Annotated in this window: 43 protein-coding genes and 10 pseudogenes (2 of these 53 running past the window's edge); 34 read left to right on the top strand and 19 right to left on the bottom strand. The window is 69.1% G+C overall.

Annotated features, from left to right (window positions below; all coding sequences use genetic code 11):
- Positions 1 to 374, top strand: the 3' end of a protein-coding gene (locus ACFJGX_RS12440; protein ID WP_382320984.1) for a molybdopterin-dependent oxidoreductase. 1948 nt of this gene lie to the left of the window's left edge; 374 of the gene's 2322 nt are visible here — the last part of the coding sequence; the start codon falls outside the window, past its left edge; its stop codon occupies positions 372 to 374.
- Here ACFJGX_RS12440 and ACFJGX_RS12435 read toward each other — a convergent pair.
- Positions 366 to 1115 carry a 2OG-Fe dioxygenase family protein gene (locus ACFJGX_RS12435; RefSeq protein ID WP_382156245.1) on the bottom strand — a complete coding sequence of 250 codons (750 nt, stop codon included), beginning with the start codon at positions 1113 to 1115 and terminating at the stop codon, positions 366 to 368. The two genes, ACFJGX_RS12440 and ACFJGX_RS12435, sit on opposite strands and share 9 nt — an antisense overlap.
- Positions 1116 to 1430: 315 nt before the next feature.
- Between ACFJGX_RS12435 and ACFJGX_RS12430 the strand changes: the two genes are divergently transcribed.
- Both ACFJGX_RS12430 and ACFJGX_RS12425 read left to right on the top strand, forming a co-directional pair.
- On the top strand, positions 1431 to 1643 hold the full coding sequence (locus ACFJGX_RS12430) for a hypothetical protein (protein WP_382320987.1): 213 nt from the start codon (positions 1431 to 1433) through the stop codon (positions 1641 to 1643).
- Positions 1644 to 1729: 86 nt separating this feature from the next.
- Entirely contained in the window at positions 1730 to 2500 is a 771-nt protein-coding gene (locus tag ACFJGX_RS12425; protein ID WP_382320989.1) for a DUF2189 domain-containing protein, read from the top strand.
- Between the two features lie 3 nt (positions 2501 to 2503).
- On the opposite strand, the gene ACFJGX_RS12420 is transcribed toward ACFJGX_RS12425, so the two are convergent.
- The 6 genes and pseudogenes from ACFJGX_RS12420 to ACFJGX_RS12395 all read right to left on the bottom strand — a co-directional run bounded on the left by ACFJGX_RS12420 (position 2504) and on the right by ACFJGX_RS12395 (position 10627).
- Positions 2504 to 3508, bottom strand: a complete 1005-nt coding sequence (locus tag ACFJGX_RS12420; protein WP_382320991.1) for an MDR family oxidoreductase — start codon at positions 3506 to 3508, stop codon at positions 2504 to 2506.
- 3 nt (positions 3509 to 3511) lie between these two features.
- Positions 3512 to 3745, bottom strand: a complete 234-nt coding sequence (locus tag ACFJGX_RS12415; protein WP_382320994.1) for a hypothetical protein — start codon at positions 3743 to 3745, stop codon at positions 3512 to 3514.
- A 38-nt stretch (positions 3746 to 3783) separates the two neighbouring features.
- On the bottom strand, positions 3784 to 5121 hold the full coding sequence (locus ACFJGX_RS12410) for an efflux transporter outer membrane subunit (protein ID WP_382328686.1): 1338 nt from the start codon (positions 5119 to 5121) through the stop codon (positions 3784 to 3786).
- Between the two features lie 107 nt (positions 5122 to 5228).
- A pseudogene (locus tag ACFJGX_RS12405) lies at positions 5229 to 8458 on the bottom strand (efflux RND transporter permease subunit).
- A gap of 23 nt (positions 8459 to 8481) precedes the next feature.
- Positions 8482 to 9702 (bottom strand): efflux RND transporter periplasmic adaptor subunit, encoded by a 1221-nt coding sequence (locus tag ACFJGX_RS12400; protein ID WP_382328481.1) that lies wholly within the window; start codon positions 9700 to 9702, stop codon positions 8482 to 8484.
- A gap of 91 nt (positions 9703 to 9793) precedes the next feature.
- The gene (locus ACFJGX_RS12395; RefSeq protein WP_382321000.1) at positions 9794 to 10627 is read right to left on the bottom strand and encodes an alpha/beta hydrolase; all 834 of its coding nucleotides are present in this window, start codon (positions 10625 to 10627) and stop codon (positions 9794 to 9796) included.
- A 108-nt stretch (positions 10628 to 10735) separates the two neighbouring features.
- Between ACFJGX_RS12395 and ACFJGX_RS12390 the strand changes: the two genes are divergently transcribed.
- A complete protein-coding gene (locus tag ACFJGX_RS12390) occupies positions 10736 to 11647 on the top strand; it encodes a LysR family transcriptional regulator (protein WP_382156226.1) in 912 nt (303 codons plus the stop codon).
- Between the two features lie 3 nt (positions 11648 to 11650).
- Here ACFJGX_RS12390 and ACFJGX_RS12385 read toward each other — a convergent pair whose 3' ends face one another.
- Positions 11651 to 13393, bottom strand: coding sequence for a long-chain fatty acid--CoA ligase (locus ACFJGX_RS12385; RefSeq protein WP_382328479.1), 1743 nt, complete (start codon positions 13391 to 13393; stop codon positions 11651 to 11653).
- Positions 13394 to 13701: 308 nt separating this feature from the next.
- Between ACFJGX_RS12385 and ACFJGX_RS12380 the strand changes: the two genes are divergently transcribed.
- From ACFJGX_RS12380 to ACFJGX_RS12305, 16 genes and pseudogenes are all read left to right on the top strand, one after another.
- Positions 13702 to 13986 (top strand): hypothetical protein, encoded by a 285-nt coding sequence (locus ACFJGX_RS12380; protein ID WP_382321002.1) that lies wholly within the window; start codon positions 13702 to 13704, stop codon positions 13984 to 13986.
- Positions 13987 to 14138: 152 nt separating this feature from the next.
- The gene (locus tag ACFJGX_RS12375) at positions 14139 to 14729 is read left to right on the top strand and encodes a hypothetical protein (protein WP_382321004.1); all 591 of its coding nucleotides are present in this window, start codon (positions 14139 to 14141) and stop codon (positions 14727 to 14729) included.
- Between the two features lie 27 nt (positions 14730 to 14756).
- A complete protein-coding gene (locus tag ACFJGX_RS12370) occupies positions 14757 to 15371 on the top strand; it encodes a hypothetical protein (protein WP_382328477.1) in 615 nt (204 codons plus the stop codon).
- A gap of 37 nt (positions 15372 to 15408) precedes the next feature.
- Positions 15409 to 17028, top strand: a complete 1620-nt coding sequence (locus ACFJGX_RS12365) for a hypothetical protein (protein ID WP_382321008.1) — start codon at positions 15409 to 15411, stop codon at positions 17026 to 17028.
- 288 nt (positions 17029 to 17316) lie between these two features.
- The gene (locus ACFJGX_RS12360; protein WP_382321010.1) at positions 17317 to 18351 is read left to right on the top strand and encodes an amino acid ABC transporter substrate-binding protein; all 1035 of its coding nucleotides are present in this window, start codon (positions 17317 to 17319) and stop codon (positions 18349 to 18351) included.
- A 139-nt stretch (positions 18352 to 18490) separates the two neighbouring features.
- Positions 18491 to 19447: pseudogene (locus tag ACFJGX_RS12355) on the top strand (amino acid ABC transporter permease); the annotation flags it as partial.
- A gap of 81 nt (positions 19448 to 19528) precedes the next feature.
- Positions 19529 to 20633 (top strand): annotated as a pseudogene (locus ACFJGX_RS12350) (amino acid ABC transporter permease).
- 12 nt (positions 20634 to 20645) lie between these two features.
- Positions 20646 to 21389, top strand: coding sequence for an amino acid ABC transporter ATP-binding protein (locus ACFJGX_RS12345; RefSeq protein ID WP_382321012.1), 744 nt, complete (start codon positions 20646 to 20648; stop codon positions 21387 to 21389).
- 17 nt (positions 21390 to 21406) lie between these two features.
- Positions 21407 to 22027: pseudogene (locus tag ACFJGX_RS12340) on the top strand (glycerophosphodiester phosphodiesterase family protein); the annotation flags it as partial.
- 64 nt (positions 22028 to 22091) lie between these two features.
- Positions 22092 to 22505, top strand: a complete 414-nt coding sequence (locus tag ACFJGX_RS12335) for a glycerophosphodiester phosphodiesterase family protein (RefSeq protein WP_382328684.1) — start codon at positions 22092 to 22094, stop codon at positions 22503 to 22505.
- A gap of 511 nt (positions 22506 to 23016) precedes the next feature.
- Positions 23017 to 24393 carry a hypothetical protein gene (locus ACFJGX_RS12330; protein ID WP_382321017.1) on the top strand — a complete coding sequence of 459 codons (1377 nt, stop codon included), beginning with the start codon at positions 23017 to 23019 and terminating at the stop codon, positions 24391 to 24393.
- A 1-nt stretch (position 24394) separates the two neighbouring features.
- Positions 24395 to 25804: a multicopper oxidase family protein gene (locus ACFJGX_RS12325; protein WP_382321019.1), complete on the top strand. Its 1410-nt coding sequence runs from the start codon at positions 24395 to 24397 to the stop codon at positions 25802 to 25804.
- 23 nt (positions 25805 to 25827) lie between these two features.
- On the top strand, positions 25828 to 26346 hold the full coding sequence (locus ACFJGX_RS12320) for a plastocyanin/azurin family copper-binding protein (RefSeq protein WP_382321021.1): 519 nt from the start codon (positions 25828 to 25830) through the stop codon (positions 26344 to 26346).
- A gap of 23 nt (positions 26347 to 26369) precedes the next feature.
- Positions 26370 to 26822 (top strand): annotated as a pseudogene (locus tag ACFJGX_RS12315) (DUF411 domain-containing protein); the annotation flags it as partial.
- Entirely contained in the window at positions 26808 to 27104 is a 297-nt protein-coding gene (locus ACFJGX_RS12310) for a copper-binding protein (RefSeq protein ID WP_382328682.1), read from the top strand. The pseudogene ACFJGX_RS12315 and the gene ACFJGX_RS12310, both read left to right, overlap by 15 nt.
- A gap of 112 nt (positions 27105 to 27216) precedes the next feature.
- Positions 27217 to 28803 (top strand): methyl-accepting chemotaxis protein, encoded by a 1587-nt coding sequence (locus ACFJGX_RS12305; RefSeq protein WP_382321024.1) that lies wholly within the window; start codon positions 27217 to 27219, stop codon positions 28801 to 28803.
- Between the two features lie 7 nt (positions 28804 to 28810).
- Here the strand turns inward: ACFJGX_RS12305 and ACFJGX_RS12300 are convergent, their stop codons facing one another.
- Positions 28811 to 29776: a Bug family tripartite tricarboxylate transporter substrate binding protein gene (locus tag ACFJGX_RS12300; protein ID WP_382321026.1), complete on the bottom strand. Its 966-nt coding sequence runs from the start codon at positions 29774 to 29776 to the stop codon at positions 28811 to 28813.
- Between the two features lie 170 nt (positions 29777 to 29946).
- On the opposite strand from ACFJGX_RS12300, the gene ACFJGX_RS12295 reads away from it, so the two are divergent.
- Positions 29947 to 31275 carry a TAXI family TRAP transporter solute-binding subunit gene (locus ACFJGX_RS12295; RefSeq protein WP_382156196.1) on the top strand — a complete coding sequence of 443 codons (1329 nt, stop codon included), beginning with the start codon at positions 29947 to 29949 and terminating at the stop codon, positions 31273 to 31275.
- Between the two features lie 10 nt (positions 31276 to 31285).
- On the opposite strand, the gene ACFJGX_RS12290 is transcribed toward ACFJGX_RS12295, so the two are convergent.
- The 4 genes and pseudogenes from ACFJGX_RS12290 to ettA form a co-directional block, all read right to left on the bottom strand.
- The gene (locus ACFJGX_RS12290; RefSeq protein ID WP_382328680.1) at positions 31286 to 32581 is read right to left on the bottom strand and encodes a DUF1631 family protein; all 1296 of its coding nucleotides are present in this window, start codon (positions 32579 to 32581) and stop codon (positions 31286 to 31288) included.
- A gap of 39 nt (positions 32582 to 32620) precedes the next feature.
- A pseudogene (locus ACFJGX_RS12285) lies at positions 32621 to 33401 on the bottom strand (DUF1631 family protein); the annotation flags it as partial.
- Positions 33402 to 33510: 109 nt separating this feature from the next.
- Positions 33511 to 34065, bottom strand: a complete 555-nt coding sequence (locus ACFJGX_RS12280; protein ID WP_382321028.1) for a DUF1415 domain-containing protein — start codon at positions 34063 to 34065, stop codon at positions 33511 to 33513.
- Between the two features lie 117 nt (positions 34066 to 34182).
- Positions 34183 to 35844 (bottom strand): energy-dependent translational throttle protein EttA, encoded by a 1662-nt coding sequence (gene ettA / locus ACFJGX_RS12275; protein WP_291121668.1) that lies wholly within the window; start codon positions 35842 to 35844, stop codon positions 34183 to 34185.
- Between the two features lie 307 nt (positions 35845 to 36151).
- Between ettA and ACFJGX_RS12270 the strand changes: the two are divergent.
- A pseudogene (locus tag ACFJGX_RS12270) lies at positions 36152 to 37935 on the top strand (DEAD/DEAH box helicase).
- Positions 37936 to 38043: 108 nt separating this feature from the next.
- Positions 38044 to 39044: pseudogene (locus ACFJGX_RS12265) on the top strand (endonuclease/exonuclease/phosphatase family protein).
- Here ACFJGX_RS12265 and cphA (ACFJGX_RS12260) read toward each other — a convergent pair.
- Both cphA (ACFJGX_RS12260) and cphA (ACFJGX_RS12255) read right to left on the bottom strand, forming a co-directional pair.
- Positions 39033 to 41622, bottom strand: a pseudogene (gene cphA, locus ACFJGX_RS12260) (cyanophycin synthetase). The pseudogenes ACFJGX_RS12265 and cphA (ACFJGX_RS12260) sit on opposite strands and share 12 nt — an antisense overlap.
- A 37-nt stretch (positions 41623 to 41659) precedes the next feature.
- Positions 41660 to 43888: a cyanophycin synthetase gene (gene cphA / locus ACFJGX_RS12255; protein WP_382321030.1), complete on the bottom strand. Its 2229-nt coding sequence runs from the start codon at positions 43886 to 43888 to the stop codon at positions 41660 to 41662.
- 167 nt (positions 43889 to 44055) lie between these two features.
- Here cphA (ACFJGX_RS12255) and ACFJGX_RS12250 point away from each other — a divergent pair, with 167 nt between their 5' ends.
- On the top strand, positions 44056 to 46338 hold the full coding sequence (locus ACFJGX_RS12250) for an ABC transporter transmembrane domain-containing protein (protein ID WP_382321032.1): 2283 nt from the start codon (positions 44056 to 44058) through the stop codon (positions 46336 to 46338).
- Positions 46335 to 46811: a DUF1854 domain-containing protein gene (locus tag ACFJGX_RS12245; protein ID WP_382321035.1), complete on the top strand. Its 477-nt coding sequence runs from the start codon at positions 46335 to 46337 to the stop codon at positions 46809 to 46811. The genes ACFJGX_RS12250 and ACFJGX_RS12245 overlap by 4 nt, the downstream gene beginning before the upstream one ends.
- A gap of 12 nt (positions 46812 to 46823) precedes the next feature.
- Here the strand turns inward: ACFJGX_RS12245 and ACFJGX_RS12240 are convergent, their stop codons facing one another.
- Positions 46824 to 47207 (bottom strand): hypothetical protein, encoded by a 384-nt coding sequence (locus ACFJGX_RS12240; RefSeq protein ID WP_382321037.1) that lies wholly within the window; start codon positions 47205 to 47207, stop codon positions 46824 to 46826.
- Between the two features lie 69 nt (positions 47208 to 47276).
- Here ACFJGX_RS12240 and ACFJGX_RS12235 point away from each other — a divergent pair, with 69 nt between their 5' ends.
- A complete protein-coding gene (locus ACFJGX_RS12235) occupies positions 47277 to 47939 on the top strand; it encodes a response regulator (protein WP_382328475.1) in 663 nt (220 codons plus the stop codon).
- On the top strand, positions 47936 to 49309 hold the full coding sequence (locus tag ACFJGX_RS12230; RefSeq protein ID WP_382328473.1) for a sensor histidine kinase: 1374 nt from the start codon (positions 47936 to 47938) through the stop codon (positions 49307 to 49309). The genes ACFJGX_RS12235 and ACFJGX_RS12230 overlap by 4 nt, the downstream gene beginning before the upstream one ends.
- Here ACFJGX_RS12230 and ACFJGX_RS12225 read toward each other — a convergent pair.
- Positions 49306 to 49872, bottom strand: coding sequence for a DUF4148 domain-containing protein (locus ACFJGX_RS12225; RefSeq protein ID WP_382328471.1), 567 nt, complete (start codon positions 49870 to 49872; stop codon positions 49306 to 49308). The two genes, ACFJGX_RS12230 and ACFJGX_RS12225, sit on opposite strands and share 4 nt — an antisense overlap.
- Before the next feature lie 215 nt (positions 49873 to 50087).
- On the opposite strand from ACFJGX_RS12225, the gene ACFJGX_RS12220 reads away from it, so the two are divergent.
- The 5 genes from ACFJGX_RS12220 to ACFJGX_RS12200 all read left to right on the top strand — a co-directional run bounded on the left by ACFJGX_RS12220 (position 50088) and on the right by ACFJGX_RS12200 (position 54323).
- On the top strand, positions 50088 to 51020 hold the full coding sequence (locus tag ACFJGX_RS12220; RefSeq protein WP_382156172.1) for a LysR family transcriptional regulator: 933 nt from the start codon (positions 50088 to 50090) through the stop codon (positions 51018 to 51020).
- A gap of 93 nt (positions 51021 to 51113) precedes the next feature.
- Entirely contained in the window at positions 51114 to 51989 is an 876-nt protein-coding gene (locus ACFJGX_RS12215; RefSeq protein ID WP_382328469.1) for a hypothetical protein, read from the top strand.
- A gap of 8 nt (positions 51990 to 51997) precedes the next feature.
- Positions 51998 to 52573 carry an RNA polymerase sigma factor gene (locus tag ACFJGX_RS12210; RefSeq protein ID WP_382321047.1) on the top strand — a complete coding sequence of 192 codons (576 nt, stop codon included), beginning with the start codon at positions 51998 to 52000 and terminating at the stop codon, positions 52571 to 52573.
- 552 nt (positions 52574 to 53125) lie between these two features.
- Positions 53126 to 53509 (top strand): ankyrin repeat domain-containing protein, encoded by a 384-nt coding sequence (locus ACFJGX_RS12205; protein ID WP_382321049.1) that lies wholly within the window; start codon positions 53126 to 53128, stop codon positions 53507 to 53509.
- Positions 53510 to 53531: 22 nt separating this feature from the next.
- A complete protein-coding gene (locus ACFJGX_RS12200) occupies positions 53532 to 54323 on the top strand; it encodes an SDR family NAD(P)-dependent oxidoreductase (protein WP_382321051.1) in 792 nt (263 codons plus the stop codon).
- 13 nt (positions 54324 to 54336) lie between these two features.
- On the opposite strand, the pseudogene ACFJGX_RS12195 reads toward ACFJGX_RS12200, so the two are convergent.
- Positions 54337 to 55533: pseudogene (locus ACFJGX_RS12195) on the bottom strand (MFS transporter).
- A 38-nt stretch (positions 55534 to 55571) separates the two neighbouring features.
- Complete coding sequence (locus ACFJGX_RS12190; RefSeq protein ID WP_382321054.1) at positions 55572 to 56036, bottom strand: MarR family winged helix-turn-helix transcriptional regulator; 465 nt, start codon at positions 56034 to 56036, stop codon at positions 55572 to 55574.
- Positions 56037 to 56088: 52 nt separating this feature from the next.
- On the opposite strand from ACFJGX_RS12190, the gene ACFJGX_RS12185 reads away from it, so the two are divergent.
- Positions 56089 to 56631 carry a PaaI family thioesterase gene (locus ACFJGX_RS12185; RefSeq protein ID WP_382328467.1) on the top strand — a complete coding sequence of 181 codons (543 nt, stop codon included), beginning with the start codon at positions 56089 to 56091 and terminating at the stop codon, positions 56629 to 56631.
- Positions 56632 to 56636: 5 nt separating this feature from the next.
- Positions 56637 to 56701, top strand: the start of a protein-coding gene (gene gloA / locus ACFJGX_RS12180) for a lactoylglutathione lyase (RefSeq protein ID WP_382321056.1). Its footprint extends 346 nt past the window's final position; the window shows 65 of its 411 coding nt (coding positions 1-65); it begins with the start codon at positions 56637 to 56639; the stop codon falls past the right edge of the window.

Here is a 56701-nt window from a genome sequence, read left to right as displayed (position 1 = left end):
ACAGCCAGTCCACCAAGCGCCAGGGCCGCGAGGTGTGCACCCTGCACCCGGCCGCGGCCGCCGCGCGCGGCATCCGCGAGGGCGACACCGTGCGCCTCTTCAACGAGATCGGGGCCTGCCTGGCCAGCGCGCGCCTGTGCGCCGACATGCGCGAAGACGTGATTCAGCTGCCCACCGGCGCCTGGTACGACCCCGTGCAGGATGCCCAGGGCCGGCCGATGTGCGCGCACGGCAACCCCAATGTGCTCACCCGGGACATCGGCACCTCGTCGCTGGCCCAGGGCTGCGCGGGCCAGCTCAGCACGGTTCAGGTCGAGCGTTTCGACGGACCGCTGCCGCCGATCCGCGCCTACGAACCGCCGCCGTCAGGCTGAGGCGTCGCCCTGGAAGGCCCCGCTGCGGTAGGTCACGACCAGCGTATCGCGCCAGCCGAGGGCATCGCCTTCCAGCGGCTGGATCGGCGTGCTCTCGTGGATCACGCGCGCGTCGTCGAGCAGCAGCAGCGACCACGGCTCGCGCAGCGTGAAGCGCTGGCCGCTCGGGCCGTTGGCTTCGAACACGCGGCTCTCGCCGCCCTTGATGGCGTGGCGGTCCACCATGAACACGGCCACCAGGTCCACACCGTCGCGGTGCGCGCCTTCGGGCGTGGGCCGGCCGATGCCGTCGGTGGTGTCGATGCGGAACACGTGGGCCTCCACGCTCCAGGGCTGCGCGCCGCGCAGCGCGCTGGCGGCCTCGCCCAGCCGGGCCAGCAGGCGGCTCCACACCGGCTGCGCCACCGTGGCGGGCTCCATGGGTTCGAACCAGCGCTGCATGCCGCCGTGCAGGGCGTTGTACTCCAGCGGCTGCCAGTGCGCGCGGTGCGGCACCTGCCGCACGCGGTCGTCCTCCACCACGAAGCAGCTGTGGCGGCGGCTGCGGTAGCGCCCGCCGTCCTTCAGGTAGGCGTCGGGCGGCAGCTGGTTCCAGCCGGTGTGCAGCCCGGCCAGGTCCACCGGCCGCGCGGCGAGCCACTCGCCCACGGCCTCGGCGCTCAGCAAGGCGAAGCCGGTGGTTTTCAAGGCGCTGTGCACATCGGACAGCGGCACGTAAGGGGGCTGGAATTCGCTGGTCATATGGCCGCCCAGTGTAGCGGCGCGCCAGCAGGCCCACGGCCTGTCGGGCCTTGGCGTGGCGCGCGTTTGCGCTGGATCAAGGCGCCGGCGCGCCGCCGCTGCCAAGCTTGGGCCCCAAGGAGCAGCACCCGATGGAAAGCACCGCGCAATGGACCGAAGCCCTCTGGCTGGACTTCGACCCGCTGGACAACATGAACCGCGAACTCATGGCGCGGCTGGCCCGCGCGCAGACCGCCAGCGACGCGAAGCTGCCGCAGGCCTGGGCCGAGCTGGTGTCGCACGCTGCGCACGCATTTCGGCCAGGAAGACAGCTGGATGCGCGAGACCGGCCACGGCCAGGCGGACGCGCACGCGCTGGCGCACCGCGTGGTGCTCAACCTGCTGCGCGAGGGCCTGGGACAGGTCCGCGGCGGCCAGCTCGGGACCGTGCGCCAGATGGCGCGCGAACTGGGTTCGTGGTTCGCCAAGCACACGCACGCCTTCGACGCCGGGCTGGCGCTGCACCTGCGAAGCCACGCGCTCAGCTGAACCGATCCGCTGCACCGACCCGCCACCGTTCCCGCGCACCAGCCACCCACCCACGAGATGGCGCGCCATTCCCGAGGAGACAAGCCATGACCGAAGAATCCCCACCGCCACCGCCGTCGGTGTTCGAGCTGCGACTGGCCGAGCTGAACGCCGGCGACCCGCTGCGCTGGCTGCGCCTGGGCTGGCGCGATTTCCTGCGCAGCCGCGTCGGCCTGTTCTACGGCCTGTGTTTTTTCCTCATGGGGCACGCGCTCATGGCGGTGTTCCGCGCCGCGCCGGCCTATGTGCTGGCGCTCTCGGCCGGCTTCCTGCTGCTGGGGCCGTTCCTGTGCCTGGGCCTGTACCACGTGAGCCGCGCGCTGCAGGAAGGCCGCGAGCCCTCGCTGCCGGACTCGCTGCTGGCCTGGGAGCAGACCAAGGGCTCGATCGCGATCTTCGCGGGCGTGCTGCTCATCCTGGAGATGCTGTGGGGCCGCGCCTCGCTGGTGGTGTTCGCGGTCAGCTTCAGCACCCTGCCCGACACCGCCAACCTGCTCTCGCAGCTGCTGGCGCGCGAGAACCTGGAGTTCCTGATCACCTACACCCTGGTGGGCGGTGTGTTCGCGGGCCTGATCTTCGTCACCAGCGCGGTCTCGATCCCCATGATCCTGGACCGCGAGGTCGATGCGATCTCGGCCGCGCTCACCAGCATCCGCGCCTGCCTGCAGAACCCGGGCGTGATGGCCTGGTGGGGCGCGCTGATCACGCTGCTGGTGGTGCTGGCAATGCTGCCCTGGTTCCTGGGTCTGATCGTCGTCGGCCCGGTGGTGGGCCACGCCACCTGGCACGCCTACCGCCAGGTGGTGCCGCCGCGATGAAGCTCAGGCCTTGAGCTTCACCACCAGGCGCCCGCGCACCTGGCCGGCCAGGATCTGGCTGCCGGCGGCGATCGCGTCGGGCAGCGCGATCTCTGTCGTGATCGACGCCAGCTGTTCGCGGTTGATCGTCTTCGCGAGCGCGTCCCACGCGGCCTCGCGTTGGGCCATGGGCGCCATCACACTGTCGATGCCGTAAAGCGTGATGCCGCGCAGGATGAACGGCGCCACGCTCGCGGGCAGGTCCATGCCCTGGGCCAGGCCGCAGGCCGCCACCGCGCCGCCGTAGCGTGTGCTGGCGCAGGCGTTGGCCAGGGTGTGGCTGCCCACCGAATCCACCACGCCGATCCAGCGCTCCTTCTGCAGCGGTTTGCCCGGCGCGCTCAGGTCGTTGCGGTCGATCACGCTGGCCGCGCCCAGCGATTTCAGGTAGTCGGCTTCCTGCGGCCGGCCGGTGGAGGCCACCACGGTGTGGCCCAGACCGGCCAGCAGCGAGATCGCCACGCTGCCCACGCCACCACCCGCGCCGGTCACCAGCACCTCGCCGCTGCCGGCGGCCACGCCCGCGTCGGCCCAGTGTTTCTGCAGCGCCTGCACGCACAGCATGGCGGTGTAGCCGGCCGTGCCCAGCGACATGGCGTCGCGCTCGCTCAGCGTGTCGGGCAGGGCCACCAGCCAGTCGCCCTTGACGCGCGCCATCTGCGACAGCCCGCCCCAGTGCGTCTCACCCACGCCGAAGCCGTTGAGCAGCACGCGGTCGCCGGCCTTCCATTTCGGGTGGTCGCTCTGCGTCACCGAGCCGGCGAAGTCGATGCCGGGCACCATGGGGAAGCTGCGCACCACGGGCGATTTTCCGGTGATGGCCAGGCCGTCCTTGTAGTTGATGGTGGAGCAGTCCACGCGCACCGTCACGTCGCCGCTGGCGGGCAGTTGCGCCTCGTCGAGCTGCGTGAGTTCGCAGCGGTAGCCCGACTCGGGTCGGGTGATCAGCAGGGCTTCGAACACGGGCATCTCCTAGGAAGGGGTGGCAGGGGCCGACTCGCGCCACAGGCGCACCGTGAGCCACCAGGCCAGCAGCGAATCGGTCAGCGCCATCAGACCGAGCACGAGGCGCAGCGCGTCGGGCGGGTCGGTGAGCTGCACGAACAGCACGATGCAGGACGACAGCAGCTGCAGGCCGACCATGAGCCAGAACAGGCCACGGTGCGGCTGCCAGAGGCGGCGGAGGGTCTCGGACGGGGACGGCATGCCCTATTGTGCCGGCCCCGGCCCGCCGCCGAGGTCGCTCAGGCGCCCCGGGCGGGGGCGCCCGCCTCCCAGCCGCCGCCGATGGCGCGGATGAGCCGCACCGTGGCCTGCTGCTGGGCGGCCTCCACGCGCTGGGCCTGCCGCCGGTTGATCAGCTCGTTGCGGCGCGCGTCGAGCAATTCGAGCTGGCTCACCAGGCCGTTGCGGTAGCGCGTTTCCGAGATCGCGCTGGCGCGCTGCGCGGCGCTGACCGCGCGGCCCTGGGCCAGGGACTGGTCCTGCAGCCAGCGCAGGGCGGAGAGCTGGTCTTCGACCTCGCGGAAGGCCGTGAGCACCTGGCCGCGGTAGCTCGCGGCGGCGGCGTCGAGTTGCGCCTGCGCGCCCTGCACACCGGCCTCGCGCCGGCCGCCGTCGAACAGCGGCATCGACAGCAGCGCGCCCACGCCCCAGGCGCGCGCCGACCACTTGAACAGGTCGCCGAGGTCGGGCGAGGCATAACCCGCGGCCGCCGTGAGCGACACGCTGGGGAACCACGCCGCCTGCGCCACGCCCACGCGGGCCTGGGCGGCCAGCAGCGCGGCCTGCGCGGCGGCCACGTCGGGCCGGCGGGTGAGCACGGTGCCGGGCACGCCGGCCGGGATCACGGGCAGCACCCGGGCACCGTCGGCGGGCGCCAGCGCGAAGCCGGAGGCCGGCTCGCCCACCAGCACGGCCAGCGCGTGTTCGAGCTCGGCGCGGCTGCGGCCGAGCGCGAACCCCTCGGCCTCGGTGGCGGCCAGCTCGGTCTGGATGCGGATCACGTCCAGCTCGGCCACGTCGCCGGCCTCGAAGCGGCGCTGCGTGAGGCGCAGCGTGTCCGCATAGGCGGCGGCGGTGTCCTGCACCAGGGTGCGCTCGGTGTCCACCGCGCGCAGGGCCAGGTAGGTCTGGGCCACCTCGGCCTGCACCAGCAGGCGCGTGCTCTGCAGCAGGGCTTCGCGCGATTGCGCGTCCAGCGCGGCCGCGTCGCGCGCCCCCGCCAGGCGCCCGAACAGGTCGAGCTCGTAGGACAGGTTGACGCCGGCCTGCAGCAGCGTGGCCGGCGTGGCGCCGTTGGCGGTGTTGGCACCGGCGCCGCGCGAGGCGTCGGCGCCCACACCGATCTGCGGCAGGCGGTCGGCCTGCGCGCCGCGCACCAGCGAGCGCGCCTGGGCCAGGCGGGCCGCGGCTTCGTGGATGCTGGTGTTGCCGGCGGCGGCGCGTTCGGCCAGGTCGTCGAGCACCGGGTCGTTGAACGCCTTCCACCAGGTGCCCCGGGCCTGCGCTTCGGCGGGCTGGGCGATGGTCCAGTGTTCGTTCTGGCGCGGCTGTTCCTTGAACTGCGGCGGCGTGGGCACCGACGCCGGCAAGGGCGGCAGCGCGGTGGCGCAGCCGGCCAGCACGAGCGCGGCGGTCAGCGTCAGCAGGCGATGAAAATGTTTCACGGGATTCACCTTCCGGGTCTTCAATGGGTCAGGGGAGCGGCGGGCACGGCGCGGGCGCTGCCGCCACCGCCGGAGGCGAAACCCTCCAGGTGCGGCACGGTGCCGTGCAGCTTGAGCGCGCGGTTGCCGGCCAGGCGGCGCAGCAGCACGTAGAACACCGGCGTGAGGAACAGGCCGAAGGCGGTCACGCCGATCATCCCGGCGAACACGGCCACGCCCATGGCCGAGCGCATCTCGGCGCCCGCGCCGGTGCGCCAGCACCAGCGGCAGCACACCCATCACGAAGGCCAGCGAGGTCATGAGGATGGGGCGCAGCCGCAGGCGGCTGGCTTCGATGGCGGCCTGCACAGGCGAGCGCCCGGCGAACTCCAGCTCGCGCGCGAATTCCACGATCAGGATCGCGTTCTTCGCCGACAGCCCCACCAGCACGATCAGCCCGATCTGGGTGAACACGTTGTTGTCGCCGCCGTCCAGCCACACACCCGTCATGGCCGCGAGCAGGCCCATGGGCACGATCAGGATGATGGACAGCGGCAGCGTGAGGCTCTCGTACTGCGCGGCGAGCACCAGGAACACCAGCAGGATCGCCAGCGGGAACACCCACAGCGCGGAGTTGCCGGCCAGGATCTCCTGGTAGGTGAGCTCGGTCCACTCGAAGCCGATGCCCTGCGGCAGCGTCTCGGCGGCGATGCGCTCGATCGCGTCCTGCGCCTGGCCGGACGAGAAGCCGGGCGCGGGCCCGCCGTTGATGTCGGCCGAGAGGTAGCCGTTGTAGCGCATGGCGCGCTCCGGGCCGAAGCTGGAGTTCACCTTCATCAGCGCCGACAGCGGCACCATCTCGCCCGAGGTCGAGCGCACCTTGAGCAGGCCCACGTCTTCGGCGCGCGCGCGGTAGGGCGCGTCGGCCTGGGCGCGCACGCTGTAGGTGCGGCCGAACTGGTTGAAGTCGTTCACGTACAGGCTGCCGAGGTAGATCTGCATGGTGTCGAAGATGTCCGTCACCGGCACGCCGAGCTGGCGCGCCTTGGTGCGGTCGATGTCGGCGTAGAGCTGCGGCACGTTGACCTGCCAGCTCGTGAACATGCCGGCGAGTTCGGGCGTCTGGTAGGCCTTGGCGATGAAAGCCTTGACCGCCGCGTCCATCGCTTCGTAGCCGAGCGAGGCCTTGTCTTCCAGCTGCAGCTTGAAGCCCCCCGTGGTGCCCAGGCCCGCCACCGGGGGCGGCGGGAACATCACGATGAAGGCGTCCTGGATCTCGCCATAGGCCTGGTTGAGCTGGCCCGCGACGGCGCCGCCGCTCTGGTCGGCGCGCCGGCGCTCGGCGAAGGGCTTGAGCGTGGCGAACACGATGCCGGAGTTCGAGCTGTTGGTGAAGCCGTTGATGGACAGGCCGGGGAAGGCGATCGCGTCTTCCACGTTCGGGTTCTGCTTGGTGATCTCGCCCATGCGGTGGATCACGTCTTCCGTGCGGTCCAGCGTGGCGCCGTCGGGCAGCTGCGCGAAGCCGATCAGGTACTGCTTGTCCTGCGCCGGCACGAAGCCGCTGGGCACGGCCTTGAACAGGCCGAAGGTCACGCCCACGAGCGCGAGGTAGATCACCATCATCAGCGCCTTGCGCGAGATCACGCGCCGCACGCCGCCGCTGTAGGCCTCGGCGCCACGGTGGAAGAAGCGGTTGAAGCCACGGAACAGGCCGCCGAAGATCCGGTCCATGCCGCGCGTGAGCGCGTCCTTCGGCGCGTCGTGGCCGCGCAGCAGCAGGGCCGCGAGCGCGGGCGAGAGCGTGAGCGAGTTGATGGCCGAGATCACGGTGGAGATCGCGATGGTCACCGCGAACTGCTTGTAGAACTGGCCGGTGAGGCCGCTGATGAAGGCCAGCGGCACGAACACCGCCACCAGCACCAGCGCGATCGCGATGATGGGTCCGGAGACCTCCTTCATCGCGCGGTAGGTCGCGTCGCGCGGCGACAGGCCGGCCTCGATGTTGCGCTCCACGTTCTCCACCACCACGATCGCGTCGTCGACCACGATGCCGATCGCCAGCACCAGCCCGAACAGCGAGAGCGCGTTGATCGAGAAGCCGAGCAGGTGCAGCACCGCGAAGGTGCCCACCACCGACACCGGCACCGCCAGCAGCGGGATGATGGAGGCGCGCCAGGTCTGCAGGAACAGGATCACCACCAGCACCACCAGCGCGATGGCTTCGAGCAGGGTCGTGATCACCGACTGGATCGAGGCGCGCACGAACTGCGTGGGGTCGTAGGCGATGCGGAACTCCACGCCCTCGGGCATGTTCTTCTGCAGCTCGGCCATGGTGGCGCGCACCTCGGCCGAGATGTCCAGCGCGTTGGAACCCGGCGCCTGGAACACGCCCATGCCGACGGCGGGCTGGTTGTTGAGCAGCGAGCGCAGCGAGTAGTCGGCCGCGCCCATCTCCAGCCGCGCGATGTCGCGCAGCCGGGTCACGGCGCCGTCGCCACCGGTCTTGACGATGATGTCGCCGAACTCCTCTTCGGTCTGCAGGCGGCCCTGCGCGTTGATGGAGAGCTGCATGTCCACACCGGGCAGGCCCGGCGAGGCGCCGACCACGCCGGCGGCGGCCTGCACGTTCTGCGCAGCGGATCGCGCTCACCACGTCGCTGGCCGAGAGGCCGCGCTGCGCGACCTTCTGCGGGTCCAGCCAGACGCGCATGGAGTAGTCGCCACCGCCGAAGATCTGCACCTGGCCCACGCCCTGGATGCGCGCGAGCCGGTCCTTCACGTTGAGCACCGCGTAGTTGCGCAGGTAGTTGATGTCGTAGCGGTCGTTGGGCGAGACCAGGTGCACCACCATCGTGATGTCGGGCGAGCTCTTGACCGTGGTCACGCCCAGTCGGCGCACTTCCTCGGGCAGGCGCGGCTCGGCCTGCGACACGCGGTTCTGCACCAGCTGCTGGGCCTTGTCGGGGTCGGTGCCGAGCTTGAAGGTCACGGTCAGCGTCATCACGCCGTCGGTCGTGGCCTGGCTGCCCATGTAGAGCATGCCCTCCACGCCGTTGATGGACTCCTCCAGCGGCGTGCGCCCGGTTTCGGCGATCACCTTGGGGTTGGCGCCCGGGTACTGGGCGCGCACCACCACGGAAGGCGGGGCCACCTCGGGGTACTCGGAGATCGGCAGGCCGCGCAGCGCGACCAGGCCGGCGATCAGGATCAGCAGCGAGAGCACGCCCGCGAAGATCGGCCGATCGATGAAGAATTTCGAGAGGTTCATGGTGTTCTTTTCACGCGCGGGGCTCAGGACCTGGCCACCGCCACCGCGCGCTCGGGCGTGCCGGCGCGGGCATTGTTCATGGGCACGGCTTGCGGTTGCACCACGTCGCCCGGGCGCACGCGCTGCAGGCCGTTGACGACGATGCGCTCACCGGGTTTGAGGCCGCTGAGCACGGTGCGCAGGCCGTCGACCGGCGCGCCCAGCGTGACCTCGCGGTACTCGGTCTTGTCGCCCTCGCCCACCACCAGCACGTATTTCTTGTCCTGGTCGGTGCCGACGGCGCGCTCGCTCACCAGCAGGGTGCGCGCGGTCTGCGGCTGGCCCATGCGGATGCGCGCGAACTGCCCGGGCATCAGGCGCCCGTCCTTGTTGTCGAACACGGCGCGCACGCGCACCGTGCCGCTGCGCGGGTCGACCTGGTTGTCGATCAGCTGCAGCTGGCCGGCGTAAGGCGTGTCGCTGGTGGCCGAGGTGCCCATCTGCACGGGAATGCGCTCGACCGCCGGGCGCGCGCCGCCGGCCAGGCCCTGCAGCGCGCCGGAGACGGTTCTTTCATCGGCATCGAAGCTGGCGTAGATCGGGCTGACCGAGACCAGGGTGGTGAGCACCGGCGCGCCGGGGCCGGCGGCGACCAGGTTGCCCACGGTCACCTCCAGCTTGCCGATGCGCCCCGCCACCGGCGCGCGCACCTGGGTGTAGCCCAGGCTCAGGCGCGCGGCCTGCAGCTGCGCCTGCGCGGCCTTGAGGTTGGCCTCGGCTTCGCGCAGCACGTTCTCGCGGTCGTCCAGCTCGCGCTGGGCGATCGCCTTGTCGTCCCACAGGCGGCGCGAACGGGCGTGTTCGTTGCTGGCGTGGGTCACGCGGGCCTGCGCGGCGATGACCTGGGCCTCGGCGCGCGCGAACTCGGCTTCGTAGGGCGCGGGGTCGATGGACACCAGCAGGTCGCCCTTGCGCACCAGCGCGCCTTCGCGGAAATGCGTGGCCTGCACCACACCGGCCACACGGGAGCGGATGTCCACCCGCTCGACCGCCTCGAGGCGGCCGGAGAACTCCTGCCAGGCGGCCACGTCGCTCTCGGCCACGGTGCGCACGGAGACCGGCATGGGCGGGGGTGCGCCCACCGGTGCGCTGGCCCGGGCCGGGCTCGCTTCCTGGACGAGCACGACGCCCGCGACGATGAGGACGGCCAGGGCGGCGGCGGTGGGCCACCAGACGCGGCGCTTGAATTGGGACAGGTCGGACATGTTTTTTCCTTTTTGAGGGCGAACGGGGCCGCCCCCGGTGGATCACCGGGGTGGGCATTTCAGGTGGATGGGAAAGGGGGGTGCGGGTCCGTCAGGACGGCGGGGGCGTCGCGGCCTGGAAGAAGGCCCGGACGTGACCACGCACCTCGATGGCGCACGGACATTCCCCGGCGGGCTGTTCGCTCAGCGACTCGGGCCAGCCGGTGGTGGGGGGCAGCAGGCCGCTGTGCACCGCGATGCCCGCCTCGCGCAGGCGATCGGCGTAGGCCAGGGCCTCGTCGCGCATCGGGTCGTCGCCACCGGTGAGGATCAGCGCGGGCGGCAGGCCGGCCAGCCGTTGCGCGCGGCAGGGCACGGCATAGGGGTGTTCCGCGTCCATCGGGCCGCGCAGGTACTGCTGCCAGCCATCCATCCACTTGCAGCCGGTGGATTCGCCCATGGTCTGGCGCAGCGAGGGCGTGGCACCGCACGGGTCCAGCATGGGCGCGACGAGGATCTGGCCGGCCAGCGGCGGGTGCGCGCGGTCGCGCACCATCATGGCCACGGCCGCCGCGATGTTGCCGCCGGCCTCCTCACCCGCGACGAACAGCGGCGCGCCCGTGCCCGCCAGGCGCGTGCGCTGCTTGAACAGCCATTCCAGCGTGGTGTAGCCGGCCTCCACCGCATCGGGAAACCGGTGCGCCGGCGCCAGCGGATAGGCCAATGACGCCACCACCGCGCCCGAGCTCGCCAGCAGCTCGGCCAGGCAGGCGCCGCTGTCCAGATCGCCCGAGATGAAGGCGCCACCATGGAAGTGCAGCACCAGCGGCACCACGCCGCCGCGCGGCTTCGCGCCCCAGACGCGCAGCGCCAGCGGGGGCTTGCCAGGCACCGACAAGGTGCGTGCGGGCGGCACGGCGGCAGAGGATGAGGCAGTTGAAACCATGACCTGAACTATAGACACACCCTTTCTGCGGATAAAGCCACCTGCCGCCAGTTGTCTGTTTCCATTGCATGAACAATCCCGCCACAAAGCACATCAAGGACAGAGGGCATGGATCAGATCCAATCGATCAGGGTATTTGCGCGGGTGGTGGAGGCCGGCACCTTCACCAAGGCGGCCGAGTCGCTGGACCTGCCCAAGGGCACGGTGACGAAGATGGTGCAGCACCTGGAGTCGCGGCTGAAGGTCAAGCTGCTCAACCGCACCACCCGGCGCGTGACCGTCACGCCCGATGGCGCGGCGTACTACGAGCGCACGGCCCGCGTGCTCAACGACCTCGACGACATCGAGGCCAGCATGACCAACGCCCAGGCCAGCCCCAGCGGGCGCCTGCGCGTGGACGTGGGGACCTCGGTGGCGCAGCACATCATCATTCCCGCGCTCGCCGACTTCTACCGCCGCTACCCCGACATCCAGCTCGACCTGGGTGTCTCCGACCGCGCGGTGGACCTCATCGCCGACAACGTGGACTGCGTGATCCGCGGCGGCGAACTGCTGGACCAGTCGCTCGTGGCCCGGCGCGTGGCCAACATGGCGCTGATGACCGTGGCCTCGCCGGCTTACCTCCAGGCGCACGGCACGCCCACGCACCCGGACCAGCTGGGCAGCGAGCACACGATGCTGAACTACTTCTCCCCGCGCAACGGCCGCCCCTTCATCAACGAGTTCGAGAAGGACGGCCAGACGGTGGAGATCACGGGCCCGACCCGGCTGTCCGTCAACGAGAGCAACGCCATGACCGCGGCGGTGCTCGCGGGCCTGGGCGTGGCGCAGATGGGGGCCTTCACCGCCGTGCCGCTGATCGAGCGCGGCGAGCTGGTGCGGGTGCTCGCCGACTGGTCGACCCACACCATTCCGCTCTACGTGGTGTACCCGCCGAACCGCCACCTCAGCGCCAAGGTGCGGGCCTTCGTGGAATGGGTCGCCGAGCTGTTCTCGAAACACCCGGAGCTGTCGGGCTGAACCTCAGGCGGTGCTGGGCGGTGCCTTCGCGGCCTCCTGCTCCTGCAGCAGGCGCCACATCACCTTGCCGCTGCCGCTCTTGGGCAGCGCGGTGACGAACTCCACCGTGCGCGGGCACTTGTAGGCCGCCATGTTCTCGCGGCACCAGTCCAGGATGGCCTGCTCGCTGGTCTGTCCGCGCGCGGCTTCGCGCAGCACCACCACCGCCTTGACGCTCTCGCCCCGGTAGGCGTCCTGGGTCGCGATCACGCAGGCCTCGGCGATCGCCGGGTGCCGGAACATCAGCGCCTCGACCTCGGCCGGCCAGACCTTGAAGCCGCTGGCGTTGATCATGCGTTTGAGCCGGTCGGTGATGAAGTAGTAACCGTCCTCGTCCACCCGGCCGAGGTCGCCCGAGCGGAAGAAGCGCTTGCCTTCGAAGGTGATGAAGGCGGCCTCGGTGGCCTCGGGGCGTTTCCAGTAACCGTCGAACACCTCGGGGCCGTGGATGATGATCTCGCCCGCCTCACCCTGCGGCATTTCCTGCAGCGTGATCGGGTCGACCACGCGCGCGTCGGTGCCCAGGAAAGGAATGCCCAGGCATTGCTGCTTGGGGTGGTCGGGCGGGTTGTTGTGCGAGGGCGCGGCGGTCTCGGTCAGGCCATAACCTTCCGAGTAGCGCAGGCCGAACTGGTCGAGCAGGCGCTGCGCCACGGCCTGCGGCATGGCCGCGCCGCCGCCGCCCACCAGCACCAGGCTGGAGAGGTCGTACTGGTCGAAGTTCGGGCTGGCCAGCAGGTCGATCACCATGGTGGGGATGTTGGTCCAGTGGGTGCAGCGCCAGCGCGAGATGAGCCGGCCGGCGAGCTCGCGGTCCCAGCGCGGCATCACCACCATGGTCGCGCCGTTGTACACGCCCGCGTGCATGCCGGCCACCATGCCGGTGATGTGGAACATGGGCACCACCAGCAGGCCCACGTTCTCCGACGTGCTGTTGGTCCACAGGCCCACGCCCACCGCGTTGTGCATGAGGGTGCGGTGCGGGTGCATGCAGCCCTTGGGCAGGCCGGTGGTGCCACTGGTGTAGGGCAGCACGGCGAGGTCGTCCGGGCCCCGGTTGTGCGCGGGCGCGCTGCCGCCGCAGGCCAGCGCCTCGGCCCAGTCGCTCACCGTGCCGCCGGGCAGCGAGGGTGTGGGGTGGCGCGTGCCCAGCCAGTCGGCCCAGGCCGGTGGGATCTCGGCGGCCGGGCCGATGGCGTCGCTGTAGTGCGAGACCACGAGGTGGCGCAGGCGGTCGCCCTCGCGCACCTCGCTGTTGGCCTTGAGCAGTTCACCGGCCAGGTCGGCCGCGGCGATCGCCACGCGCGCGTCGGGATCGATCAGGTAGTGCTTGAGCTCCTCGGCCCGATTCATGGGGTTGACCGGCACCACCACCGCGTTGGCGCGCAGGATGGCGAAGTGCGCCACCACCCACTGCGGGCAGTTCTGCATGAACAGGATCACGCGGTCGCCGTCCTGCACACCCTGCTGCCGCAGGTGCGCCGCCAGGCGCTCCACCTGCGCGCGCAGCTCGCGGTAGCTGAGCACGTGATCGAAGAACACCAGCGCGGGCTTGTCCGGGTAACGCTGCGCGCTCACGTCCAGGTTGCACCAGAGCGAGGTGGCGGGCGTGGTGATGCGGTGCGGCAGGCGCGTGGGCCAGAAGCGGTGGTGCGCGTGCGGATCGGGCGTGGACGCGGCGCGCCCGCCTTCGGTGGTGCTGCTCATCACATGTCTCCGTTATGGGTGTTGTGGGACAAGCATACGGGGCGCCTCCGCCCGCCGAAACCCGCGTTTGTCGCGCGAGAGACCGCGATGGCAGCTCAAAACAAAGTTGGGAGATGGCTCAAGAAATCAGGGCAATGACGACCCCTACGATCCAAGTTCATGTCTTTCATGCATCCAACAGGGCACGCAGCTGCAGCAATGCTCCCTGGAGTATGTGTAGTTCTATTGGACTACATTTACTTTGACTGGAGTCGAACGCGGCATGTGTCGACCACTCAGCAGTTGCAATATTCAAGGAGGGCATTGAAATGAAACAGGGTCGCAAGTTGGCCAAGGGGCTGGGGGTGAGCGCGTTGATTGGGACGCTCGCGCTGGCTGGTTGCGGGGGAGACAAGCGTGCGGAGGGTGGCGACGCAGCGCGCACACCCCAACAAGTGATCGAGCAACTGGAAGCGAGTGGTGAGCTGCCCAAGCTTGAGCGCCTGCCCAGCGTTGAAGGCATGGACGCGAATGGCAATGGTGTGCGGGATGACATCGAGACCCACATTCATCGCAAGTACTGCGGCAGCACAGGCAATAGCCAAAGCGGTTGACTGTTCTTTTGACATCTTTGCAGGAGCCGACAACGAGAAGCACCGCTATCGGATGTCCAACGAGTTGGAGTCCATCACCACCAATACCAAAGAGAGGCTGAATGCGTACCTTGCGTTCAACAAGGCTGTAAGTGGCTCCGTAACTTCGTCCTATGAAAGTCGCGGCTGTGATTGAGATGCTGCTTCGCAACCGCCTATTGCGCGCAACGATCTGCGGATTGTTGATGCACCATTCCGCCATGAGTCAAGAGCCGTGCGACAGGAGCGGCGTTACCTTGGGCTTCTTCAATGGCGTACAAACGACATACCTGCAGGCGAATGATGCGCGTCGCGAAATACGCAAAGTCTTCGGAGAGGTAACCCCCAACGACGAACCCATCACCCACGACCTCTTCTACAACGACACCCAAGGCTTCGCCGATTTCGTGGAGACGTTCGACCAGCGTCTCCACGAACATGGTGGCCTGCTGGCCGGCCGCTTCGAACTGTTCTTCTCTGCCACCCGCGGTGAGGGGGCTTGGTGGCGAGCGATAACGTCGGCCATTCCGAGTCTGGTCGGTTTTCTCGATTCCTTGTTTGATCTGTCTCGGGCGGCACTGATGACCGAGCTGACCGCCAACCTCGGAAACCCGAACATGGCCGAAGTGGCAGGTCGCCACCGGGCACAGATCGATCCAACTTCATGTCTTTCATGCATCCAGCAGGGCACGCCGCCGCGGCAATGCTCCCTGGAGTATGCGTAGTTCTATTGGACTACATTCACTTCGGCGGTGGTCGAACTCGGCGTGTGTCGACCACTCAGCAACTGCAATATTCAAGGAAGGAACATCGAAATGAAACCAAGTCGCAAGTTCGCCAAGGGGCTGGGGGTAAGCGCGTTGATTGGGACGCTCGCGCTAATTGGTTGCGGGGGGGACAAGCGTGCGGAGGGTGGCGACGCAGCGCGCACGCCTCAACAAGTGATCGAGCAACTGGAAGCGAGCGGCGAATTGCCCAAGCTCGAGCGCCTGCCCAGCGTTGAAGGCATGGACGCGAATGGCAACGGCGTGCGGGATGACATCGAGACCCACATTCATCGCAAGTACACGGACCCGGCACAAAGAAAGGCTGCGATGCAGACGGCGCGAGCGTTACAGCAAATGCTGTTGGTGGACAAGAACGATGCGGTGGCGCTTGAGCGCGTGTCGCAAGCGTCGTGGAGGGCCGTGGGGTGTGAATCACTGGCTTTTTCCGGGCCAGAGGGCTCAACACAAAGTTGGGAGATGGCTCAAGAAATCAAGGCAATGACGACCAACACCAAGGAGCGGCTCCAAGCCTTCCTCGCATACAACGCAGCTCGCAGTGGTTCTGTTTCCTCGATGCCGAAGGTGGATAGCTGTGACTGACCGATCTCTTCTGGGGTGGTGGCGACGATGGGTACTAGTGCTCAGCGTCATATCTGCGTCGAATGCATTTGGTCAAGAACAATGTGAGCGCAATGGAGTGGTGTTCGGGTTTTTCAACGGAGTTCAGACGCAAGAAGGCGATGCGCAACGTGCGGTGCGTCAACATATTTCTGTTCTCTATGGATCTACCACCCCCAACGGCGAACCTATCACGTACGACCTGTTCTACAACGACACCCAAGGCTTCGCCGATTTCGTGGAGACATTCGACCAGCGTCTTCACGAACATGGGGGCCTGCTGGCCGGCCGCTTCGAACTGTTCTTCTCTGCCACGCGCGGTGAGGGGGCTTGGTGGCGAGCGATCACGTCGGCCATCCCCAGTCTGGTCGGTTTTCTGGATTCCTTGTTTGATCTGTCTCGGGCGGCACTGATGACCGAGCTGACCGCCAACCTCGGGAACCCGAACATGGCCGAAGTGGCCGGTCGCCACCGGGCACAGATCGATCATTGGGCGCGCCTTGAGAAGAAGATGCTCTTCTTCGCGCACTCGCAAGGCAATCTGTTTGTCAACATGGCCTATGCGCATGCCCTCAGCAGGACCGATGCGAAGTCGGTCAGGGTGGTGCATGTAGCGCCAGCATCGCCGATGTTGTCCGGCCCACACACGCTGGCCGACAAGGACTTGGTCATCAATGGCTTGAGGACCGTGGGCGCCGTGGTTCCCAACACCACGGACATTCCTCCGTATTTCAGTCGACCCGCAGGCCTCAATGGCCTGCGCGATCTGATCGGGCATGGGCTGCTTGAGATTTACCTCAATCCCGCGGTGCCCACGGCTGGCCGCATTCGCGAACATGTGTTGGCCGCACTGCGGGGGTTGGAGTCGCCGCCGCGCCAACCCATGCCGCCGTTTCCGGATTTCGTGGCCCGTCCGTGGACGGGTGGCTCGGCGCCTGTGGTGGTGCGGACGCCAGACGATGCGTCGCATGTATTGGAGAAAGTCGTTGATCAAAGCAGTGCTGCGACGGTGTTCGTCAGCGCAGGTGGTGGATATTGGTCGCTCGCGCCACCCGAAGAGTCAAAGAGTGGGTGGAGCCGAAAGCTCTTCCAAGGGAAGGGCATGGGTGGCTCTCGACAGTGTTTGTGGGGCGAACAGCACGTGGAAGGATGGGCGAGCGCTCAGCCGACTTTTGAATGTGTCTTCGAGAGAGTGCCTCTCGGATATAGGTCGTATGGTCCGGCGTTGCCTGAGGAACTGGCTGCGTACAAAGACGCCCCGAAGGGCACGGTCGTGCGTTTGAATACGATGACTTATCTGGGCCTGCGTCTGGGGGTGGTGGGCGTCAGCGCAACTGATGCATCGGTCGGCTTCATGTCGGGAGCCATCCTGCGCGGGTTCACGGGCATGCAGGGTGAGCGCGTGTGGAATGAGTCCTACACGATCAAACCTGGCGTGCTGCAGAACCAGGAGGCCTATGAATCGTGGCTGGCAGCCCAGCGCGCCCATGCGACAGAAGAGTTTCGTCGCTATGAGCGCTATCTGGAGGAACGAGCGGAGTATGAGGAAAGGAGGCGGCTTTGCCCGCCACCACCGCCTCCACCACCACTGGATCCGGAAGCGTGTGTGCCGACGCAGCAGGTAGTCTGCCCGTCATGACGGTGGAGTGGTGCTGCTCACCACATGTCTCCGTGACGGGTGTTGTGGGACAAGCATACGGGGCGCCTTCGCCCGCCGAAACCCGCGTTTGTCGCGCGAGAGACCGCGATGGCACGGAATCTGCAGCGTGATGCCCTCATGTGCAATTTGCATGATCCGCCCACGTAAACCCCGATCCCTACCCCAAAAAGGCGGGTCTACATTTCGGTTGCGCACCGCAACATGCACCCAACAGGTGCGTTTCGCGGGACGGCCATTGCCCTTTCACTTACCACTGGAGAGACCCCGATGAAACAGCATTCCCTGAAACTGGCGGCCCTGGGCCTGGGCACAGCCGCCACCCTGATCGGCCTGCCGGCCCACGCCGGCAAGGACCTCGACGCGGTCAAGAAACGCGGCGAGCTGATCTGCGGGGTGAACACCGGTCTGGCGGGCTTCTCGGCCGCCGACAGCCAGGGCAAGTGGAGCGGCATGGACGTGGACGTGTGCCGCGCCGTGGCCGCCGCCATCCTCTCCAACGCCGACAAGGTGCGCTACGTGCCGCTGAACGCGCAGCAGCGCTTCACCGCCCTGCAGTCGGGCGAGGTCGACATGCTGGCGCGCAACACCACCTGGACGCTGACGCGCGACGCCTCGCTGGGCCTGACCTTCACCGGCGTGAACTTCTACGACGGCCAGGCCTTCATGGTGCCCAAGAAGCTCAACGTGAAGAGCGCCAAGGCACTCAAGGGCGCCACGGTGTGCGTGCAGTCCGGCACCACCACCGAGCTGAACCTGACCGACTTCTCGCGCGCCAACAACCTCGCGCTCAAGCCCGTGGTGTTCGAGAAGGTCGAGGCCGCCACCGCCGCCTACGTGGCCGGCCGCTGCCAGGCCTACACCACCGACGCCTCGGGCCTGGCCTCGATCCGCGCCAAGGAAACGCCCAAGCCCGACGAGCACGTGATCCTGCCCGAGCTGATTTCTAAGGAACCGCTGGGCCCGGCCGTGCGGCGCGGCGACGATGAGTTCTTCAGCATCGTGAAGTGGGTCGGCTACGCGCTGATCGAAGCCGAGGAATACGGCGTCACCCAGGCCAACGCCGACTCCATGAAGAGCAGCACCAACCCCAACATCATGCGGCTGGTGGGCGCGGGCACCGAAGACACCGGCAAGCTGCTGGGCCTGGACAAGGAATGGGCGCTGCGCGCCATCAAGGCCGGCGGCAACTACGGCGAGCAGTTCGAGCGCCACGTCGGCCCCAAGACGGCCATCGGCCTGCCGCGCGGCACCAACAACCTGTGGACCCAGGGCGGCCTGATGTACGCCCCGCCGGTGCGCTGAGTTGAGCGCCGCGCCACCGCCGAAGAAACGCACGTGGTCGCTCAACAGCCGGGCCACGCGCGGTCTCATCTTCCAGGCCATCGCCCTGCTCCTGATCGCCGCGGGCGTGTGGTTTCTTGCGCACAACACGCAGGAAAACATGCGCGTTCGCGGCATCCAGAGCGGCTTTGACTTCCTGGGCGCCGCCGCCGGTTTCGACATCGGCGAGACGCTGATTCCCTACAGCCCGAGCGAGAGCTACGGCAAGGCAATCTGGGTGGGCGTGCTCAACACGCTCAAGGTCGCCGTCATCGGCATCGTGCTCACCACGCTGCTGGGCGTGCTGCTCGGCGTGGGCCGCTTCTCGCGCAACGCGCTGGTGCGTGGCCTGTGCTACGGCTACGTGGAGGTGTTCCGCAACGTGCCCATCCTGCTGCAGCTGCTGATGTGGTACCTGGTGTTCATCGAGCTGCTGCCACCCTCCAACGAAGCCTGGAACCTGGGCCACCTGTTCTACCTGAGCAAGGGCGGTTTCTCGTTCCCGTTTCCCTCGGCTGGCGTGGGCCAGGTGCTGGCGGGCGTGGGCCTGGGCCTGGTGGCGGCCTGGGCGTGGCGGCAGGGCGTGCAGAAGCGCTTCGAGCGCACCGGCCAGAACGCCGACCGCGTTTGGGCGCCGATCGCGCTCATCGCGGTCTTCGCGCTGGTGGGTTGGCTGGTGGCCGGCATGCCGCGCGAATGGAACATCCCCGAGCAGCTGGCCTTCATGGTCGATGGCGGCGTGAGCGCCACGCCCGAGTTCATGGCAATCCTGATCGGCCTGGTGATCTACACCTCGGCCTTCGTCGCCGAGGTGGTGCGCGGCGGCATCCAGTCGGTCAGCCGCGGGCAGGACGAAGCGGCGGCCGCGCTCGGCCTGAACCCGAAGCAGAAGATGAACCTGGTGATCCTGCCGCAGGCCATGCGCGTGATCATCCCGCCGCTGACCAACCAGTACCTCAACCTCACCAAGAACTCCTCGCTCGCGGTGGCGGTGGGCTACCCGGACGTGGTCTCGATCGCGAACACCACCATCAACCAGAGCGGGCGCGCGGTGGAGTGCATCGCCATCATCATGCTGGTCTACCTGACCACTTCGCTGTCCACCTCGGCCTTCATGAACTGGTACAACCAGCGCGTTGGCCATCCAGGAGCGCTGAGCATGGCCGACACCTATGTGCCCATCGCGCCCCGCCCCTCGCCGGTCAGGACCACCGGCTTCGTGCCCTGGGCGCGGCGCAACCTGTTCGCCGACTGGCGCAGCACCCTCACCACGCTGTTCGTCGGCGCGCTCATCGTCTACCTGCTGCCCGGGCTGACCCAATGGGCGCTCCTTCGGGCCGTCTACATCAACGACGCGGACGCCTGCCAGGCCGCGCGCGGCATCGGCGCGTGCTGGGGCGTGGTGACTGAGAAGTACCGCATCATCCTGTTCGGCCGCTACCCCTACGACGAGCAATGGCGACCGCTGATCGCCACCGCCGTCATGCTCGGCGGCCTGGTGCTCAGCTGCATGCGCGCCTTCTGGAAGCCCTGGCTGCCGCTGCTCTGGCTCGGCGTGCTGGTGGTGTTCTTCACGCTCATGCGCGGCGGCGTGCTGGGCCTGAGCCCGGTGCGCACCGACCTCTGGGGCGGCCTGCCGCTCACGGTGATGCTGGCCGACGCTCTCGCTCTTCATGGCCTTCCCGCTCTCCATCGTGGTGGCCCTGGGCCGGCGCAGCCAGCTGCCGGCGATCCGCTCGGCCTGCATCGTCTACATCGAGCTCATCCGCGGCGTGCCGCTGATCTCGGTGCTGTTCATGGCCTCGTTCATGTTCCCGCTGTTCATGCCGCAGGGCGTGACGCTGGACGTGCTGGTGCGCGTGATCGTGGGCATCACCCTGTTCGCGGCGGCCTACATGGCCGAGATCATCCGCGGCGGCCTGCAGGCCATCCCCAAGGGCCAGCTGGAAGCGGCCGACACGCTGGGCCTGTCGTACTGGCAGACGCAGCGCAAGATCGTGCTGCCGCAGGCCCTGGCCATGGTGGTGCCGAGCATGATGAACAACTTCATCTCGGTGTTCAAGGACACCTCGCTGGTCACCATCGTCTCGCTCTACGAGCTCACCGGCGCGCTGGCGCTCGCGCTGAACTCCGACGTGAACTGGCGGCCCTTCAAGATCGAGGCCTACCTGTTCATCACCCTGGTGTATTTCACGTTCTGTTTCTCGATGTCGCGCTACAGCCTGTGGGTCGAAAAACAGCTCAGCGCCAGCAAGGCCCGTTGAAAGAAAACACACATGTCCGATTCCATCATCCGATTCGACAAGGTCAACAAGTGGTACGGCAACGACTTCCACGTGCTGCGCGACATCGACCTGGACGTGGCCCGGGGCGAACGCATCGTGATCTGCGGGCCCTCGGGCTCGGGCAAGTCCACGCTGATCCGCTGCATCAACCGGCTCGAGGAACACCAGCAGGGGCAGCTCACGGTGGACGGCATCGAGTTGACCGACGACATCAAGGCGATCGACCGCGTGCGCAAGAACGTGGGCATGGTGTTCCAGCAGTTCAACCTGTTCCCGCACCTGAGCGTGCTGGAGAACCTCACGCTCTCGCCCATGTGGGTCGGCAAGCTGCCGAAAAAGGAGGCGGAAGAAAAGGCGATGCAGCAGCTGCAGCGCGTGCGCATCGCCGAGCAGGCCCACAAGTTCCCGCTGCAGCTCTCGGGTGCGCAGCAGCAGCGCGTGGCCATCGCGCGCGCGCTGTGCCTCACGCCCAAGATCATGCTGTTCGACGAGCCCACCTCGGCGCTCGACCCGGAGATGATCAAGGAAGTGCTCGACGTGATGATCGAGCTGGCGAACCAAGGCATCACCATGATCTGCGTGACGCACGAGATGGGCTTCGCCAAGGCAGTGGCCGACCGCGTGATCTTCATGGACCAGGGCCAGATCGTCGAGCAGAACACGCCGACCGAATTCTTCAACCACCCGCAGAACGAACGCAGCCGCGATTTCCTGTCCAAAATCCTCGGTCATTGAGCTGTCTTGCATCGGACATGGGAGGCTGTCAGACTGCCCCCATGAACGAACCCACCCCGCAGGGCGTGCAACGCCTGACCTGGATCCGCTGGAGCTGCACCACCGCCCTGGGCCTGTCGCTGTGGTGCGCGAGCGCCGCGCTCGCATTCGACGTGCAGGGCCATCGCGGCGCGCGCGGCCTCGCTCCCGAAAACACCCTGGCGGCCTTCGAGCGCGCGCTGGCCGTGGGCGTGAGCACGCTCGAACTCGATGTGGTGCTCAGCGCCGAGGGCGTGCCGGTGATCTCGCACGACATCGCCCCCAACCCCGACCTCACGCGCGACGCCGACGGCCGCTGGCTGCAGGCGCGCGGCCAGCCCTTCCACCGCCTCACGCTGGCCGAGATCGGCGCCTGGGACGTGGGCCGCATCAACCCGGCCAGCCGCTACGCGCGCGATTTCGCCGAGCAGCAGGCGCAGGACGGCCAGCGCATCCCGACCCTGGCCGCGCTGTTCGAGCGCGTGCGCCAGCTGGGCGCCCACCAGGTGCGCTTCAACATCGAACTCAAGATCAACCCCAGCCGCCCGGAAGAATCCCCCCACCCCGACACCTTCGTGCGCGCGGTGCTGGCGGTCATCAAGGCCCATGGCATGAGCCAGCGCGTGAGCCTGCAGAGCTTCGACTGGCGCATCCAGAAGGTTGCGCAGCCAGCTCGCGCCCGGCATGCCGCTGTCCTACCTGTCGTCGCGCAACACGCTCAAGAGCAGCGAGTGGACGGCCGGCCTGCGGCTGGCCGACTTCGAGGACGCGCCCGGCATGGTGGCCGCCGCGGGCGGCAAGCTCTGGTCGCCCAACTTCAACGACGTCGACCAGCACCTGCTGCAGCGCGCCCGCTCGCTGGAGCTGCGCGTGATCCCGTGGACGGTGAACGACACCCAGGACATGGCGCGCCTGATCGACTGGGGGGTGGACGGCATCATCACCGACTACCCCGACCGCCTGCGCGCGGTGATGCAGGCGCGCGGCATGACCCTGCCGCCGCAGGTGGCGGTGCGCGCGGCCAAGGCCCCCGCGCCGGTGGAAGAGATCCTCCCCTCGCCACCCCCGCGCTTCGGCGTCGCGCCGCAGTTGCCCTGACCTCGGGAACCAAATCGGCCCGCGCCGTATCATTCCAGTCCATGCGCCACCTGTTGCTCGCCCTCATGATCGCCCTGCTGCCGATTCGCGGCTGGATGGGCGACGCCATGGCGCTGTCGATGCTGGTCGCGCCGGCGCAGGCCACCATGCACCACCCCGCCGCGGCCGGCACCGACCACGCCATGCCTGCCGGGCACGCCCAGGGCCATGACCAGGGCGCCGCCGGCATGACCGAGCACGGTGCCGACATGCAGGCCGACGGCGGCGGCGAACACACGCACAAGAGCTGCGAGGTCTGCAACGGCCCGGCGATGGCGCTCTCGGTGCCCGCCGTGCCCACCCTGTCCCCACGGCACGGCCTGCTCGCGCCACCGGCCGAGCGCTTCGTCAGCTCCGAGCCGCACCAAGGCATCAAGCCACCCATTTCCTGAGCGCACACACCCGAGGTGCGTCCGCCGCCGCCCGATGAGGGCGCGCGATGGGCGCTGGTTTGTGTTTTCAGGAGATTTCCATGACCCTTTTCTGGCGAACGTCGCCACCTGGGCCCACCCGCGCGCGGGCCGGCCTCTTCATCGGCTGTGCCCTGGCCCTCGCGTCGGCCCATGCGCAGTCTTCCGACGCCCTCGGCGCGGCCGACCCGGCCCGCCCCGTCACCGCACCGCCCCTGGTGCTCCCGCCCACCGGCAACGCCGAGCTGCCCGCGCTACCGACCGACATCGCCGCGGCGCGCGCGATCTGGCAACGCGCCAACCAGCGCGTGGCCGAGTTTCCGCGCGGCCACGCCGACCTGCTGCGCTGGGAATCGGCCCAGCCCGGTGAAGCCCGCGCCGAGCCCCGGCGCGGGCCGACCCTGGACCTCACGCAGGCGCTGCGGCTCTCGCTGCGGCACCGGCCGGAGCTCTTCACCCACGCCGACATGAACCCCCTGGCTCAACGCCAGGTGGCCGTGGCCTATGCGGCGCACGTGCGGGACGTGCAGCGCGCCTGGATCGACGCCGTGACCGCGCGCCAGAGCGAGCGCCTGCTCGCCGAGGTGCTGGACGCCACGCGCACCGGCAGCGAGCTGGGCCGGCGCATGGTGGTGGCGGGCAACTGGAGCCAGGCCCGGCAGATGCGCGAGCAACTGATCGAGGCCAGCGCCTGGCAGGCCAGCGTGAACGCGCGCGGCACCACCCTGGCCGCGCAGGAGCGGCTGGCCCGCCTGCTGGGCCTGTGGGACGCGCAGGCCGTGGCGCAACTCGGCGAGCAGCTGCCCACCAGCCTGCCGGAGTTGCCCGCGAAAGCCTCGCCCGGCGAGGGCGTGAGCGAGGCCGCGCTGGAAGCCGCCGTGCTGCGCGGTCACCCGACGCTGGCACAGAGCCGGCTGCTGGCCGGGCGCGACATCGCCCCACCGTCACCCGCGCGCCGACAGGCCTGGAACGAGGCGGTGGATGCCGCGCTCGACACCGTCACCGGCGCGGACTCGGCGCCACCCCGCATCGACAACCTGAGCCTGCTGCGCGACCACACGCTGGAGCGCGCCGTGAGCGCCGAAGCGGCCTTGCTGCGCCAGGCGGCCGAGCGGCGCTCCATGGCGCGCCAGGCCTGGACCGCGCTGCAGGTGCGCCATGCGAGCGCCCAGCACGCGCAGACCGTGGTGGCGCAACTGCAGACCGCCCTGGAGCAGGACACCCAGCTGCGCTACAACGGCATGCTGCAAAGCACCTGGGAGCTGCTGGCCAGCGCACGCGAGCGCATGGGCGCGCTCGATGCCGCGCTGCAGGCGCGCCGTGGCTACTGGCTCGCGCAGGCCGACTGGCAGGCCCTGCTCGCCGGCGCCGACTACGCCGGCCCCGACACCCCCTCCTCTTCATCCGGCAATGGCACGGCCGCCGCCGCAGGACACTGACATGACCCCCTCCCTCAACCGACGACATTTTTTTGCCGGCGCGGCCGCCACGGCGGTCGCCGCCACCAGTGTGAGCCGCGTGGCGCTCGCCGCCCTGCCCGAAGCCGTGCAGCAGACCTCGGCCGACACCGCCGCGCCGTGGACGCCGCCGGGCGTGACCGGTGCGGGCCGGCCCTACAACCCGGTGGTCACGCTCAACGGCTGGACCCTGCCCTGGCGCCTGAACAAGGGCGTGAAGGAGTTCCACCTGGTGGCCGAACCCGTGGTGCGCGAGGTGGCACCCGGCTTCATGGTCAACATGTGGGGCTACAACGGCCAGAGCCCGGGGCCGACCATCGAGGTGGTGGAAGGCGACCGCGTGCGCCTCTACGTCACCAACCGACTGCCGGAACACACCACCATCCACTGGCACGGCCAGCGCCTGCCCAATGGCATGGACGGGGTGGGCGGCCTGAACCAGCCCGCCATCCCGGCAGGCAAGACCTTCGTCTACGAGTTCACCGCGCGCCGACCCGGCACCTTCATGTACCACCCGCACGCCGACGAGATGGTGCAGATGGCGATGGGCATGATGGGCTTCTGGGTCACGCACCCCAGGCAAAAGCATCCCTTGATTGAAGACGTGCAGCGCGACTACTGCTTCCTGCTCAACGCCTTCGATGTCGAGCCCGGCAGCATGACGCCGCAGGTCAACACCATGCTGGAGCAGAACATCTGGGCCTGGAACAGCCGCGTGTTCCCCGCCATCACGCCGCTGGTGGCGCGCCTGGGCGAGCGGGTGCGCGTGCGCGTGGGCAACCTCACCATGACCAACCACCCGATCCACATCCACGGCATCGAGTTCGAGGTGAGCGGCACGGACGGCGGCCCCACGCCCAAGGGATCGCGCTGGCCCGAGGTGACGACCGACGTGGCCGTGGGCCAGATGCGGCAGATCGAGTTCGTGGCCGACGAGCCGGGCGACTGGGCCATGCACTGCCACAAGAGCCACCACACCATGGGGGCCATGGGCCACAGCGTGCCGACCATGATCGGCGCCGACCACCGAGGCCTGGTCAAACCCTTGCAGCGCGCCTCGCCCGACTACATGGTGATGGGCGAGCGCGGCATGGCCGACATGGGCGAGATGCAGATGGAGCTGCCCGCCAATACCTTCCCCATGATGACCGGCACCGGCCCCTACGGCCCGATCGAGATGGGCGGCATGTTCACCACCTTCAAGGTGCGCGCCGATCAGAAGGCCGGCGACTACAGCGATCCGGGACCCTACGCCATGCCGCCGGGCACCCAGGCCCGCCTGGTCGAGACCGGCGCGGCACCCGCGGCCGCGCGCCCGACCCCTTCTGCATCCTCACCCGCCAGCGCCACCGTGCGCAAACCCGCCGCCGACGCGGGCCACCACCAACACTGATTCCATTTTTGAAAGGACACACCATGAACACGACGAACACCACCACCCGCCGCCAGTTCCAGCTCGGCCTGCTCGCCCTGCCCTGGGCCCTGTCCCTGCCCGCCGCGCACGCGCACGGCGACCAGCACGGCAAAGCCGCCAGCACGGTGGTCAAGGAGCAGAAGCCCTGGGGCATCGCGGGCGAACCCGGCGCCGCCACGCGCACGATCGACATCCGCATGACCGACGACATGAAGCTCAGCCCCAACCACTTGGAGGTGCGCGAGGGCGAGACGCTGCGCCTGCGCGCCATCAACAAGGGCAAGGTGATGCACGAGATCGTGCTCGGCACGGGCGCGGACCTGCGGGCCCATGCCGAGATGATGAAGAAACACCCCGGCATGGCACACGACGAGCCTTACATGGCGCACGTGCCCGCCGGCAAGACCGGCGACATCGTCTGGACCTTCAACCGCCCCGGCGATTTCGAGTTCGCCTGCTTGATCGCCGGCCATTTCGAAGCCGGCATGCGTGGCACCATCCGCGTCAAGCCCAAGGCCTGATGCCCACCCTTCAGGAGCACCCCATGCAACGACGACACCTGCTCAGCGCCGCGATCGGCCTGTCCCTGGCGGCCAGCGGCGCCTTCGCCCAGACGCCCGCCACCCCTGCGCTGCAGGTCTGGAAAGACCCCAACTGCGGCTGCTGCAAAGACTGGGTCGAGCTCATGCGCGCCGACGGCTTCCAGGTCCAGGTCTTCGACACCGGCAACACCGCCGTGCGCCAGCGCCTGGGCCTGCCCGCCAAGTACGGCTCGTGCCACACCGCCCTGGTCGGTGGCTACGTGGTCGAAGGCCATGTGGCGGCCAGCGAGATCCGCCGCCTGCTTGCCGAGAAACCCGACGCGATCGGCCTGGCCGTGCCCGGCATGCCGGTGGGCAGCCCGGGCATGGACGGCCCGGTGTACGGCGATCGGCGCGACGCCTACGACGTGCTGCTGGTGCAGCGCGACGGCAGCTCGCGCGTGTTCCAGCGCCACGCGGGCGCGGCCACCGGCGGCTTCAAACCGACCTCGGGCGATGCGGCGGCCGGCGCGCTGCCGGCCAGCGAGGCCGAGGTGCGCAAGGTCGACACCGCCGCCGGCAAGATCACGCTCAAGCACGGCGAGATCAGGAACCTGGACATGCCGCCCATGACCATGGTCTTCCAGGCGCGCGACCCGGCCCTGCTGGGCAAGGTGAAGGCCGGCGACAAGGTGCGCTTCACGGCGGACAAGGTCAACGGCGCCTACACCGTGATGAGCCTCGAACCGGCGCCCTGAGCCGGCGGGGGTGGCTGGTCCGCGGTTTGATCTGCGTCAAACCGCGGCCAGTCTGGGCCGGCTGCTGCGTTTTTTCCCTTCGGTTTCGGCCGCAATGGCCGATGACCATCCCATGCGCAACAACCTGCCCGTCACCCACAACGAATACGTGATCCCCGAAGGGGTCACGCTGGTGTCCACCACCGACCTGCAAAGCCGCATCACCTACTGCAACCCGGCCTTCGTGGCCGTGAGCGGTTTCGATCGCGAAGAACTCCTGGGGCAGCCGCACAACATCGTGCGCCACCCCGACATGCCCACCGAGGCCTTCCGGGACATGTGGGCCACCCTGGCCAGCGGCTCGCCGTGGTCGGCGCTGGTGAAAAACCGGCGCAAGAACGGCGACCACTACTGGGTGGAAGCCAACGCCACCCCGGTGCTGGAAAACGGCCGGACCGTGGGCTACATGTCGGTGCGCACCGCGCCCAGCCGCGACAAGGTGCAGCAGGCCGAAGCGCTCTATGCCCGCATGCAGGCCGAAGGCCAGGACGGGCGCGCCACCCTCTCGCTGCGGCAAGGGCAGGTGGTGCAGGGCGGCTGGCTCGGCCGGCTGCAGGACATCACCCGGCTCACGCTGGGCAAACGCATCGCGCTGTGCTCGGTGGGCATGGCGGCGGCGGGCCTGGTCATGGGCGAACTCGCCGCCCCCTTCGGCGCCCTGGCGCACCTCGGTGCCGGCGTGGCCCTGCTCGCCGTGGCCTCGGTGGCCGCGCTCCTGCTGCGCCAGCAGATGCTCACGCCCCTGCAACGGGCGGTGGCCTTTGCCAACCAGATGGCCGCGGGGGATCTCTCCGCGCGCATCCAGGGCCACGCCAATGGCGAATTCGGCGAACTCACGAAGGCCCTGAACCAGCTCAATGTGAACCTGCAGGCCGTCGTGGCCGACGTGCGCCACGAGGTCGAGGGTGTGCAGGTGGCCTCCAGCCAGATCGCCGCCGGCAACCAGGACCTGTCCTCGCGCACCGAGTCGCAGGCCAGCAGCCTGGAGCAGACCGCCGCTTCGGTGGAAGAACTCAGCAGCACGGTGCAGCAGAGCGCGAACGCCTCGCGCGAGGCCTCGGTGCTGTCGCAGCGCTCGGCCAGCGTGGCGCGCGAAGGCAACGATGCCATGGCGCGCGTGATCCACACCATGGACGACATCAGCCGCTCGTCCAAGCGCATCGGCGAAATCATCGGCGTGATCGACGGCATCGCCTTCCAGACCAACATCCTGGCCCTGAACGCGGCGGTGGAAGCGGCGCGCGCGGGTGAACAGGGCCGGGGTTTCGCGGTGGTGGCCGGCGAGGTGCGCAGCCTGGCCCAGCGCACCATGACCGCCTCCAGGGAAATCAAGGCGCTGATCGACGAGTCGACGGGCCAGGTGACCGCCGGCAGCGAGCTGGTGCACAGCACCGGCAAGACCATGACCGAGGTGGTGCAGTCGGTCGAACAGGTCAACGGCCTGATCGCCGACATCACCCACGCCACGCAGGAACAGGCCCTGGGCCTGGGCCAGATCAACCATGCCGTGGGCCAGCTCGACGCGGTGACCCAGCAGAACTCGGCCATGGTCGAGCAACTCGCCGCCGCCGCGGGCTCCCTGCAGGCCCAGGCCCAGGTGATGAACGACGCGGTGCGCGTCTTCCGCCTGCAGCAGCGCGCGGGCGCCGTGCGGGCCTGAGCGGCCTTCAGTTCGCGCTCAGGTCGATCTTCGCAGCCACGGCCTCGAAGGCCTTGAGTTCGCCGGCGAGCTTGGCGGCGAACTGCGCCGGCGTCACCGGCTGGGCCGCGACGTTGCCCTGCTTCGCCAGGGCGTCGCGGAACTCGGGCGTCTGGATGATCGCGTTGATGTCGGCGTTGATCTTCGCCACGATCGCGGGCGGCGTACCGGCCGGCGCGAGCACGCCGTGCCAGGTGCCGATGGTGAAGTCGGCGATGCCGGCTTCGGCGAAAGTGGGCACGTCCTTGAGGTGAGGGAAGCGCTGGCTGGACGTGACCGCGAGCGGGCGCAGCTTGCCCGCCGTGACGAAGGCCGTGATCGAGCCAGGCGACGGGAACGACATGTCGACCACGCCACCCACCAGGTCGGTCATGCCCGGTGCCGCGCCTTTGTAGGGCACGTGCAGCATGTCGGTGCCGGTGCGCAACTTGAAGATCTCGCCGGCCAGGTGCGGAATGCCCCCGACGCCCTGCGAGGCGTAGCTGAAGGACTTCTGCTTCGCGCGCAGGGCGGCGACCAGCTGGCCCACGTTCTGGTAGGGCGAAGCGGCGTTCACCACCAGCACGTTGGGCACATCGACGGTGAGCGCGATGGGTGCGAACGACTTTTCGACGTCGTAGCGCAGGCCCTTGACCACGAACTTGTTGAGCGTGTGGCTGGTGGCCGTGACCAGCAGGGTGTAGCCATCGGGCTTGGCATGGGCCACCGCCGCCGCGGCGATGGTGCCATTGGCACCGGCGCGGTTCTCCACGATCACCGACTGCCCCCACTGCGCGGCCAGCGCCTGGCCCACCAGGCGGGCCGACTGGTCGATCGCGCCACCGGCGGCGTAGCCCACCACCAGGGTCACGTTGCGGTTCGGGAAATCCTGCTGCGCGTGCGCGGCACCGCAGGCGAGGATCGCGGCGAATGCGCCGCAGGCGAGGGTCTTCATGGTGTCTCCGTTGGAATCTGCTGCGCCACAGGCAGCGATGGAGCCCATCGTAGGAAGCGCGTTCCAGGGCGTCAAAGCGAGATTGGGCGGATTCCGCCAGGAGAAAAGCGGACACCGGCCGAACATCCTGTCACAGCAGGCGCAGGGGGTCGGCATGCTAATGTCGCGCCATGCCCAAGACCCTGCGATACACCCTGCTCTCCCTGCGCGAGATGCTGCTGTCTGCCGGCCCGTTCGCCATCCTCACGGTCGCCCTGCTCTGTTTCACCTACTGGTGGCTCAAGCCCAACCCGCCGGACCGCGTGGTGCTGGCCACCGGGCCCGCGCAAAGCGCCTACGAAGCCTTCGGCAAACGCTACGCCGAGGCGCTCGCGCGCAACGGCATCACGGTCGAGCTGCTGCCCTCCGAAGGTTCGTCCGCCAACCTGGAGCTGCTGCGCACCGGCCAGGCCGACCTGGGTTTCGTGCAGGGCGGCACGGCCGACATCGGCTACGACGACGAAGATTCCATCACCTCCCTGGGCAGCCTGTTCGTGGAACCGCTCTGGCTGTTCTACCGGGAGGACGCCGCCAAGCGCCTGCGCAAGTCGCCTACCGTGAGCAAGCTCTCCGAACTCAAGGGCTGGCGCGTGAACGTGGGCACGCCGGGCAGCGGCGTGCCGCGCCTGTTCTCCACGCTGCTGGACGTGAACCGCCTCAACGCCTCCGAGATGACGCTCAGCCAGCTGGAGCAGACACCCGCCACGGTGGCCTTTCTCAACGGCGAGCTCGATGCCGTGGTGTTCGCCTCGGCGCCCGAATCGCTGATGGTGCAGATGCTGCTGCAGACGCCCGGCGTGCGCCTGCTGGACTTCGCGCAAAGCGAGGCCTACTCGCGCCGCTTCGGCTACCTCACCCCCGTGGTGATGCCGCAGGGCATGGTGGACCTGGCCAACAACATCCCGCCGCGCAACGTGCGCCTGGTGGCGTCCACCACCAGCCTGCTCGCGCAGGCGAACACGCACCCGGCCATCCTGCAGCTGTTCGCGCAGACCGCCATCAGCCTGCACAGCGGTGCGAGCTGGTTCAGCCGGGCGCGCGAGTACCCCAGCCTGGAGCACAGCGAGGTGCCCATCGCGCCCGAGGCGCAGCGCGCCATCAAGGGCGGCACGCAGCCCTTCCTGCAGCGCTACCTGCCGTTCTGGCTGGCCAACCTGATCGAGCGCATGTGGCTGGCCATGGGCCTGATCATCGCGCTGGCGCTGCCGCTCTCGCGCATCGTGCCGCCGCTCTACACCTTCCGCATCCGCAAGCGCGTGTTCCGCTGGTACGCCGAACTGCGCGACGTGGAGCAGCGCAGCGAAAACAGCGACGAGAGCGCGCAGGAGCTGCTGGAGCAGCTGAACGCGATGGAGGCCAAGGTGGAAAAGGTGGTGGTGCCGCTGTCGTACACCGACGAGCTCTACGCGTTGCGCAACAACATCCACCTGGTGCGCAAGAAGCTGCTGCGCAAGGCTTGAGGGCCGTTCCTCAGGGGCCTTTTTTGTCCTGCGCCATGGCGCTGTTGAGCCAGGCCTGGCGAGCCACCTCGTCCAGGGCCTCGTCCACCACGCCGTGGTCGGCCACCACGCGCAGGCGGTCCTGTTCCAGCAGGCGTTCGAGCCCACGCTTGGTCATGGACAGCGAACGGCCGTTCGCGCCGGTGAACAGGAACAGCGTGCCGTGCGGGCTGGCCCAGGTGATCTGCCAGCGCATGGCCTGACCGTCCTGCAGCACATCGACCCAGGAGCCCACGGGCAGGTCCGAGGTGCGCTGCACCGCCATCTCGGCCTTGACCTCGGCCCAGTCGCGCTGCCGCTGCATGGGCCGGGTTTCGAGAAACGCCGGCTGGGTGGAGGTCAGCTGAGAGTCGAGCAGCACGTCGTCCATCAGGCAGGAATCGCGCGCCTCGGTGCGCTGCATCCAGGGCTCGTCGTCCATCTCCGGCTGGATGCTGGGCTGTTCTTCCTCGGGCGGCGGCTCCTGGCTGCTGCGCTGGGTCTTGTAGGCCGCCTCGTGCAGGCCCATGAGCGCCTGGAAAAACGCCTCGGTCTGCTCGCGCGGGTAGTCGATGGAGTCCAGGCCTTCGCGCAGCGTGCGCAGCACGCCGGGGATGACCTTGACCAGGCGCGGCCTGTTCAGGCTGGCCAGCGCCAGCTGGCTGGACCACAGCAGGTCGGGCAGGATGTCGCTGTAGCGCCGCGCGGGCGAGTCGACCGGCGACACGGGTGAAGACTCGGACATCTCCAGCCGCGCCTGCGCCACCACCTGCGACCAGGGGCCGGTGAGGAAGCGCCGCACCACACCCGGCGCTTTGTCGAAGTCGTTGCGCGCGCGGATCTCGGCCGCCACGCGTTCGGCCAGCAGATTGCGCTGCTCCACGCGCACCAGCGTCTGCACCGCCAGGCCACGCGCCTGAACCTGCGCGGGCGCCACGGACTCCGCTTGCGAACGGTGCAGGTCCGCGAGCAGGCTGGGGAAGCGCTCGGCAAGGTCCTCGCCCGGCTTGAGCAGGGTGCGCACGATGCCGCGCACCTGGTTGGAGAACGGGTTGTAGCCCGGGTCCATCTCGCTGGTGAAGGCCAGGCTGCGCTCGGTGATGGCGTCGAGCAGGCGGCGCGCGGGGTTCTGCTTGTCGGCGAAGAAGCGCGGCTCGCTGCGCGCCAGCTGCAGCAGCGCGGGCTTCATGTCCTGCACCAGGTTGCGCACCGGCGCGAGCAGGCGCTCGTCGGCCGCGATGCGCTTGAGCATGAGGGTGACCACCTCGCTGGCCAGCGTGCGGCCCATGACGTTGTCCGACACCGCCGTCTTGCTGTTGGACTTCTCGTTGAGGTCGAGGTTGCCGACCAGCAACTGGTGGAGATGGTCGAGCGTGAGCAGGTTGTCGTTGACCAGCACTTCCTGCACCGAGACCGCTTCGTCCCGCGGGCTGCGCCACCGCGACCGACCGGCGAGGCGCCGCGGTCTGCGTCACCACGTAACCGGCCGGCTTCACGCCCGCACGATCGAGTTGCTTGCTCAAATAGGCGTACAGGTGGCGCAGCTCGTCGCCGAGCGACATGGCGCCGACCTGCAGCCAGCGCGTGCGCACCGCGGCTTCCACATGCAGGCCCTTGAGCGCCGTCATCAGCGCGGCCACGATCACCTCGACCCGCAGGGGGTTGGCCTCGGGGTTCACGACCGTGAGACCCTGGGCGCCACTCATGCGCGAGGTCAGCGTGACCAGCTCTTCGTCCACCGCCATCTTGACGACCTGCTGCACGCGGGCGAGCTCCACGGTTTCCTGCACCTGGTCGTCGCCCATGAGTTCGAGCTCGTCGAAACTCACGGTGGGCGAGCGGCGCGAACCGGTGCCGGTGTGCGGCAGGGCGTTCTCCATCGACTCGGCGAACGCGGCGAGAAAACGGGTGGCGATCAGGTCGCGGTGCGACTCCAGCGTGGTGCGGGCCTGCAGCATGCCCTGCTTCTCGCTGAGCTGGCCGGCCGAGAGCTCGCGGTCCTTGAGGGTGCTGTGCAGCTTGCCCAGCCAGCGCGGCACCCACTCGCGGGTCTGCGCCAGGGCTTCGCGGAGGCAGGCGTCAAAGGCCTGGGTGTTGCTGGCGTCCATGCAGCCGGTATCCTTCGTGAGCGGGGAAGAAAACGGAAAGGGTTCTGCACATTATCGGCAGGAGGGTGCCGTCACCATAGCGCAAAAGTAGGCCGGAAAGGCCTGGCGTTCACCGCTCAGCCATCAATGCGCGCCAGCCATCGGCGCCCAGCTCGCGCAGGGTCTGCAAGTTGCGCTCGACGATGGCGTCGGCGTCACCGCCGGCGGTCTCGATCGCGCGCTCGACGCTGTCCTCGCGCAGCAGGTGCAGCGTGGGAAACGGCGCGCGGTTGGTGGCGTTGGTCACGTCGTCCGGCGCCGTGCCCTCGAATTGAAACAAAGGGTGAAACGGCGCCACCTGGATCACCCCTTCGAGCTCGTGCTCGGCCACCACGTCGTCCACCACGTTGAGGAAGTCGTTGAAGACCTCGAAATCGGGGAACAGCGTGGCATGCACCAGCAGGGTGGTGTCGATCTCTTCGGCCGGCGTGTTCACCAGCAGGTCGAGCTCGCGGTCGAGATCGTCCAGGAAGGCGTCCAGGTGCCGCGCCGTGCTCACCACGATGCGCACCTGGTTCTTCACGTACACCGCGCGCGCGAACGGACACAGGTTCAGGCCGATGACGGCCTTCTCGATCCAGTGGCGCGTGGCGGCAAGAACGTCTTCGGCGGTCAAAGTGGACATGTCGGGAAGAAGAGGTGGTGCTGGTCCAGAATGCCGCGGGTCCGGGTCCCCCGGCCCGCAGGCATTGCCCCCTTGAGGGGGTGACGGCCCGAGCATCGGGCCGGCGCGGGGGTGGGCTTACTTCAAGGCTTTGAAGCGCATGCGCTTGGGCTTGGCACCCTCTTCACCCAGGCGCTTCTTCTTGTCGGCTTCGTACTCCTGGTAGTTGCCGTTGAAGAACACCCACTGGCTGTCGCCTTCGGCGGCCAGAATGTGGGTGGCGATGCGGTCGAGGAACCAGCGATCGTGGCTGATGACCAGCGCGCAACCGGCGAACTCGAGCAGCGCGTCTTCGAGCGCGCGCAGGGTTTCCACGTCCAGGTCGTTCGAGGGTTCGTCCAGCAGCAGCACGTTGCCGCCCTCGGCCAGCGTCTTGGCCAGGTGCAGGCGACCGCGTTCACCGCCCGAGAGGCTGCCCACGCGCTTTTGCTGGTCGCCGCCGGAGAAGTTGAAGCGCCCGCAGTACGCGCGGCTGGGCATCTGGAACTTGCCCACGGTGATCATGTCTAGGCCGCCGGAGATGTCTTCCCACACGGTCTTGTCGCCGTCCAGGCCTTCGCGGCTCTGGTCGACGAAGGCCATCTTCACGGTCTGGCCGATCTTCACTTCGCCGGAGTCCGGCTGTTCCTTGCCGCTGATCAGCTTGAACAGCGTGGACTTGCCCGCGCCGTTGGGGCCGATGATGCCGACGATGGCGCCCGCGGGGATCTGGAAGCTCAGGTTGTCGATCAGCAGGCGGTCACCGAAGGACTTGCTGACGTTCTTGAACTCGAACACCTCGTTGCCCAGGCGCTCGGCCACGGGAATGAAGATCTCGTTGGTTTCGTTGCGCTTCTGGTACTCGACGTCGCTCAGCTCTTCGAAACGGGCCAGGCGCGCCTTGCTCTTGGCCTGGCGGCCCTTGGGGTTCTGGCGCACCCACTCCAGTTCCTTCTTCATGGCCTTGGTGCGGGCGTCTTCGGTGCGCTGCTCCTGCTCCAGGCGGGCTTCCTTCTGCTCCAGCCAGGTGGAGTAGTTGCCCTTGTAGGGAATGCCGTGGCCGCGGTCGAGTTCGAGAATCCACTCGGCCGCGTTGTCCAGGAAGTAGCGATCGTGGGTGATCGCCACCACGGTGCCGGGGAAGCGTTGCAGGAACTGCTCGAGCCAGTCCACCGATTCGGCGTCCAAGTGGTTGGTCGGTTCGTCGAGCAACAGCATGTCGGGCTTGGACAGCAGCAGGCAGCACAGCGCCACGCGGCGCTTCTCACCGCCGGAGAGCACGCCGATCTTGGCGTCCCAGGGCGGCAGGCGCAGCGCGTCGGCCGCGATTTCGAGCTGGTGTTCGCCGTCGGTGCCCGAGGTCGCGATGATGGCTTCGAGCTGCGCCTGCTCGGCGGCCAGGGCGTCGAAGTCGGCGTCTTCCTCGGCATAGGCCGCGTAGACCTCGTCCAGGCGCTTCTGCGCGGCGCGCACACCGCTCATGCTGGCCTCGACCGCCTCGCGCACGTTCTGCTCGGGGTCGAGCTGGGGTTCCTGGGGCAGGTAGCCGATGCGGATGCCCGGCATCGGGATCGCTTCGCCTTCGATCTCCTTGTCGATGCCGGCCATGATCTTGAGCAGCGTGGACTTGCCCGAACCGTTGGTGCCCAGCACGCCGATCTTGGCGCCCGGGAAGAACGAGAGCGAGATGTCCTTGAGGATCTGTCGCTTGGGCGGCACGATCTTGCCGACCCGGTTCATGGAAAAGACGTATTGAGCCATGGGAATGTTCTGCCTGAAGAATCTGCAGCCAGGACGGCCGCGCAACCCATGATTATCCCCTCAGACACCCATGGACCGCTTTTGAGCGGCGGTTGACGGCGGCAAAGCCCCGATCGTGCGACAATAGACCCTGTCGGGCACTTCAGTTGGCTCGGCGCCGGCACTTCGCCGGGGTGTGCGCAACCCGCTTGCGGCCACCGACTTCCTGAATCCATCTGCCCCAGACTGACCGGGCGCCGCAGCCAACCAGGCCGCGACATCCGGAGTGGCCGATGCCCCCAGCGCCCTGGACGGGCGCCTCATCTACATGACCTTTGACGATCTGAACCTGGCCCCGGCCATCGTGCAAGCCGTGCGCGAGCACGGTTACGAAACCCCCACCCCCATCCAGGTGGAGGCCATCCCCGCCGTGCTGGCCGGCCGCGACCTGCTCGGTGGCGCCCAGACGGGCACCGGCAAGACCGCCGCCTTCACCCTCCCGCTGCTGCAACGCCTCTCCGGCAGCGAGCGCGCCAAGAGCCGCTTTGGCGGCGTGGGCATCCGTGCCCTGGTGCTCACCCCCACCCGCGAACTCGCCGCCCAGGTCGAAGAGTCGGTGCGCGTGTACGGCAAACACCTTTCGCTGACCTCCACCGTCGTCTTCGGCGGCGTCGGCATGAACCCGCAGATCAACGCCATGAAGCGCGGCGTCGACATCCTGGTGCGCACCCCCGGCCGACTGCTCGACCTGCAGCAGCAAGGCTTCCTCGACCTCTCCACCGTGCAGATGCTGGTGCTGGACGAAGCCGACCGCATGCTCGACATGGGCTTCATCCACGACGTGAAGAAGATCCTCGCGCTGGTGCCCAAGGAAAAGCAGAGCCTGCTGTTCTCGGCCACCTTCAGCGACGAGATCCGCGACCTCGCCAGCGCCCTGCTCAAGGACCCGCTGCACATCCAGGTCACTCCTCGCAACACCACGGTGCAGCGCATCACCCAGGTGATCCACCCCGTGGGCCGAGGCAAGAAGAAGGCCCTGCTGGTCCACATCATCAACCAGCACAACTGGAGCCAGGTGCTGGTGTTCACGCGCACCAAGTTCGGCGCCAACAACGTCGCCGAGTACCTCACCAAGAACGGCATCCACGCGATGGCGCTGCACGGCAACAAGAGCCAGGGTGCCCGCACCCAGGCGCTGGCCGGCTTCAAGAGTGGCGAGATCCGCGCCCTGGTCGCGACCGACATCGCCGCGCGCGGCATCGACATCGACGAGCTGCCGCACGTCGTGAACTACGAGATCCCCAACGTCAGCGAAGACTACGTGCACCGCATCGGCCGCACCGGCCGCGCGGGCAACAGCGGCGAAGCCGTGAACCTCGTGAGCCTGGACGAAGAAGGCTTCATGATGGAGATCGAGCGCTTCACCAAGCAGCAGATCCCGGTGCAGATCTTCCCCGAGTTCATGCCAGAGCCAGGCGAGAAGGCCGAGCCCATCGCCATGGGCCGCCAGACCATCTGGGGCGGCGCGGGCAAGCCGCCCAGCCGCGAGGTGATGGCGGCGGCCGCCAAGGCCGCGCGCACCGAGATGCTGCAGCGCGTGCGCGAGAAGAAGGCCGGCGAGCCGCAAGGCCGTGGCAACGGTGGTGGCGGCCAGCGCCAGCGCCCGGCCGGTGATGGCAGCCAGGCCGATGGCCCGCGCGGTGAAAGCCGGCGTGGCAACGGTGGTGGCGCAGCGCGCCAACGGCAATGGCGGCGGTGGCAATGGCCAGCGCCAGGGCCAACGCCACGGAGGTTGCGCAGCAAGGCCAGCGCCCGCCGCGCGAAGACCGCGGCTTCCGTGAAGACCGTGGTCCGCGCGAGGAGCGCGAACCTGGCGCCGAGCGCCAGCCCGGCCCCAACGCCCACCTGGGCAGCCTGCGCATCAAGGAGCCCCGCCCACGCGCGGCCAACCCCGGCGGCCAGCCCGATCCGCTGCGCACCAGCATCGATGCGATGCGCACCGGCAACCGCGGTGGCAAGGGCGGCGGCGGTCGTGGTGGCAACGGCCCGCGCAACTCCGGTGGTGGCGGCCAGGCCGACCCATTGCGCACCAACTACGGTCGCATCCGCTAAGGCGGCTTTCCCACTACAGTGCGGTCATGTCCCTTGACCGCACCACCCCCCTCGGCGCCCCGTCGGCCTCTGCTGCGCAGCGGGGCGCCGGCACGTTATGCCACCCTCATGATCGCACCTGCAACGTGCTCAACCTGGCCCAGCCGGGCCGCCACTTCTACGAAGGGCAGGACCCTTACACCCACACCGAGTTCGAGCGCAAGGTGGGTTGGCTGGGCGATCGGTTCCGGGCCCTCAACGCCGACGTGCTGGCGGTGCAGGAGGTCTGGGACGAGGCCGCCCTGCGCACGGCGGTGGCGCGCAGCGGGCTGCAATACGGTTTCGTCGCCGTGCCCGGTGCCGAAAACAGTCCCGGCCAGATCGGCGCGCAAGGCACGCCCCGGGTGGGCATCGTGACGCGCCTGAAGGTCGATTCGCTGCAGTCGCTCAACGACTTTCCCGAAGCGGCCCGCGTGCAGGTGCCTGGCCTGGGCCTGCACACCCGCTTCGAACGCCCGCCGCTGATCGCGATGCTGCGCCTCAAGCACGGCCAGCCGGTGTGCGTGATCACCGCGCACCTCAAGAGCAAGCGGCCCAAGTTCCTGGAAGATGCCAACGGGGTGGGCATCGAAGACACGGCCGACCCGGCGGTGCAGGCGCTGGCCTCGCTGCGTTCGCTGGTCATGCGCGCCAGCGAAGCCCTGGCGCTGCGCCTGAAGGTGGTCGAGCTGCTGCACCGCACCCAGCTGCCGCTGGTGCTCATGGGCGATCTGAACGACGGCCCGCACAGCGTGACGACGCAGCTGATCGCGGCCACCTCGCAGGTGGCCTACGACAAGGGCGCGCTCGACCACGCGCTGTTCAGCGCCTGGGACGTGCAAGGCGAAGCGGCGATGCGCCGCGACGTGGCGTACTCGCACATCCACCAGGGCTACCCCGAGGTGCTGGACCAGTTGCTGGTGAGCGAGCAGTTCGTCGCGACCAGCCGGCGATCGATCGGCGATGTGCGGCGCGTGGAGGTGTTCAACGACCACCTGTTCGAGGGCCGCGACCGCAGCCGCAGCGACCACGGCTTCGTGCGGGCGCTGCTGCGGCTGCGCCTGCCCGACCTGCCCCTCTCAGCGGGCTGAGGCGCCCGCTTCGCGGATGCGCTGCGCGAGGTGCGCGAGCGCCTCTTCCACCTGGTCCACCAGCACGAGGCAGAGGTCGCCGGGTTGCAACCGCTCCAGCGCGGCGTCGATGGCCACGAATTCGCCCCGGATCTCGAACACCTCTTTCGTGCGGCTCGCCCCGGCGAGTCCCTCGCGCAGCAGCGTGAGCACCTCGCCATCTTCGCGGCCGCGCTGGCAGGCGTCCTGGAACAGCAGCACGTCGTCGAAGGCCTTGCCCAGGATCGTGGTCTGCTCGCGGATGTCTTCGTCGCGGCGGTCGCCCGCGCCGCTGATGACCACGCTGCGCCGGCGCGCGGGCATGGCGTTGACCGCCTCGACCAGGGCGCGCATCGCGTCCGGGTTGTGGCCGTAGTCGGCGATCACGGTGGCGCCGCGGTAGTCCATCACGTTGAAGCGGCCCGGCGCGTTGTCGGCGTCGTTGGAGAAGCTGGCCAGACCACGCGCGATGGTGTCCCAATCCAGGCCGGCGCACCAGGCCGCGCCGATGGCCGCCATGACGTTGTCCTTCTGGAAGCCGATGGTGCCGCCGCGCGTGATGGGCACGCCCTGCAGCGGAATCTGCACGCGCCAGCTGCCTTCGGTCACGATGATGCGATCACCTTCGACGCAGATGGTGCGCTTGCCCTGCACGCGGTGCGCGGCCAGCACGGGGTGGTCGTGGTCCTGCGCGAAGAAGACCACGCCGCCGGTGCACTTGGCGGCCATGGCCGCGACGATGGGATCGGCCGCGTTGAGCACCGCGTAACCCGTGGGCGCGACGTTCATCACGATCACGCGCTTGAGCACCGCGAGGTCTTCGACGGTGGTGATGTAGTTCAGGCCCAGGTGGTCGCCGGTGCCCACGTTGGTCACCACCGCGACCTGGCACTGATCGAAGCCGAGGCCCTCGCGCAGCATGCCGCCGCGGGCCGTTTCGAGCACGGCGGCGTCCACGTCGGGGTGCAGCAGCACGTTGCGCGCGCTCTTGGGGCCCGAGCAGTCGCCGCTGTCGATCTGGCGGCCATCGACGTACACGCCGTCCGTGTTGGTCATGCCCACGCGCATGCCGCTGGTGCGCAGTGAGGTGCGCGATCAGCCGCGTGGTGGTGGTCTTGCCGTTGGTGCCGGTGACGGCGACCACGGGGATGCGCCCATCGTCGCCGGGTTCGAACATGTTGGCGATCACGGCCTCGCCGACCGGGCGGCCCTTGCCGTACGACGGCGAGAGGTGCATGCGCAGGCCGGGCGCGGCGTTGACCTCGACCACGCCACCGTGCTGCTTCTCCAGCGGCACGTGCACGTTCTCGCAGACCACGTCGACGCCGCAGATGTCCAGGCCCACCGTCTGCGCGGCGGCCACGGCGCGGGCGGCCACGTCCGGGTGCAGGTCGTCGGTGACGTCTGTCGCGGTGCCGCCGGTGCTCAGGTTGGCGTTGTTGCGCAGCACGACGCGGCGGCCCATCTCGGGCACCGACTCGGGTTTCAAACCCTGCACGTCCAGGCGCGCCAGGGCGATGTCGTCGAAGCGGATCTTGGTCAGCGAGGTGGCGTGGCCGTCGCCGCGCCGGGGGTCGGCGTTGACCAGGTCCACCAGCTCGCGCACGGTGTGCTCGCCATCGCCGATCACGTGCGGTGGCTCGCGCCGCGAGGCGGCCACCACCTTGTCGCCCACCACGAGCAGGCGGAAGTCGCTGCCCGGCAGGTATTTCTCGACCATCACGTCGCCAATCTCGGCGGCCGCGCGGAACGCGATGTCCATGTGCTCGCGCGAGACGATGTTGACCGTCACGCCCTTGCCCTGGTTGCCGTCCTGCGGCTTGACGACCACGGGCAGGCCGATCTCCATGGCGGCCGCCCAGGCGTCGTCGGCGTCGCTGACGGGCCGCCCTTCGGGCACCGGCACACCGGCGGCGCCGAGCAGGGCCTTGGTCAGGTCCTTGTCCTGGGCGATCGACTCCGAGACCGCGCTGGTGCTGTCCACCTCGGCGGCCCAGATGCGGCGCTGGCGCGAGCCCCAGCCCAGCTGCACCAGGCTGCCGGTGGTGAGGCGGCGGTAGGGAATGTTGCGCGCCACGGCGGCGTCCACGATGCAGCCGGTGCTGGGGCCCAGGCGCACGTCTTCGTCGAGCGCGCGCAGGCGGGCGATCGCTGCCTCCACGTCGTAGCTTCCGGCATCGCCCGCGCCGGCGGCGGCGAGCAGTTCGCGGGCGATGTCGAAGGCCAGCCGGCCCACCACCTCCTCGCTGTACTGCGCCACCACCTGGAACACGCCCGGCTCCAGCGTGGCCGAGGTGCGGCTGAAGGAGACCGGGCACCCCGCCTGGGCCTGCAGGGCCAGCGCGGTGGCTTCCAGCACATGGGCCAGGGTCAGATGCTCTTGCGGGTTGCTGGGCTCCAGGGGTCCCACGGAGGGGAAGAGCTCGCGCAGCCGCCGTTCGAAATCCGGCAGGGCTTGCAGGTCCATCTCGTGCGGTTCGCAGGAGACGATGGCCTCGATGCAGGTGTGGCGGCTCCAGAGATTGGGGCCGCGCAGGGTCCGGATGCGAGAAACGTCCATGACGGAAGCTGGGAGTGAATGAAGAGAGGACCGGCGCTCAGCGCGCCGCGTCCAGGGTAACCGGTTCTGGCCGTTCGGGGATAGGAGCGACGTCGAGACCCGCCGTCTCGATGCCGGCGGCCATCAGTTCGGGCGAGACCGCGAGCGCCCAGGCGGCGGCGGCCACGGCCATCAAGGTGTGCGCGCCCAGCGACTGCAGCAGCCCCTGCACCACGGGTGCGTCCAGCCGAACGCGGTGGGCCTTGCGCACGCCCTCGGCCAGCACCAGCTGGCCTTCGAACACCGATACGGTGCGAGAGCCCGCCTCGCGGTGTTTCTGCAGCGCGGGCGAGGCGGCGTCCATGCCGTAAAGAATCACATCCCCATCGCACAGCTCGACCATCTCCAGCACCCGGGCGTCGTCGGCGTTGAGCACGGCCACGCCGTCGGGCAGCACCACGTCCACCTGGGTGCGCATCACGCGGTAGAGCTGGTCGGTGCTGCGCACGTCGTGCCGCTCCAGGCCCTGGAAGTCGTCGAGATCGGTCACGACCCCCACGGTGCAGCGGTCGTAGGCCAGACCGTCGTCCAGGATGACGGCGGGGCCGTTCTCCAGCACCACGGCGTCGATCTCGCGGTTCATCAGCAGGCGCTGGCCGGCCTCCCAATGGGCGCTGGGCCGGGCATCGACCTTGCGGTTGCCCAGGAACAGGCCGTCCTGGCAGGCCAGGCCGACCTGGTGGCCGCTCAGGTGCAGCAGCCAGCCCACCAGCCGGGCGATGGCGTTGCCATGGCGCGAGCTGGCCACGCCCACGATGGGCACGCGGCCGTTGCCGCCTTCGTCGAACAGGTGGTCCACGATGGCACGGCCCACCGGGCGCGACAGGCCGGTGGCGGGCTTGAGGTGCATCAGCAGCCCAGGCCCGGCGTTCACCTCCACCACCGCGCCGCCTTGCGCCTGCAGCGGGCGGCCAATGTCCTGGGCGACCAGGTCCACACCGGCCACGTCCAGCCCCACCACGCGGGCGGCCAGTGTCACGGCGTGCGCCACCTCGGGGTGCACTTCGTCGGTGCAGTCGATCGCCACGTTGCCATTGCGCTGGACCATCACGCGCCGGCCCAGGGCGGGCACGGCCTCGCCCGATAGGCCCTGGCGCTCCAGCAGCAGGCGCATGACGGGTTCGCGGTCCAGGCGGATGGTCTCGAGCGGGAACTCCTCGGCCTCGCCCCGGCGCGGGTCGCTGTTGAGCTGGCTGTCGATGAGCTGTTCCACGGTGGAGCGGCCATCGCCCACCACCGACAGGCTTTCACCGCGCGCCGCCGCGACCACGCGGCCGCCCACGACCAGCAGGCGGTGCTCGTCGCCCAGCACGTAGCGCTCGACCATGACCTCACTGCCCTCGGCGTCGGCCACCGAGAAGGCTTTTTCGATGTCTTCGCGCTCCGACAGGTCCAGGCTCACCCCACGGCCATGGTTGGCGTCGGAGGGTTTGACCACCACCGGCAGGCCGATCTCCTGCGCGGCTTCCCAGGCGGCTTGCGGGCTGTCGACCACCTGGCCTTCGGGCACGGGCACGCCGCAGGAGGCCAGCAGGCTCTTGGTCAGGTCCTTGTCGTGCGCGATGTTGCCGGCGATGGCGCTGGTGCGGTCGGTCTCGGCCGTCCAGATGCGGCGCTGGTGCCGGCCCTGGCCGAGCTGGACCAGGTTGCCGTCGTTCAGGCGCAGGTGGGGGATACCCCGGTCCGTAGCCGCGGCGACGATGGACGCGGTGCTCGGGCCGAGGTAGCTGCGGTCGATCTGCTCGACCAGGCGCGCCACGGCGGCCGGCACGTCGAAGCCGGCCGCGCCGTCCTCGCGCTGGCGGATGGCGGCGAGCAGCAGGGCATGCGCTTCGGTGAGCGCGGCCCGGGCCACGGCCTCGTCGCGGGCGCGGAACACCATGCGGTAGACACCGCGCCGGCTGGTCTCGCGCGTCTGGCCGAAACCGGTGGGCATGCCCGCCAGATTCAGCAGCTCGATGACGATGTGTTCCAGGATGTGGCCGGCCCAGGTGCCCTCGCGCAGGCGCTGGATGAAGCCACCGCGCTCACCCACACCGCAGTGGTGTTCTTCGAGGGCGGGCAGCCATTCGACCAGGCGTTCGGTGAGGCCGGGCAGCTTGTTGGAAGGAAAGTCCTCCAGATCGCCCAGATCCAGCCAGACTTCGAGCACCGGTCGGTACGTCCAGATGTTGGGGCCGCGCAGGTAGTTGATGCGCAGCAGCGTGATGTCGTGTTTCGAGCTCATGTCTCCGGCGGGACGCGTGATTCGGGCGACCGGGTGTAGTACCGATCAGGGGTTCAGAAGAACTTCAATGCCATCAACGATCGCGGGCTCGACATCGGTGAAAATGCAAGGCTCCCCCGTGGGAGCATGCCATTTCTCGCGGTCGACGCCACGCTGTCATCTTCACCATGCTTTCACACTTTCCAGCTGAATCCTCAGCCCCAGGAGCCGACCCTGCACAGGACGCCTTGCGGCCCGCATCAACCCAGCTGGGGGGCGATGATAGCGCTGTCGTTGCCTTGGCGCTGGACTTGGACAGCGATTTACATTTCCGTACGCGCACCCTGTTGTTAACCCGTCAAAAGTTCACACTCGAAGGCCAGGAGTGGATACTGAGCCCGGGTATGGAGCTGCGGCTGAGCGACCACGCCGGTGTCGGCACCCTGGAGCTGCTGGACGCCCAGGGGCGCATCGCGGTGTGGCGCTTCACCATGGGCGTGCAGGCCCGGGCCGCGCGCATGGTCGACCAGTTCCATCGCCTGATGGCCCAGCTGGATCAGGCGTCCGAGCAGGTGATCGAGGAACCCGCCCGCACCTGCCCCCAGTGCCAGGCCACCCTGCCGGCCGACAGCGATGAATGCCCGGAATGCGCCCAGGAAGTGCCGCAGGCCCCGCCGTCCACCTGGGTGCTGCTGCGCCTGTGGCGCTTCGCCCGGCCCTACCGGTGGACGCTGCTCACCGGTTTCCTGCTCACGCTGGCCTCCACCGCCGCCACGCTGGTGCCGCCCTACCTGACCATCCCGCTGATGGACCGGGTGCTGATCCCGTTCCAGAACGGCCAGGAAATCGACACCGGCCTGGTGCTGGCCCTGCTCAGCGGCCTGCTGGGCTCGGCCCTGCTGGCCTGGGGCCTGGGCTGGGCGCGCACCTGGTTGCTGGCCCTGGTGTCCGAGCGCATCAGCTCGGACCTGCGCACCACCACCTTCGACCACCTGCTCGAGCTTTCGCTGGACTACTTCAGCAGCAAACGCACCGGCGACCTCATGGCGCGCATCGGCAGCGAAACCGACCGCATCAGCGTCTTCCTGTCCCTGCACGCGCTGGACTTCCTCACCGACGTGCTGATGATCACCATGACCGCGGTGATCCTGTTCTCGATCAACCCCTGGCTGGCGCTGGCCACGCTGGTGCCCCTGCCCTTCATCGGCTGGATGATCCACCTCGTGCGCGACCGCCTGCGCACCGGCTTCGAGAAGATCGACCGCGTCTGGGGCGAGGTGACCAACGTGCTGGCCGACACCATCCCCGGTATCCGCGTGGTCAAGGCCTTCGCCCAGGAAGCCCGCGAGGCGCGGCGCTTCAAACAGGCCAACGAGCACAACCTGGCCGTCAACGACCGCATCAACAAGACCTGGTCGCTGTTCACCCCCACCGTCACCCTGCTCACCGAGATCGGTCTGCTGGTGGTGTGGGCCTTCGGCATCTGGCTGGTCAGCCAGAGCGAGATCACGGTGGGCGTGCTCACCGCCTTCATCGCCTACATCGGGCGCTTCTATGGCCGGCTCGACTCGATGAGCCGCATCGTCTCGGTGACGCAGAAGGCCGCCTCGGGCGCCAAGCGCATCTTCGACATCCTGGACCACGTCTCCAACGTTCCCGAGCCGGCTCAGCCGGTGCCGCTGACCCAGGTGCAGGGCGGCCTGCAGATGGAAGGCGTGAGCTTCCGCTACGGCAGCCGCACCGTGATCCGCAACCTGAGCCTGGACATCCGCCCCGGCGAGATGATCGGCCTGGTCGGCCACAGCGGCTCGGGCAAGAGCACCCTGGTCAACCTGCTGTGCCGCTTCTACGACGTGAGTGAAGGCGCCATCCGCATCGATGGCACCGACATCCGCCGCGTCGGCGTGGCCGACTTCCGCCGCCACATCGGCCTGGTGCTGCAGGAGCCCTTCCTGTTCTTCGGCACCATCGCCGAGAACATCGCCTACGGCAAACCCGGCGCCACGCGCGCCGAGATCGTGGCCGCCGCGCGCGCCGCGCACGCGCACGAGTTCATCCTGCGGCTGCCGCAGGGCTACGACTCGCTGGTCGGCGAGCGCGGCCAGGGCCTCTCGGGTGGCGAGCGCCAGCGCATCAGCATCGCGCGCGCGCTGCTGATCGACCCGCGCATCCTGATCCTGGACGAGGCCACCTCCTCCGTGGACACCGAGACCGAGAAGGAAATCCAGAAGGCGCTGGACAACCTGGTGCAGGGCCGCACCACCATCGCCATCGCGCACCGGCTCTCCACCCTGCGCAAGGCCGACCGCCTGGTGGTGATGGACCGCGGCCAGGTGGTGGAGATCGGCCCGCACGACGAACTGATGGCGCAGCGCGGCGCCTACTGGCGCCTGTACGAAGCGCAGGCGCGCAAGGAGCAGGAGGCCGCCGCCCTGCTCGACGCCGACACGCCCGAGGACAACGACGCATGAACACCCCGAACCCCGCCTGGCAACTGCAGCGCAACCCCTTCGGCCGCCTCGTGCTCACGGACGCCGCCGGTGAGACCCACGTGGGCGTGGTGCCCGTGCGGGCCTTCCCCATCGGCGCGCCCGACGAAGGCCTGTCGCTGGTGGGCAGCGACGGCCACGAACTGGTCTGGGTGGACCGCCTCTCCGCCTTGCCAGCCGACTTGCGGCAGTTGCTGCAGGAAGAACTGGTGCAACGCGAGTTCACGCCGGTGATCCAGCGCATCGAATCGGTGTCCACCTTTTCCACGCCCAGCACCTGGCAGGTGAGCACCGACCGCGGCCCCACCAGCTTCGTGCTGCGCAGCGAGGACGACATCCGCCGCCTCGAAGGCCAGGCCCTGCTGATCCTGAGCGGCCAGGGTGTGTGCTTCGGCGTGCGCGACCGCTTCGCGCTGGACGCGCACTCGCGCCGGCTGCTCGACCGGTTCCTCTGACGGCGCGCCCGCTCAGCCCCTGACGAACAGGGTCACCAGCGGTTCGTCGCCCACCTGCCGGCTGCGGTGGCCGTGCACCGTGGGGTCGAAGCTGGCCCCGGGGGGCAGCGTGTCGGCCGAGTAGAAATGCTGGCCCGGCCCGAAGGCGCGCCAGCTGCCGTCCTGCAGGCCGATCTCCATGCAGCCCTGCAGCACGAACAGCCATTGCGCATCGCCGGTGCAATGGAACTCGCTGCGAAAGCCCACCGGGCTCTGGCGCAACTGGCAGGCCGTCGCCGGCAGCAGGGCCGAGAGCCGGGCCGCGGGCGAGCCCTCGGACAAGGGGATCTCGGCCTCGCGAAAACGCGCGCGGCCATCGGTGTCGGTGAACAGAATCACCTGCGGGAATGTGCTCAAGGAAATCTCCGGAGTCGGGCTTTGCTTTGTACCAGAGGCGTTCGCGCTTTTCGCTCACACTACGCAACCATGAAAGTTCTACTCGCCGAAGACGACCTCATGCTGGGCCGGAGCATGGAGCGCGGGCTGCGCCTGGCCGGCTTTTCCCTGGACTGGACGCAGGACGGCCCGCAGACGCAGGCCGCGCTGCGCGAACAGACCTACGCCGTGCTGCTGCTCGACATCGGCTTGCCCGGGCTGGATGGCCTGCAGCTGCTGCAGTGGCTGCGCTCGGAAGACCGCCCGGTACCCGTGCTGGTGGTCTCGGCGCGCGACGCCGTGAGCGACCGCGTGGCCGGCCTCAACCTGGGGGCCGACGACTACCTCACCAAACCCTTCGACCTCGACGAGCTGGTGGCGCGCGTGCACGCGCTCGCGCGCCGGGGCAGCGGGCGCGCCCAGCCCGAGCTGCAGTTCGGCCGCCTCACCATGCGGCCGCTGCGCCGCGAGGCCCTGCTCGACAACCAGCCCGTCACCCTGGCCGCGCGCGAATACGACCTGCTGCTCGCCCTGATGGAAAACCCGGGCACCGTGCTCTCGCGCGAACAGCTGGAAAGCCGCCTCTACGGCTGGCAGGAAGAGGTGGCGAGCAACGCAGTGGAGGTGCACGTGCACCACCTGCGGCGCAAACTGGGGGCGGCCTGGATCAAGAACGTGCGGGGCGTGGGCTACAAGCTGGTCGCCGCGGCATGAACTCGATCCGCCAGCGCCTGCTGTTCTGGCAGATCACGGCGCTGGTCGTCACCAGCGTGCTGGTCAGCGCCTTCACCTACCACCTGGCCTGGCAGGCCTTCAACCGGGTGCGCGATTTCGGCATGGAGCAGATCGCGCATTCGGTGGTGCGGCACGGCGTGCGCCCCCACAGCTGGGCCCTGGACCCACCCGAGCACGCGGCACCGCGGCCCACGGCCCGCCCGGCCCCGCAGGACAACCCGCCACCCTGGGTCACGGACGACCTGGGCCGCTTCATCAGCCAGATCTGGTCCACCGACGCGGAGCTGTTGTACGCCTCGGTCGAGGGCATCGGCCCGCCCTTGCAGGAGCCCGGTTTTCACAACGTCGAGTGGTCGGGCGAAGCCTGGCGGGTCTACACGCTGGTGGACGACGAGGAAATCGTGCAGATCGCCAAGACCGCCAGCGACCGCGCCAGCAGCTTCGCCCAGATGGCGCCCTGGCTGCTGGTGCCGGTGGCGGTGCTCGTGCTGCTGCTCGGCCTGCTGATCCGCGTGGCCGTCAACCGCGCGCTGGCGCCGCTGGAGGCGCTGGGCCAGGACATCCGGCGGCGCGACGAAAAAGACCTGCAAGCGATCGCCACGGACGGTTTGCCCGAGGAGGTCGCGCCGCTGGGCCAGGCGCTCAACCAATTGCTGGAGCGCGTGTCGCGCCTGCTCACGCGCCAGCGCCAGATGCTGGCCGACGCCGCCCATGAATTGAACACCCCCCTGGCGGCCGTCAAGCTGCAGGCCCAGCTCACGCGCCGCGCGCCGCCGGGCGAGCGCGAGGCCGCGCTGGATGAACTCGACCAGGGCATCGCCCGCAGCACCCACCTGGTGGCGCAACTGCTGCAGATGGCGCGGCTGGAAGCGGATGGGCGCGAGCGCCAGCCCGTGCCGCTGCGGCTGGATCAACTGGCGGCGGACGTGGTGGCCGCGTTTTCGGCCCGCGCCGAAGCCCGTGGCATCGATCTCGGGCTGGACAGGCGCGAGGCCGCCACCGTGCTGGCCGATCCACAGGACCTGCGGGTGCTGCTCGACAACTTGGTGGACAACGCCTTGCGCCACACGCCCCCGGGCAGCCGGGTGGACCTGCACGTCGAGCAAGCCGAAGGCCGTGCCCAGCTGAGCGTCAACGACAACGGCCCCGGCATTGCCGAGGCCGATCGCCAGCGGGTGCTGGAGCGCTTCGTGCGCCTGAACCCGCAGAACGAGGCCACCGGCAGCGGCCTGGGTCTGGCGATCGTGGCGCAGATCGCCCAACAAAACGGGGGGCTGCTGACCTTGGCCAGCAGCCCCCCGGGGGGTTTGAGCGTGCGCGTCGCTTTCAGCGCACTGCCGACCACTTAGCCGCCGTTGGCGCGGCGCGATTCGACCAGCTCGGCGCGCACTTCAGCGCGCGTCTTGCCTTCAGCCAGCACCGGCTGGGCGTACTTGCCGGGGAACAGTTCGTTGGCCTTGGCGCCGGTCTGGCGATCGGCCACGTAGTCGCCCGTGCGCAGGGCTTCGGCCAGCTCGGCCTTCACTTCGGCGCGGGTCTTGCCCACGGCGGCGGTGGCGGCCACGGCCTTGTCGGCGCGGGCTTGGGCGTACTGGGCTGGGAACAGCTCGTTGGCCTTGGCGCCGGTCTGGCCGTCGGCCACGATGTCACCGGTGCGGATGGCTTCGGCCAGCTCGGCCTTCACCTCAGCGCGGCTCTTGCTCACGGCCACGGGTTGGGCGTAGAGGTGGGGGGCGAGGTCCTTGTAACGGGCACCGGTTTGGCCGTCGGCGATCAGGTCACCGTTGCGTTGGGCCTGGATCAGTTCGGCGCGGACTTGTTCGCGGGTCTTGCCCACGGAGGCATCGGCGGCGAAGGCGTGGCCGGCAACGAGGGTGGAGAGGGCGATGGCAACAACAGACAGCTTTTTCATGACAGTTTCCTTGGAGAGGGTTGAACATGCCGGTCGGTCCGTTGTGCGGTCTGGCCGGCTTCGATGCCTCTGCGGAGGGGTTTGCGTGCATCGATGGGATGAACTGTAAAGTTTCTGAATCAGAAGAAAAACAGCATTGAAACGACTATTGTGTTTCTAATTCAGCAATAATCACGGTTTTGACACCCGGGAAAACCCTTTAAAGGAGCTTTGTTATGGACCGCCTGGCCTCGATGCGTGCCTTCCAGAAAGTGATCGATGAAGGGGGTTTTGCGGCGGCGGCGCGCGCCATGGACATGTCGCCCGCCGTGGTCACGCGGCTGGTGGCCGACCTGGAAGACCACCTGGGCACCCGCCTGCTGCACCGCACGACGCGCCGCGTCTCCCTCACCGACGCGGGCGAGAACTACCTCGACCGGGTGCGCGTGATCCTGCAAGAGCTCGACGAGGCGCACGCGCTGGTGAGCTCGCAGACCAGCGAACTCGCGGGCGTGCTGCGCCTGCTGGCACCACCCGTGCTCGCCACGCACGTGCTCGCCCCCCTGGTCAGCGGCTTTCGGCAGGCCTACCCCAAGATCCTGCTCGACATCGACGTGGATTCCCCCCGCGAGCCCCCGATCCAGGACTACGACATCACGCTCATGGGCGCTCAGGCCTCGTTCGATGCCAACGTGATCGCGCGCAAGGTGCTCTCCAGCGTCACCGTGCTGCTGGCCTCGCCCAAGTACCTGCAGCGCAAGGGCACGCCCGTGCGGCCCGAAGACCTGGAGCGGCACGACTGCCTGCGCTTCAAGCCCGCGACCGGCCGCACCCGGGGCTGGCGCCTGCTGCACGAGACGGACGAAGCCCGCTTCGTCGACATCGAGGTGCAGCCCGTGCTGTGGGCCAACCACACCGACACCCTGATGCACGCCGCGCTCGACGGCGCGGGCATCACCGCCACCACCATCGAACTGGCCGCGCCGATGATCGAGAGCGGCGACCTGGTGCGCGTGCTCAACCCCTGGATCACCGACCGGCTGACGATGTACGCGGCCCTGCCCAGCCGCAAGTTCATGCCGCGCCGCACCGAGGTGTTTCTGGACTACCTCATCGAGCAGACCCGCGCCCGCGTGAGCAGCGCACTGGCGACCTGCAACAGCTGCTGACGCACTCCGTTACACAAAACCCGGCACCGCCTCAACCCCGTCGAGGCGGTTCGTTCGTTTCAACCGGCTCCATCCACTGTTCGCGGAGCCCGCATGAAACCCCTCCCCTCTTTCCGCCTCGCCCTGTCCCTGGCCGCCGCGCTCGCGGCCCTGACCTCCTCGCCGGCCCAGGCCGTGGGCCGGCTCACCGACATCCAGGTGGTCGACCGCGACAGCGGCGAAACGCTCACGGTCTACCGCCACCTGGGCGAGCACTGGGTCGCCGGGCGGCCCGGCGCGCGCTACGCCGTGTCGGTGCGCAACGCCACGCCGGGCCGCGTGCTCGGCGTGGTCTCGGTCGACGGTGTGAACGTGATCTCGGGCGAGACCGCCGCCTGGCAGCAGACCGGCTACGTGCTCTCCCCCTGGCAACAGCACGCCATCACCGGCTGGCGCAAGAGCGATGCCGAGGTCGCGGCCTTCCACTTCACGGCATCGAGCGCCTCGTACGCCGAACGCACCGGCCGCCCGGCCCACGTGGGCGTGATCGGTGTGGCCGTGTTCCGCGAAAAACCCCTGCCACCACCGCCGCCGGCGGTGGTGCCCTGGCCCTCGCTGCGCGAGCAGAGCGGCGCGCAGAACCGCTCTTCGGCCGCCGACGCCGCCGCCGAAACGCAGGCCGAGAGCGAAGCACCACGCGAACGCGCCGAGTCGCTGGCCGCGCGCCGCATGGCCCCCGCCGCGCCGGCGCCGCGCCTGGGCACGGGGCACGGCGCGCGCGAGGATGCGCCCATCACCCACACCACCTTCGAGCGGCGCAGCGACCGGCCCGATGAAGTCATCCGCATCCGCTACGACAGCCGCGAGAACCTGATCGCCATGGGCATCATCCCCACGCAGGCCGTGCCGCCCAGGCCCAATCCCTTCCCCGGCGCCGTGCCCCCCGGTTACGCGCCCGACCCCGAGTTGATGGTCCCCCGGCTCCCATAATCGCGGGCATGTCCGAAGAGGCCGTGCCCGCCGATGAAACCCTGATGCAGGCCTTTGCCGCGGGCGATGCGCGCGCCTTCGAAACCCTGTACGACCGCCACGCCCTGCCGGTGTGGCGCTTCGTGCAGCGCAGCGTGCACGACCGCGCGCTGGCCGATGACCTGGTGCAGGACGTGTGGTTCTCGCTGATCCGCCAGGCCCCGCGCTACGAACCCCGCGCGCGGTTTCGCACCTGGCTGTTCACCCTGGCCCACCACCGCCTGGTCGATCACTGGCGCACCCACAAGGCCCACGCCAGCCTCGATGCGGAAACCGACGACGGCGCCGCCCTCGCCGACACGCTGGCGGCCGATTCGGGCTTCGGCCCGGTGCGGCAGCTGCAGTCGCGCGAGCAGGCCCAGGCCTTGCTGGACGCGCTCGCCGCCCTGCCCCTGCCGCAGCGCGAAACCTTCCTGCTGCAGGCCGAAGGGGGCCTGAGCCTGGCCGAGATCGCGCAGGCCACGGGCGTGAACGCCGAAACCGCCAAGAGCCGGCTGCGCTACGCGCGCGAGCGCCTGCGCCAAGCCCTGGAGGCCTTTGCATGAAGCCGCAAGACGAACTGCTGCAGCGCTACCGGGAGGCCAACGCACACGACCCCGCGCGCCCCGACCCGGCCCTGCGCGAGAAGGTGCTGGCCGAGGCGCGCACCGCCGCGGCCCAAGCCCGCGAAACCCCTGGGAACACAAAGCCGCCGGCCGCCAACGATTCGGCCTGGCGCTGGCGCGCCTTCGGTGGCCTGGCGGTGCTGGGCCTGCGCAACGCTGGTGGTGCTGCAGTTCGATCGCGGCACACCCGAGGAACGGGAGATCGCCCTCGGCGAGGCCCAGGCGCCCTCCCGCGCAGCCGCACCGGCAGAGGCCCCGGCCGCCGCGCAGGAAGCCGCACCCGCAGCCGCGGTGCCGCCCGAACCCCGGCCCACCCCGCCGGCCGCACCGCGCCCCTTGCCCGAGCATCCGAAGCCGCGCGGTCCAGCACCCGCAGCCACCTTGCCGCCCCCCGCGCCGCCAGCTCCAGCGCCGGCAGAAGCACCTCCTGTCGCCCCCGGTGCGGCCAACAGGGCAGCGGAGGCCGAAGCCCCTGCCGCCGCATCGACCGACATGGCGACCACGCCCCGTGCCCGTGGTCTGGCACAAGAGCAGGCCCCCGCCGCCCTGTCGGCGCGGCGTGGCGCACCCGCACCCCAGGCCATCGCACCGCTCTCGCCCGCCGCGGCCCTGCTGGCCGCCGCCGCGCGTGGCGCGGTCGCCGATGTGCGCGACGCGCTGGCCCAGGGGGCGGACGTGAACGCCGCCGACGCGCGGGGCCGCACCGCGCTCATGCTGGCCGCGCAGCGCGGCGATGCCCCGCTGGTGCGCCTGCTGCTCGGCGCAGGCGCCGACCCCGAGCGCACCGACCGCGATGGCCTGCGCGCCATCGATCTCGCGCAACAGGCGGGACACGCCGAACAGCTGCCGTCGCTGCAGGAGCGCGGACCGCGCTGAGTCCCGTCGCTACCATGGCGGCATGAACACCCCAGCCTCTTCCTCCTCCGTGCATTTCGGCCACCAGGGCCGCGTCGTCCTCGTCACCGGCGGGGCCCAGGGCATCGGCGAAGCCTGTGCGCGCCGCTTCGCGCGCGAAGGCGCCAAGCTGGTGATCGCCGACGTGGCCGACGCGCGCGGCCGCGCCCTCGCGCGCGAACTCGGCGGCACCTACATGCATTGCGACGTGGGCGACAAGGCCGACGTGGACGCCATCGTCGCACTGGCGCTGGACAGCCACGGCCGCATCGACGTGCTGGTCAACAACGCCGGCATCTTCAAGGCGGCCCACTTTCTGGACGTGAGCGAAGAAGACTTCGACGAGGTGCTGCGCGTCAACCTCAAGGGCGCCTTCCTCATGGGCCAGGCGGTGGCGCGCACGATGGCGCAGCAGGCCGATGGCGGCAGCATCGTGAACATGAGCTCGGTCAATGGCGTGCTCGCCATCCCCAACATCGCCAGCTACAACGTGAGCAAGGGCGGCATCAACCAGCTCACCCGCGTGATGGCGCTGGCGCTTGCCGACCACGGCATCCGCGTCAACGCGGTGGCGCCCGGCACAATCGCCACCGAGCTCGCGGCCCAGGCCGTGCTCACCAGCGAAGAGGCGCGCCACAAGATCCTGAGCCGCACGCCGCTCAAGCGGCTCGGCGAACCCGACGAGATCGCCGACGTGGTGGCCTGGCTGGCCAGCGACGCGGCGAGCTACGTCACCGGCGAGATCGTCACCGTCGACGGCGGGCGCATGGCGCTGAACTACACCGTGCCGGTCTGAGCGCTGCCCTGCTTCACGCGGGCCGGGGCCGCGCCACCACGGCTTCGCGGATCGGCAGGTGGATCAGCGCCGCGCCCACGGCCAGCACGATGTCGATGTACCAGACCCAGTCGTAGCTGCCCGTGGCCTCGAACACCTGGCCACCCAGCCAGGCACCGAGAAAGCCCCCACCTGGTGCGCCAGCATCACGATGCCGAACAGCATCGGCCATGTTGCCGGTGCCGAAGAACTTGGCCACCAGGCCCACGGTGGGCGGCACCGTGGAGAGGAAGGTCAGGCCCATCACGGCGGCGAAGGTCAGCATCACGGCCTCGGTCTTGGGCGCCAGCAGGAACACCAGCACCGCCACCGCGCGCGAGGCGTACACCAGCGAGAGCAGCGACTTCATGCGCCAGCGGCCCACGGCCCAGCCCATGGCCAGGCTGCCGATGATGTTGAACAGACCGATCACGCCCAGCGCCCAGGCACCCACCGGCGCCGGCAGGCCGCACGCGGCCACCACGCCGGGCAGGTGCGTGGCGAGGAAGGCCACGTGAAAGCCGCACACGAAGAAGCCGGCCGAGAGCAGCAGGTAGCTCGGCGTGTTCAGCGCCTGGCGGATCGCCTGGCCGGTGGGCAAGGCCACCGGCGCGGGCGCCGCCCCGGCCTTCGCCGCCGGGCCCGGACCGCGCAACACCCAGGCCGCGGGCAGCGCCAGCAGCACGATCAGGCCCAGCGCCTGCAGCGCACCGACCCAGCCCAGGCCCAGCGTGAGCGCGGCGGCCAGGGGCGCCATGAGGAACTGGCCGAACGAGCCGCCCGCGTTCACGATGCCGGTGGCAATGCCCCGGCGTTCGGCCGGAATCAGGCGCGCGGTCGCCGCCATCAGCACCGAAGGCCCGGCCATGCCGGCGCCGCCGGCGGCGAGCACGCCGATGGCCAGGATCAGGCCCCAGGTGCTGGTCATCAGCGGCGTGAGGTAGGTGCCCAGCGCCACCAGCAGCACACCCGCGAGCAGCACGCGCCCGGCGCCGATGCGGTCGGCCACGGCGCCCGCGAAAGGCTGCGTGAGCCCCCACCAGAGCTGGCCGAAGGCGAACGCCAGGCTGATGCTGCCCACCCCCAGACCGGTGGCGGTGTTCAGCGGCGAGAGGAAAAAGCCCATGGTCTGGCGCGTGCCCATGGTCAGCGCGAAAGCCCCGGCCGCGGCCAGCAGCACCAGCCACCACACATAGGGCGCGCGCGCGGGGCGCGGCGGCGGTCAAGGTTTCAGTCTTCATGGGTGTCTTCCTCGTGAAACGCGGCCAGCCCCTGGTCCAGCAGCCCGTGCAGTGCCGCCACGGTGGCCAGGCCCAGCTTGTCGTTGAGTGAGAGTTGCGCGGCCTTCCAGCGCCGCTGCGCCTGGCGCCGCAGCTCCAGCCCGGCGTCGGTGATGTGCACGAGCCGGCTGCGCGCATCGACCCCTTCGCCCATCGCCAGCCAGCCCGCCGCGATCATGGGTTGCAGGTTGCGCGTGAGGGTGGAGGCGCCCATGTCCATGCGCCGGGCCAGCTCGCCGGGCGCCAGCGGACCGAGGCGGTCCACGTGCGTCAGCAGCGAGTACTGCGTGATCTTCAGCCCCGAGCCGGCCAGGTGCTGGTCGTAGTGCTGGGTCACGCGGCGCGTGAGCTGGCGCAGCTTGAAGTTGGTGCAACCCACCGGGGTCGGCGATGTCACCTGGGTGTCGGCATTCATGAGACGATTGTATCTACAATACTTGTACCTGCAAACAAAAAGGAATTCAACCATGACCGTCGAAGAAACCCAGGCCCAGTGGATCCAGCAATACGAGGCCGTCGTGGCCCGCATGAACGCCGGCGCGGGCGTGGGCCTGGCGGACCCCGCCGATCTCGCGGGCCTGACCGGCATGCAGCAGATGCAGGCCATGCTCGACGGCAAGCTGCCCTACCCGCACATCGCCGACACGCTGGACTTCTCGCTGGTGGAAATCGGTGAAGGCCGGGCCGTGTTCCAGGGCCAGCCCCAGCTCAAGCACTACAACCCGCTGGGCACGGTGCACGGCGGCTGGTACGCCACGCTGCTGGACTCCGCCGTGGGCTGCGCGGTGCACACCGTCATGCCGGTGGGCCGGGCCTACACGACGGCGGAACTCAGCGTGAACATCGTGCGCGCGGCCTCCTACAAGAGCGGCCCGCTGCGCGCCATCGGCACGGTGGTCCATGCCGGGCGGCAGCTGGCCACCGCCGAGGGCCGCATCGTGGGACCCGACGGCAAGCTGTACGCGCATGCCACAACGACCTGCCTGGTCTTTGAAGTGCCGTCAAAATAAGGCCCATGCGACTTCTACACACCATGCTGCGCGTGGGCAACCTCCAGCGCTCGATTCACTTCTACACCCA

The organism is Hydrogenophaga sp. UC242_50 (assembly GCF_042697355.1).
Taxonomy (GTDB): domain Bacteria; phylum Pseudomonadota; class Gammaproteobacteria; order Burkholderiales; family Burkholderiaceae_C; genus Hydrogenophaga.
Note: the sequence above shows the minus strand (reverse complement) of the source record. Positions and strands in the feature narration are given on the sequence as shown.

Excerpts from the sequence above, each read along its gene's own strand:
- ACFJGX_RS12415 (WP_382320994.1), bottom strand. The coding sequence starts at position 3,745 with ATGCCGTCCCCGTCCGAGACCCTCCGCCGCCTCTGGCAGCCGCACCGT.
- ACFJGX_RS12300 (WP_382321026.1), bottom strand. The coding sequence starts at position 29,776 with ATGAAGACCCTCGCCTGCGGCGCATTCGCCGCGATCCTCGCCTGCGGT.
- ACFJGX_RS12250 (WP_382321032.1), top strand. The coding sequence starts at position 44,056 with ATGCTTTCACACTTTCCAGCTGAATCCTCAGCCCCAGGAGCCGACCCT.
- ACFJGX_RS12235 (WP_382328475.1), top strand. The coding sequence starts at position 47,277 with ATGAAAGTTCTACTCGCCGAAGACGACCTCATGCTGGGCCGGAGCATG.
- ACFJGX_RS12220 (WP_382156172.1), top strand. The coding sequence starts at position 50,088 with ATGGACCGCCTGGCCTCGATGCGTGCCTTCCAGAAAGTGATCGATGAA.
- ACFJGX_RS12395 (WP_382321000.1), bottom strand. The coding sequence starts at position 10,627 with ATGGTTTCAACTGCCTCATCCTCTGCCGCCGTGCCGCCCGCACGCACC.
- ACFJGX_RS12305 (WP_382321024.1), top strand. The coding sequence starts at position 27,217 with ATGCGCAACAACCTGCCCGTCACCCACAACGAATACGTGATCCCCGAA.
- ACFJGX_RS12360 (WP_382321010.1), top strand. The coding sequence starts at position 17,317 with ATGAAACAGCATTCCCTGAAACTGGCGGCCCTGGGCCTGGGCACAGCC.
- ACFJGX_RS12335 (WP_382328684.1), top strand. The coding sequence starts at position 22,092 with ATGCCGCTGTCCTACCTGTCGTCGCGCAACACGCTCAAGAGCAGCGAG.
- ACFJGX_RS12230 (WP_382328473.1), top strand. The coding sequence starts at position 47,936 with ATGAACTCGATCCGCCAGCGCCTGCTGTTCTGGCAGATCACGGCGCTG.
- ACFJGX_RS12420 (WP_382320991.1), bottom strand. The coding sequence starts at position 3,508 with ATGCCCGTGTTCGAAGCCCTGCTGATCACCCGACCCGAGTCGGGCTAC.
- ACFJGX_RS12380 (WP_382321002.1), top strand. The coding sequence starts at position 13,702 with ATGAAACAGGGTCGCAAGTTGGCCAAGGGGCTGGGGGTGAGCGCGTTG.
- ACFJGX_RS12200 (WP_382321051.1), top strand. The coding sequence starts at position 53,532 with ATGAACACCCCAGCCTCTTCCTCCTCCGTGCATTTCGGCCACCAGGGC.
- ACFJGX_RS12330 (WP_382321017.1), top strand. The coding sequence starts at position 23,017 with ATGACCCTTTTCTGGCGAACGTCGCCACCTGGGCCCACCCGCGCGCGG.
- ACFJGX_RS12225 (WP_382328471.1), bottom strand. The coding sequence starts at position 49,872 with ATGAAAAAGCTGTCTGTTGTTGCCATCGCCCTCTCCACCCTCGTTGCC.
- ACFJGX_RS12390 (WP_382156226.1), top strand. The coding sequence starts at position 10,736 with ATGGATCAGATCCAATCGATCAGGGTATTTGCGCGGGTGGTGGAGGCC.
- ACFJGX_RS12190 (WP_382321054.1), bottom strand. The coding sequence starts at position 56,036 with ATGAATGCCGACACCCAGGTGACATCGCCGACCCCGGTGGGTTGCACC.
- ACFJGX_RS12320 (WP_382321021.1), top strand. The coding sequence starts at position 25,828 with ATGAACACGACGAACACCACCACCCGCCGCCAGTTCCAGCTCGGCCTG.
- ACFJGX_RS12215 (WP_382328469.1), top strand. The coding sequence starts at position 51,114 with ATGAAACCCCTCCCCTCTTTCCGCCTCGCCCTGTCCCTGGCCGCCGCG.
- ACFJGX_RS12345 (WP_382321012.1), top strand. The coding sequence starts at position 20,646 with ATGTCCGATTCCATCATCCGATTCGACAAGGTCAACAAGTGGTACGGC.
- ACFJGX_RS12385 (WP_382328479.1), bottom strand. The coding sequence starts at position 13,393 with ATGAGCAGCACCACCGAAGGCGGGCGCGCCGCGTCCACGCCCGATCCG.
- ACFJGX_RS12295 (WP_382156196.1), top strand. The coding sequence starts at position 29,947 with ATGCCCAAGACCCTGCGATACACCCTGCTCTCCCTGCGCGAGATGCTG.
- ACFJGX_RS12280 (WP_382321028.1), bottom strand. The coding sequence starts at position 34,065 with ATGTCCACTTTGACCGCCGAAGACGTTCTTGCCGCCACGCGCCACTGG.
- ACFJGX_RS12325 (WP_382321019.1), top strand. The coding sequence starts at position 24,395 with ATGACCCCCTCCCTCAACCGACGACATTTTTTTGCCGGCGCGGCCGCC.
- ACFJGX_RS12205 (WP_382321049.1), top strand. The coding sequence starts at position 53,126 with ATGGCGACCACGCCCCGTGCCCGTGGTCTGGCACAAGAGCAGGCCCCC.
- ACFJGX_RS12210 (WP_382321047.1), top strand. The coding sequence starts at position 51,998 with ATGTCCGAAGAGGCCGTGCCCGCCGATGAAACCCTGATGCAGGCCTTT.
- ACFJGX_RS12425 (WP_382320989.1), top strand. The coding sequence starts at position 1,730 with ATGACCGAAGAATCCCCACCGCCACCGCCGTCGGTGTTCGAGCTGCGA.
- ACFJGX_RS12185 (WP_382328467.1), top strand. The coding sequence starts at position 56,089 with ATGACCGTCGAAGAAACCCAGGCCCAGTGGATCCAGCAATACGAGGCC.
- ACFJGX_RS12375 (WP_382321004.1), top strand. The coding sequence starts at position 14,139 with ATGAAAGTCGCGGCTGTGATTGAGATGCTGCTTCGCAACCGCCTATTG.
- ACFJGX_RS12290 (WP_382328680.1), bottom strand. The coding sequence starts at position 32,581 with ATGGGCCGCACGCTGGCCAGCGAGGTGGTCACCCTCATGCTCAAGCGC.
- ACFJGX_RS12400 (WP_382328481.1), bottom strand. The coding sequence starts at position 9,702 with ATGTCCGACCTGTCCCAATTCAAGCGCCGCGTCTGGTGGCCCACCGCC.
- ACFJGX_RS12435 (WP_382156245.1), bottom strand. The coding sequence starts at position 1,115 with ATGACCAGCGAATTCCAGCCCCCTTACGTGCCGCTGTCCGATGTGCAC.
- ACFJGX_RS12245 (WP_382321035.1), top strand. The coding sequence starts at position 46,335 with ATGAACACCCCGAACCCCGCCTGGCAACTGCAGCGCAACCCCTTCGGC.
- cphA (WP_382321030.1), bottom strand. The coding sequence starts at position 43,888 with ATGAGCTCGAAACACGACATCACGCTGCTGCGCATCAACTACCTGCGC.
- ACFJGX_RS12430 (WP_382320987.1), top strand. The coding sequence starts at position 1,431 with ATGCGCGAGACCGGCCACGGCCAGGCGGACGCGCACGCGCTGGCGCAC.
- ettA (WP_291121668.1), bottom strand. The coding sequence starts at position 35,844 with ATGGCTCAATACGTCTTTTCCATGAACCGGGTCGGCAAGATCGTGCCG.